Here is a 57,671-nt window from a genome sequence, read left to right on the forward strand (position 1 = left end):
CATCGACATGCTCATGTTCAGCATCAACCCCGCCTACGACTACCAGCAAGGCGATTTCGGCTATGGGGAAGTTGCCCAGCGCCAGGCGCTCTATCGTCGCTGCGAGGCGGAAGGCGTGGGCATTTCGGTCATGAAGGCGTTTGGCGCGGGCCAGCTGCTCGATGCCAAGCTCTCGCCCTTCAAGGCGGCGCTCACGCGCAATCAGTGCATCCAATACGCGCTGGACAAACCCGCCGTCACCACCATCGTCGCTGGAGCCAAAACGCCCGAAGAGGTGCATGACCTGCTGGCATACTTCGACTCCGCGCCCGAAGAGCGCGACTACTCGGTGCTTTCCACATTCGCGCCGGCCGAGGCGGAAGGCGTATGCGTGTACTGCAATCATTGCGCGCCCTGCCCCAGCGGCCTCAACATCGGCCTTATCAACAAGTACTACGACCTGGTGCGCGCAGGCGACCCCATGGCGCAGGAGCACTACCGCGAGCTTGGCGCTCACGCAAGCGACTGCACCTCCTGCGAACACTGCGACAATCGCTGCCCCTTCCATGTGGAGCAATCCGCCCGCATGCAGGAGATTGCGGATTATTTCGGCGAGTAAGCCGCGTAAAGGACACAAGGCTGCCCCAGACGCGTCTGGCGCGCTCAAGAAGGCGGGAAGGCGCTGCCTCGGGTGCACAAGATTGCCCCGAGTGCGCAAGGTTGTCCATGATTGCCCATCGGCTTTGAGGCCGTGCTGCGGCGCCGCATCGGCGTCTCGACCCTTAGGCGGCGGCGCGATGCCGATTAGACGTCCCTGCTCCGATGCAGCATCACGGCAACACCACGACAACTCGGCGCCGATCGAACAACACGCAACGAGGCTGTGGCGGAAGCCCCAAAAGCTGCGTACATATGCAAAACAACGCCCCGAGCGACCGCTCGGGGCGTTGAGCATGCAGGAATTCTGCACCATCATTCAATCGATAGGGCTTCTGCTGCAGCCCCGTTCGCTCATTGCGACATCTCAAAATTCGAGGCTTGCTCGCATCCCCGACGAAACGGGGAGCAGCATGCGACGATGCGCTACAGCCCCAAGCTTTCCACCCAGGACGCCACCGATGCGTCGCTTGCGGCGGCGCTGAGCACCTTGCCGTCCACCCAGTTCACATTAGCAGGAGTAAGCGACGAGAGCTCGGAAGTGGTATCTCCCATGGAGCTGCCTCCCGAGGTGGCGAACGTCACCACCGTTTTGCCGGAAAGCCCCGCCTGTTCGGCAAATGCCCAGATGATATGCGGCGCGGTATACCACCAAATGGGAAAGCCCACGAAAATCGTATCGTAGCCCGAAACGTCGGGAAGTTCGGCGATGGCAGGGCGCGACGCGCGGTCGTTCATCTCCACGCTGCTGCGGCTCTGCGCGTTATGCCAATTCAAATCTTCCGCAGTATAGGGCTGCGCAGGACGAATCTCAAACAGGTCACCGCCCGTTGCGCCCGCGATCTTGTGGGCCACATGAGCCGTGGTACCCGTAGGCGAAAAGAACGCCACCAAAACCTTCTCCATTATTTCCCACCTTTCGTTGACTATGGTTGCCTGCCGGTCTTCGGCACGCCGTCTCCGCAGTGACTGCTCCGCAGTTGCTATTGCGCCTTCGCAGCCGCATCGATGCAGGACAGGGCATTCAGGCTGCGCGGATATCCGATAAAGGGCAGCATCTGGTGCACCACCGCGTACATGAACTCCTTGCTGTTGCCCACACCCATGTTGCCCGCTGCGTGCGCCGTTGCCTGCGGATCGCAGCCTCCCTGCGCAGCGATGTAGCAAAACGTTACCATCTCGCGCTCGGCCAGCGTGAGCCCGCCGCGCGTGTAGTAGTCGCCAAAGCAGTTGGCGGCCAGCCAGCGGTTCACCGTCACGCGCTCGGGCGGGCACGACTTCCAAGTTTCGCGCATGCCTTCGCCGAACGCTTCGATCTGCACTCCGTTTCCAGCCTCAAGGCGCGTTTCGGACGTCACCGTGGCCTGCCCCTCAAGAGGAAGCTCCACACCTGCCGCCTCAAGCGCCTCGTTCATGACATTGATAAACGGCAGCACTCGGCCCAGCCCCAAATAGTCGGTTGCCTGGTACACCACCTCTTTGAGCTCCACCGGGTTCACGCCCGCCGCCAGAGCCTGCGGCACCTCAACCCGAAACGCCTCCAGCCCCTGGCAGCCCAAAAGCGCCGCGACAATGGCAAGATGCCTGGTGCGATCCGGCAGCGCAACGGCCTTCTCGTTTGCCGCCTCCTGCAAAAAGTTCTCAATAATCGCAGCATATTCCGGATCGGTGTTCTTAAAGCCTTCGGTGAATGACATTCCGACGCCTTTCCTTTCGAAATACGGCGCGGAGCACCGCCCCGCGCACTGCATTGCAGAAGGGCGATACGCCCATGCGCGTCGCCCTTCCCGCGTGCCGCGCTGCGCCCGATGCGAGGCAACACGTGCCCGGCTGGTCGACCGCGACGCTTCCCACGCGCTCCACCGCGCCCGATACGAGGGTCGGGCGCCCGACCGCCGTGCTTAGTCGAGCGCGCCGTACTGCTCGTCATCCACCGGCTCGAGCCATTCGTTAGTGGCGCCTTCCACCGGCTCGGAGAATGCGATGTGGCTGAACCAGCTGTCCTTGGCGGCGCCGTGCCAATGCTTCACCTCGGGCGGAATGTTCACCACGTCGCCGGGTTTGAGCGCCTGCGCAGGCTTGCCCCACTCCTGATACCAGCCGCGACCGCCCACCACGATGAGGATCTGACCGGCGCCGTGATGCGTGTGCCAATTGTTGCGGCAGCCCGGCTCAAACGTCACGTTGGACACGAACACGCGATCGGTGGTCAACGGCGCCAGATAGCTGTTTCCGATGAAGTACTGGGCAAACGCCTCATTGGGCTCCCCTATGGGGAATACCATCGTCTCTCCCAAACTGGCCTTCGCTTGCGCAAGCTTCGCTTCGTCCATGATTATCCTCTTTCCTCTTTAGACTTCCGCCGTTTGCAAGGGTACTCCTTAGAGTTGGCTCCAATTCAAGAGGAAACTTACGGTATCGCAAAAATTTGACATCGTGTCAGCTATAGCAGATGTACCCCTTTTCGCCCTCGTGCCCCGCATTCGAAATCCCAGTGCTACAGCCCACTTCAAGCGGCCTAACCCGGTCACGCGCAGAGCGGATATGGCATCTGCGCCGGACCAAACCACAGCTATTCCTCCTGCAGAATCACATGACGAAACGCCCGGTCAATCGGCTGATCGCTTTCATAGATGCCACAGCTGTGCGTGCCATCTTTGGGAATGGAAACGCTGCCGGGGTTGAACGCCCATACGTCCGGGCAGGCCGGAGCGGGCTCGTTCACCTTCACATGTGTATGGCCAAACACCAGCGCCGAGCCCTTCGGCAACGCCGGCACAGCATCAACGCTGTTGTGGAACCCCGCGCCGTACACATGCCCGTGCGTGAAGAACAGCGTCTTCCCGGCTTCGTCCACCAGCTGCGCGTAATCGGACATGCAGGGAAAATCCAGCACCATCTGATCAACTTCGGAGTCGCAATTGCCCCGTACGGCAACAAGGCGCCCGCTGTGCGCGAATCCGTTGAGAACGGGGATCACGCGCTGAGGGTCGTAGTCGCGCGGAAGGCTGTTGCGCGGGCCGTGATACAAAAGGTCGCCCAGAAGAACAATGCGGTCGGGCGCCTCGGATTCGACAGCGCAAGCCAGACGAGCCGCCCAATACGCCGAACCGTGAATATCCGATGCGATAAGAATTTTCATGGCGTGTTCCTTTCGCGCGCCGTTGCGCAGCAGGCGATACGTTTTCGCCATGGTAGCGCATTGCGCCCGTCCGATCGGCGCAAAACGAATCAGGGCCCGGCTGGGGCCCTGAAAATAACCGAACGAATGGAGAGTCGCGCTACTTTGCGTGCTTGCCGCGCGAGGCCTTATCGGAAGAGGTTGCCTCTTGGCCCTGGGCAGCGCCATCCGCCGCCTCGCCCTTGCTCTTGCGCGAGCTCATAGCGGCCTTCACGGCGCCGATGACCGCAGGCGCCACCGACACGGCGACAATGCCCAGCACGATGACCTCGAAATGCTCCTGCACAAACGGGATGCCGCCGAAGAAGTAGCCCACGAACACGAACAGGCTCACCCAGGAGATGCCGCCTATGGCGTTGAACAACGTGAACTTGGCGAAATTCATATGCCCCGTGCCCGCAATAAACGGAGCGAAGGTGCGGAAGAACGGCATGAAGCGCGTGATCACAATGGTAAGGCCGCCATACTTCTCGAAGAAGTGATCGAGTTTGGCCATGCGCTCGGGCGTGAGCGCCTTGACCTTGCCGGAGTCTATGATGCGGCTGCCGAACAAGCGCGCGATCCAATAGTTGGACGTGTTGCCCAAAATGGCGGCGACCACGAACACAAGCCAGGTTACACCCACGTGCAGCCCGCCGCCGGGCGCCGAGAACACGCCCGCCGCGAACAGCAGCGAATCGCCCGGCAGAAACGGGAAGAACACCAGGCCCGTTTCCACGAACACGATGAGGAACAGCGGCGTGTACACCCAGATGGGACCCAGGGTCATAATCCAGCCCGCGATGGCTCCGCGCGGGTCGGACAGAAGGTCGACGAAGAACTGAATGATTTCCAAAACGAGCCTTTCTCGCAGCCATGCTACAGCCGAGCAGCGTCTGAATTGCGTGCATATACGCAACGCGCCGGCCAAGCGGTCGGCGCGAAAATGCCTTGAGCGGGATTGGGCGCTCGTCAGAGGCCCCTTATGGCTGCTACCTCCCGGTCCTGACCAGGTTCGGAACATGACGCCGCCCAAGCCCGTTCAAGGCATTGGTGAATTGCAGCGGAAAGTATAGCGGACATGCACGCGCATGCATCCGCCCGGCGCCATCCGTAACCAAAAGCACACACGGTTTCGGCAGCCCATCGCCTGCGATGCTCAAACTGAGCCAGAAACGCTCCCCGCATCCTGACGACGTGACGCAAAAGCAGGCGTCACGGTGGTTTTCCATTGACACCGCACCGCCCTGACTTTACTATTCTTGGTGGGGGAAATACGTGAGCGGCATTCTCGCTCAGCAATCGTTTGCATACGGAACGAATCCGTTATGGATTCGCGGGTTTTTATACCCTGAAACCGTACGACGATGCAGAGATGAGGTCGCGCCATATGGCACAGCACGATTCAACCGACTTCTTGATCGACGACTCCGACCTGGAGTCCTTCGACCCCCTAGCTGACTTCGAGGCAGACGAGGAAATCGACGACATCCCTATCGAAAGCGGTCTGTTCGACCCGCAGGATGCCGGATTCCCCGATGCCAAAACCCTTGCCGAAGACACCGAGAAAGCACGGCTGCAGCCTGCTGAGGTGCGCACCGCCGACCTCATGGACGCCATGAAGAACCAGCGCAGCGTGCTTCTGGGCATTCTTGATTTCGTCCAAGAGCTTCGCACCGACGAAGATACGGTCGCGCTCATCAAAGAGCTCAAGAAGGACAATTACTCGGTATATTCCCCCGACAACTTCTGCCTCCTGCTGCGTCGCGCGGGCGCCATCGAGCGCGTGACCGCCGACGGCACGAGCTTCGAGGGCGTCGTGCTCGAGCCCAACCGCGTCATCATCGACGGTGCTGAATTCTGGGAGCCTGCCGATCAGCCCGAGCTTTTCTGGTCCATCACTCCGGTGGGCCAGGCGGCGCTAGACGGCTTCCAGCCGCGCACCCTCATTCGCCAAACACTTGAGGCCGAACCCGAATACCGCGGTATCTACCGCACGATCATCGAGCGCATCGACTGCGAAGAAGGCGCCGACCAGAAGGCCCTCTCCAAGATGTATGACAACAAGCCCGTGGTGGAAAAGCCTCGCCTCTTTGTTGAGCGCTTCATCAACCATCTCTCCGAAGCGGGCGCAATCGAGTGGAAAGACAAGGCATGGAGGCTCACCGAGCCCGGCCGCGAGGCGTACGCGGTGCTCGACGAGCTTGATAAAGCCGCTTCCAACGAATAGCGCAACCCTGATTCCAATAGAGGAGGCCACCATGGCTGAAGATATCATCGCAAACGAAGCGCCCAAGCTCGAAGAACCCCTGAGCGAGGAAGAGGCGTTCAAGCAGAACCTGATCAACCTGTGCGAGAACCGCAGCGCAACCTACGGATTCCTCTCACGCCTGTATCGCGTGGAAATCGACCAGGCGCTGCTGGATACCATGCACGCCACGCGCTACCCCGCCGCCACCGGCAACCCCGATGCCGATGAGGGCTATTACCTGATCGCCAAGTCGCTCAGCAACCTGACGCCCAGCGCTCTGACCGAGCTGGCGGTTGACTATTCGCGCACGTTCATCGGCAACTCCAACGACATGAGCGGCGCGGCGTTTCCGTACGAGTCGTTCTACACCTCGGAGAAGCACCTGCTCATGCAGGCGGCGCGCGACGAGGTGCTGGCGATCTACCGCGCATACGGCTACGACAAGAGCGAAACCTGGGCGGAATCTGAGGACCACGCCGCCGTGGAGCTCGAGTTCATGCAGCTCATGAGCCATCGCGTAGCCAACGCCGTGCGCAAAGACCGCCTCGATGCGGCATACAAGATGCTTGCGGTGCAGCAGGGTTTCTTGAGCGAGCACATGCTCACCTGGATGCCCATGCTCACCAGCGATATGCAGAAGTTCACCAAGACCATGATGTACAAGGGCCTCGCCCTTCTGACCATCGGGTTCTTGGAGACCGAGCGTGAATTCCTGGACGACGTGCTGGCCGACGCGAACAAGGACGAATAGCCCGACCAGCTGACCGTAGCGTGAGCAAGGTACCAAGAGGACGAAAAGAGCAGCCATGTCACACGAAGAGAAGCACGGAGCATCATCGGAGAAAACCTACGCCGGTATGACGCGCCGCACGCTGTGCCTGGGCGCAGGAGGCGCCGCCGTCATGCTTGCGATCGGAGGCGTGGGAGCGATTCCCGCCCAGGCGGTGGTGAGACCGCCCGGCGGACAGGACGAGGACGATTTCATATCGAAGTGCATTCGCTGCAACGAGTGCGCCGAGGTGTGCCCTCATCACATCATCAGGCCCGCCCATCTCGAGAGCGGCATCCTGAACTTCCGCGCGCCCACGCTGAACTTCGACAACGCCTATTGCGACTGGTGCGCCGAAGACAACGGCGGCGTGCCCCTGTGCGTGGAGATGTGCCCCACGCAGGCGCTCATCACGCCCGAAGGCGCGACGTTCGAGAACACCATCCTCGGCGTGGCCGAAATCAACACCACCACGTGCCTCGCCTACCGCCTGACCGGATGCCGCGACTGCGTGGATGCCTGCCCTCTCGAGGCCATCTCGCTTGATTCCGAGAACCGCCCCGTGGTCGATACCGCCCTGTGCAACGGTTGCGGCGCCTGCGAGGCCGCATGCGTGTCGCTCCAGGCCGGCTCGGTGGTGAGCTCCACCGACGAACGCGCCATCAAAGTCCGTCCCGTCGTGAAGGAGGCGTAGCATGTCGAAGAAATTGCGCATCGCCATCCCCATCATCGTCATGGCCGTGCTCGCCGTGGCCTACGCGCTCCATCTGCCCCTGGGATCGCTTTCCAACTTCGGATGGGAAACCATCTCGGTGCTGTGCCCGCTTGGCGCCCTCACCACGATGCTCGCGTCCAAGACGCTTATCCCGCACGCGTTGATCTCGCTGGTCATCGCGGTCGTGGCCATTCTGCTTTTGGGCCGCGCGTTTTGCGGATGGATTTGCCCTACGCCCGTTCTTTCGCGCCTGCGCTATGCGTTCACCAGCAAATCCAAGCTCAAGGCAAAGGAGGAGGAAGCTGCCGCGCAAGACAACGCCGGCCAATCCTCCGATAAGATCGAGCTCACCGATGCCGACCGCGCCCTGCTGAAGAGCGCCTGCCGCGGCCACGGCTCCTGTGCCTCCAAAGGCACGCTCGATTCGCGCCACCTGGTGCTGGGCGGCACGCTGCTTTCCGCGGCCATCTTCGGATTCCCGGTATTCTGCCTCATCTGCCCCATCGGCCTGACGTTCGCGACCATCGTGCTGCTGATGCTGCTGTTCGGCGTGGGCGATTTGACCCTCGGCGTCATCGTCGCGCCCATCATCCTGCTCATCGAGGTCGTGTTCTTCCGCAAGTGGTGCTCGCACATCTGCCCGCTGTCGGCCATCATGAGCCTGGTGGGCAAGGCCAACCGCACCTTCGTGCCCACCATCGACGACTCCAAGTGCCTCGAGACCAGCAAGGGCGTCGCGTGCGGCAAGTGCAGCCAGGTGTGCGAAGTGAAAATCGACCCGCGCCATCCTGAACTCGGCTCGCACATGAGCGAATGCATCAAGTGCCGCGCCTGCGTGGAGGCCTGCCCCGGCCACGCCATCTCGATGCCGCTGGTCGCCCGCGCGAAGAAGCTCGAAGCGGGAGACGTAGCTGAGCAGTAGCCGCTACCCCGACGACGACCCACCACCTGTCGGAACCGCCTCCTCCCTCCCTTTGGGCGGTTCCGACTCCTGGCGGAAGCCGGCTCATGCCAGCCGTTTTCCACCAGGAGATTCTTCAGGCAAGCACGACAACGAAAGGAACCTCCACCGTGACATTCGATTTTCCTCAGACCCCTCAGGCACGCATGATCTGCGGCGGCCCTCGTACCGGCAAGACGCATCGACTGGTCGAGCACGCAGCCAAGCTCGTCAGCGACGGGGCCTCTCCGCGCGACATCATCGTATTCGCGGCTACGCCCGATGCGGTCGACGCCATGCGTCGCAGGCTCGCCCGTGCGAACGAAGCGCTCACAGACGTCGACGTCATGACGGTGCGCGAATTCGTCATGGGCGTGCTCTCGTCTCCCGAAGCACGCGAGCTCACGGGGCGCGAGCCGCGCGTGCTGGACGGCTACGAGGTCAGCTTCCTTTTGGAGGACATGAAGCGCACGGGCATTCGCCCCAAGCGCATCAAGGGCATGCTGGGCTTTTTCTATCGGTGCTATACCGAGCTTGAAAACATCATCGACCCCGAATGGCTTGAGCTCAAGGAGGAGGTCGAGGCGCATACCCGTCTGACCATGCTGCTGGACAGCCAGAAAGCCTACCTTGAAGCCGAGCTGTCCAACGCCGCCTATCGCACGCTGTCAAGCGACGAGAGCGTTCTGGCGCGCTTCAAGAAGGCCCACGTCATCGTCGACGACTACCAGACGCTGAGCAAAGCCTCCCAGGTGGTGGCCAACCTCATCGCATCCGAATCCATCTGCATCGCGGGCGACCCGGGCTCATGCGTCCAGGCATTCGAATCGTACCCGTACGTTGCCGGCATGGGGGAATTCGCAAACGCCCTGCCCCATGCGTCGCACGAGGATCTTGACGAAGCGCACATGGGCGCCGACAGGCTTTCCGCCATCCAGACGCTTTACGGCCATGCCGAGCTCGCCCTCGAGAAGGACGGAGCGAAAGCATGCGCGCCCACCACGGCGCAGGGAAACGACGCCTTCGAAATCCGTGAATGCCTGAACCCCGATGACGAACTGACCCAGGTACGTGATTGGATCCGCGCTCAGATTGACGAAGGAACTAGCACGCAAGACATCGCCGTAATCGTTCCCGGCACCATTTGGGAGCGCCGCGTCGCGAAGGCGCTGCGCGAGGCGAACATCGCCACGCGTCCTCAGAGTGCGGCGTTCGCCACGGGCGGCGACATCCGCTACGAAGATGCCTGCCGCCCGGCACGCGTGCTGTGCCTGCTTTCCCTTGCCGCGAACCCTGATGACGAGGTGTCGCTTCGCGCGTGGTGCGGATTCGGAGAATACACGGTCAACGCCCAGGTGTTCGACGAGATTCGCGAGATCTGCGAACGCGAGGGAAACACCCTCCGCGAGACGCTCACCGCCATGGCTCACGGCATGGTCAGCGCCGATTCGTTCCAGTTCGCGAGCGAGGCCGAAACCGTGGTGCACGCCTATGAAGAGCTGGGGCATCATCTGGAAGCGCTTGCTGGATTCAAAGGCAAGGCCCTCGTCACTCGCGTTTTGGGGCTTATCTACCAGGAGGAACGCCCAAGCCTTCCCCTAAGCCTCGCCCATGCCCTCTCGCTTGCCAACGAAGACGACGATGCCGCTTCGCTGTACGCCAAAATCGCCCGCATGCGCCTGTTCCCACGCCTCCCTGAAGGAGACGGCGTGCGCATCATGCGCGCAGACGCCTGCTGCGGCGTGGAGGCGAAGGCGGTTGCCGTCATGGGCGTCGTGAACGGATTCACGCCGCCGCACAGGGCCTTCGACACCGTCGCCGTAGCGCCCGACCGCGCCGAGGCCATGCGCTCCCGTGCAGCACGCGAACTCATCGTTTCCATGGGCCTGGCGAGCGATGCCACGCTTGTCACCTACTTCACCGAAGTACCCTACCGCGAAGCCGAGAAGCTCGACCTGAAGGTGGAGTGCATCTTCATCAAAGACGGCCTGCGCAGGGCGCGCGTGGCAAAGAGCATCTTGCTCGACTGATGCACCAAGCCTGCGTGCGAACGCCCCAAGACGCCCCGCACGCAGCATGAGCCCTGTGGCTGCCGCCTCACGCGGTCGCAGGGCACCCCTCCCGGGGGACAAAAAAACGTCCTTCGAGGATGCGATTCGCCGTTTGCATACGGGGGGTTGGGGGAAACGAGTCGCATCCTCGAAGGACGTTTTTCTTTTGCCGCCCTCATGCGAGGCGGCGTCCTGCGCCGACATGCGCCGGCGCAGGACTTGCGTTCATTAGTAGAACATGAACAGGTGCACGCCGGAGATGTAGAACACAACGCGCAGGCACACGACGCCGATGACGGCGGCGATGAGCGCTACAGCGGCCCACATCTTCCAGTTGCCCTTCTTGGTGCCCATGAAGCAGGCAACAATCGGAACCAGAATTCCGATAACGATGACGCCAATCCACATGATCATGGCCGCGTCACCCGTGAACGGGTTGATGTTGACGGCGGCGATGGACTGCGTGGGATGGGTCAGGTCGTACCATGCGCCCACCTGCGACAGGCTGTTGCTGGCGAACGTCACCGACACGGCGGCGGCAATCGAGCACACCGCGTTGACGATGGAGCCGATGAAGGCGAATCCGCCAGGCGCCTTGACCTCGTCGTCGGACTCGCCGGTCAGCGCCATGACGACGGCGACGGTGGCGGGTCCAAGGATGCAGGCCTCGCCCAGAAGGGCGATGGGCCACAGGAACGTGTTCCAAGCGGGAACGGCTTCCATCTGGTACGAATGGCCCGAGATCAGGACCAGCAGGATGGAGGCAACGATGCCGAGGACGGCAATCCACTTGGGAACCTGATTGTCGTTGCGGCGCAGCAGCGCCAGATACACCACGGCGATGATGGCCAGGACCACGATGATGATGAACTCCTGGGTGATGCCGGAGGTGATGTGGCCGAAGCCGTTGAAGATGCGCGTCCAGTGCTGCAGGTGCAGGAACACGGCGATGCCGCCGATGACCAGCAGGACCGCGGAAGTGATCCAGCAGGCCATCTGGGATTTAGCAGCCTTGCCCTGGAATGCGAGCACGCACTGGGTCGCAAACGTGCCGGCGCACCACGCCATGAAAGTGGTGAAAAGAATCAGTGGCCATTGAAGTTCCATTATTCCCCACCCTTCCATTCTCTATCGCGCAGCACGTACACGAAGCTCGGATCGTTGCCGGCGTTGGGCAGGTGATGGACCTCGGTGTTGGGGTCGTACTCCTTGCCGAGCTCGCCGAACGTGATGCGGTTGCCGGTATACAGTTGGTCGTAGGACGCCTCAGCGTTGTCGCGGTTGGGGTCGTACTCGATATTGGGGGCCTCGAACGTCTCGATGCCCTTGTCCAAATCGCCGAAGAAACGGGCGCGACCGCCGCACTGAGCGACGCACTGGGGCAGGCCGCCCTGAGACGTGACCTGCTCGCAGAGGGTGCACTTCTCCACGACGCGTTCCTCTTCGTTGAGGTAGCGCACGCCGTAGGGGCACGCCATGACGCAGAACTGGCAGCCGATGCACTTGGACTTGTCAATCTGCACGGTGCCGTCTTCGGTGATGTGCGATGCCTGGGTGGGGCACACCTTGACGCATTCGGGGTTCTCGCAATGCTGGCACTGCGTGGGCAGGTAGTACATCGTCACGTCATTGGGGGTCTGGTAGTCGGCCTTCTTGAAGGGACCGATGCGCAGGACCTTGATCCAGTAGTTGCCGATGGGCACGTTGTTGATGGCCTTGCAGGAGACCATGCACGACATGCAGCCGACGCAGCGGTTCAGATCGGTCAGAATCGCATAATGGGTCATCGCCTATTCCTCCTCTCGAATGTCGTAGTCGGGCAGCCATTCCTTCAGGCGAGGATCGGTGCAATCCCAGATGATCTCGGTGCCGTCCTCGGTAGCGCACGGGATGGGGTTACCGTTGGGGCTGTTCTCGGGAGTGGCCTTGTAGATCTTGCAGCGCACGCCGCGCATGTGGGTGGACGAGATGAACTTGTCGCCGCCCTCGGGATCCCACAGGCACTCGGCGTTGACCAGGTCGAAGCCGTGCGTCGGAGCGGGCAGCTCGGGGAACCACCAGCCGTGCTCGGCGTTCGCCCAGCCAGGAGCGATGCCTTCGTAGATGTCCACGCACTCGCGGATGGGCTTGCAGTACTTCTTGCCCAGCTCGGAGTGGGGCTCGACCTCGATCCAGGCCCAGTCGCCCTGCTTGAGGCCCAAGGCCTCGGCGTCGGCGGGGTTGAGCTCCAGGCGAGGAACCGGCCACAGCTCGCGGCACCACGGCAGCTGGCGATGCTCGGAGTGGAAGTACACGGGGATACGGCGTCCGGTGGTCAGAATAATCGGGTAATTCTGCTTGGACTCCTCGGAATCCCACTCGCCGCCGGGGGCGGTGCGGCAGGGCTCGAAGTTGGGCATCATTTCCTTGACGACGTCAAACTTGCCGGGCTCGAACTCGTTGGCCTTGTCGATGCAGTAGGTCTCGAACATCATCGGCCAGAACTCCACCAGGCCCGAAGGCGTGGGGCAGCCGAAGTTGGCGTCGGTGGGCTGACCCTTTTCATCGACCGACCACGGGGCGGCCGTGCAGGCATCCTTGCCCATGCGCATCCAGCCGGTCTCGAAACGACGATAGGTGCCCCAGCGATTGGGCTCGAGAACCTTGGCGTTCCACCAGCCATGCTCCTGGAAGTCGTTGTAGAAGTCCTCCCAGTGCTCCCACTTGCATCCGGGGTAACGGGTGTTGAAGCCGTTGACCTCGTTGTGGGCCTGGAACCAATCCTCGAGGCGCTCATCGGAGCTGTAGGCACCGGGGGCGTCGCCGGCGATGTTGGTCCAGGTGCCGTTGATGTTGCCTTCCTTCTCGAAGGCCTCGAACAGCAGGCGGTTCACGTCGTAGTCGAACTTGACGTCCTTCGGCGGATCGACCGCGCGGCACGTGATTCCGATACCGCCGGAAGCGCCCTGCGACACGCGGATGTTGTTGATCTCCAGCCAGTGGGCCACAGGCAGGCAGATGTCGGCCACCTCGGTGGAGGGATGATGGAACATGTTCAGGTCAACCCAGAAATCCAGCGTCTTCAAAGCCTCCCACGCGAAGTTGGCGTTGCCCTCGTTCATGAACGAGCCGGCCTCGTTGATGCCGACGCGAATCGGGTAGGGATCGCCGTCGAGAATCGCGTTGTAGGTGCTTACGACGTCGCTCCATTCGTTGTACACGGAGAGGAGCGGGTACTTGTCGTTGCCCACCATGTTGTTGTAGCACTCGTACTGATCGGGGATGTTCGTGGGGTCGATCTCTTCGTCCGGATAGTACGGAAGCGGCGTGCCCAGACCCTTGAGCTGCTTCTTGACGCTCTGAGGCATGTTGGAGCCGGGAGCGGCGGTCGCCTGCTCGTCAACGGGGGTGCGGGACAGGCCGCGGTTGCCGGCGGGGCCGTCGAAGTTGCCCGTAGTGTAGGACAGGTTCAGGACCGCGCGCACCGTCTGGGTGCAGTTGCCTTCCTGGTCGGGCGACAGGTTCAGGTGAATGCCGCCGTTGCCGTAGTTCTGGCCCTCAGGACGGGTGGCCCACACGAGGCAGGCTTCCTCGATCATCTGCGGGTCGAGCTTGGTGATCTCGGCGCACCAATCAACGGTGCAATCCTTGACGGAGTCGACCAGGTACGACCACACGGGGCGAACCGTGTGCTTGGTGCCGTCGGCCAGCGTGACCTCGTGGCTGCCGGTCATATCGAAGTCGATGTCGGCTTCTTCCAGCTCATGATAGGAAATCGGAGGCAGGTAGCCTTCCTGCGAGGTGCCCTCGTAGACCACTTCCATCTCGTCGCGCGAAGGAGCGGTGTGGTGGCAGCCCTCCCACTGGGTGGTGTCGGTATCCCAGTACACCAGGCCGCCCTTGCCGTCGTTGGCCTTCTTGTTCCACGCGTAGAACCTGCGGCAGCTGCCGCCTTCCTTGACGTCGCTTTCCTTGAGCAGGCGGGTCTTCAGCTTGTCGCCCGTCAAATCGGGAACGGCAACCACCGGGGTGGAAAGCGTGTTGTAACGGCCGCCCGTGGGCTCCATGTCCTCGCACACCAGGATAGGCGCGTTGGTCCAGCGCTTGACGAACTCCCAGTCCACCAGGTCGTTGTCGATGATGATCTTCTGCCAGCACAGCGCCAGCGCGCAGTCGGTGCCGGGCTCCAGGTTCAGCCAGTAGTCGGCTTCCTTGCCCGAGCCGGACAGACGCGGGTCGATGCAGATGTGCACATCGGCGGAGGTCATCTTGTCGACGATGTTGCGGCACGAGTCGTCGTAGTTCGAGTTCTCGGGCGCGGTGCCCCACTGCACGTACACGCGCGGGCCATCGCGGAGAGCGAACCACGGCGCGCCGTCGATGGAGGTGATCCAACCCATCAGACGACGTGGACCCTTGCAGATGGACGATGCCACGCGAGCGTTGGGGCTGTCGAACAGCCACTTATAGAACGCGTAGGGGCCGTACACCCACTGGCGCGAGGTACCGCACATGCCGAAGCAGCCCTGGCCGCCGTACTGCTGGATGGACTCGTTGAACTTCTTGCCGATGGTGGACATCGCCTCGTCCCAGGTGATGCGCTGCCAACCGGGATCCTCTCCCTTAGGATTGGTGCGCTTGACCGGGTGGTAGATGCGCGCAGGATGGTAGCAAGCCTGCAGCGACGCCTGGCCCTTGGAGCAATGGTTACCCGACGACTGGAACGACGACTGGTCGCCTTCGGTCCTGATGACGCGGCCGTCTTGGACGGTTACCCAAACGCCGCATTCCATCTTGCCGCAGCCGCGGCAGCAGGAACGGATTCGCTTGACTTCGCCGGCCTGCGCTACGGCTTCGCTCGTATCGGTCTCGGTCAGCGTGGAGCAGCCCGTCACTGCGCTGCTGAGCGCGGCGGCGGCAAGCGTCACGGCAGACAGCTTCGCGAACGAGCGACGCGTCATGGTACGTTTACCCATCATTCCCCCTTCACTTGTCTTAGAGCTCCTCTACTTTCCGGAGTCGGAACCTCGAAGACCGCACGCCGCCTAAACGCAGGCGTTTTGCCCAAGAGCGCCGCACGCGATGGGTGACATGCCGATCGACGCTCCGTATCCCCCTGCCGATTGCGCGCGAGCAATGCGCGCAATCCAACGGTTCGATTGTGGAGGAATCAAGGAGGCAATCCATCATGCAATGTCTATGAAAGTTGTCCCAGAAGCAGAAAACCCGCATCATGCAAGTTGCACGATGCGGGCGTTTTGCCTGATAGATAAACGTTGCTTGCTATTCCTTGGGTCCGCGATTGCTCTCGATCAGCGCGATGAGCTCAGGGCGGGAATGCTGCCCGGTTTTCTCATAAATGTGGCGCAGATGCGTGGAGAACGTGCCGCGCGAGATGGAAAGCTCGTCCTGGATCTGAGTGCCCGTGAGTCCCTTGGCGTAAAGCTTCATCACCTCGGTTTCACGCGGCGTGAGCTCGCACTCCTGCGCGATAACGTCGCATGCGTCCATGAAGCGCACCCTGTGCGACACGGCGGGGCTTTCCGCTGCATCGGCCACCAAGGCCTCGGCAGGCGTGATGATGCGCGCCAAGTCGCTTTCCTTGAACACGAACAGATAAGACAGAAGAATCAGGCCCACCGATGCCGCCGCCACGAGCGAAAGCATCTGCGCGTCGAAGGGCTCGAACGACGTGAGCAGGCGCCCCACCAGCGACCCGATCAGCACACCGAGCGACACCATGCCCCAGCCGATGCCGAACGTGACCATGGAATTGAGCGAATGCTTGTGTGCCATCTCGGCAAGGATGAGCCAGATGAGCACGTTGAACGTGCCGTACCCCATAAGCGCGAGCGTGCAGCCCACCATCGTATAGCCCTCGAGGATGGGCAGCATCATGTAGAACACGGCCATGATGAGCACCACGATCTTATACACCTTGCGCAGACCGCCGTCGGGCGTGCGGCTCAGCGCGATGTAGATGATGAGCGTGGTGAGCACGCCGGCGATCACCAGCGGGAACTGATAGAAGTCATGCACCGAAATCTGGTAGTGCGAGATGTAGACCGCGCGCACGGCGCCGTCGGCCACGCCCACGGCCATGGCGCAGGCGCCAATCTTGAGGGCGAATCGCATGAGATCGATATGCGCGTTCGCATCGCGCGGCTTGTCGCGGTCGGCCTTGAACGCCTCAAGGCGCGACGCCAGAATCCAACCCGAAATCATAGGCAGGACCGAGCAGATAAACGTGGAAGCGTAGCGATCGAGCGACACCACGAACGAGAACACGACAGCCGCGATGAGGAACGCGAACGGAACTTCGAGATTCGTTTTGTCCGAGCTTTCAATCTTGTAGAGCTGGCCGTATCCGACTTCGATAAGCGCCGAGCCGATACCTGTGAGGGCACCGCCGGCAAAGCAGAACACGGGCGCCGGAACGCCGTCAATCACGCTCGCGGCGATGCACAGCGTGCCAACCGTGGCAAGGATGGGAGCGAAATACCGGGTAGTGCGCCCAATCGCCCATCGTTCCGCCTGAGGGCGGAACAGCGCGCACGCGAACAGCACAAGGCACAGAAACACCGTGGACACGATGTAGGAGTTCTGCAGCCATTGATTGTTGTTGCCGGTGAGGAACGTCGCCGTGATATCGAGGAAGAGCAGATAGACCCAGGCGCGCATGAGCGCGAACCCGATGCAGCGGGCGTTCATGAGCCCTTCAAGACGCGAGCAGACGCACGAAAGACCACGTTGGGAACCATCCCCAACGCCGTTTTCTATCGGATTGCTCATTGCTTTCGAGTCGATCATCGACGCTTCTCGTCCCATCTTCCTGACGCACAGCGGTCAGATGTAAGTTTATCATTATGGCGCACCGGGGCAGCATAAAGTTCCAAACCGTCACCATGGTTCATGGGTTTCATTGAGGCTCGGCGCCTCTCGGGCGGATCATCACGCGCCCTGGCCGCTTCGACGAAAATCGTGCCCGCCCCTCTTTTCGTTGACACCGCATCGCGCCCTCCTATAATGAATCCTTGGGGGTTGGGGCGATGAACGTTCCTTGGACAGTGGAAAGGCGTTTCATGGCTCCATTAGACAGCATGTTCGGCATGCTCGACAAAATCAAAAGCGCCGATATCTCGGTATACCAACAGCGCTGCGTTGCCGTGCGCAACCGCAATGCGTCGTGCATGCGGTGTGCGCAAGCGTGCACGTCGGGCGCCATCTCCTATGACGACAATCAGCTTATCATCGAGCCCGACAAGTGCATCGGCTGCGGCACGTGCGCAACCATGTGCCCCACCTGCGCGCTTGAAGCCCATAGGCCCAACGATGCCGAGCTCCAGCGCGCGGTGCTTGCCGCGGCGCAGAAAAACGGCGGAGTCGCGGTTATCGCCTGCCGCCAGATCGTGGATGCCGCAGGCAATATGCTCGACGCCTCTAAGGTGGTGGCGGTCGAATGCCTGGGCCGCATCGAGGAATCCCTGATAACGGCATGCGCCGTGGCGGGCGTGTCCAAGGTGATGTTGGTGCAGGGCGCTTGCGCGGAATGCGATCACGCCGTGGGGCTGGAGACGGCGCAAGCGGTGTGCGATACCGCCAACGAGCTTCTGCGCGTATGGGATTGCCCCATGAGGGCCAAGATCGCCGACCGGTTCCCGCGCGACGTGCGCGCCCCCGAAGGCCGCGCCTATGACGAGGTGCGCCGCAACTTCTTCTTCAAGGTGAAAGACGAGAGCAAGCGCATCGCCTCTACCGTGGTCGATGAGACCCTCAAGGAAGAGCTGGGTGAGAAGGAGCCCGAAGAGCCGCGGTTCATCAAGGTCATGGACGACGGCACGCTCCCCCACTTCATTCCCGACCGTCGCGAGCGTCTGCTGGACAACCTGGCGGCGCTGGGCGAACCGAGCGACGAACTCATCGACGTGCGTCTGTGGGGCCACGTGGTAATCAATCCTGACATCTGCAACTCTTGCCGCATGTGCGCAACGTTCTGCCCCACCGGGGCTTTGCGCAAGTTCGACGAGGAAGACGGCACGTTCGGCGTGGACCACTATCCCGGCGACTGCGTGAAATGCCGCTGCTGCGAAGACATCTGCCCCACCACGGCCCTCAAGGTGTACGATGAGGTGCTGACCGTGGACATCCTCGACGGCGGGGTCGAGCGCAACGAGATGCGCAAACCCGACATCAATTACGAGAGCCCGAAGAAGGGCATGTTCGCCATGCGCAAGCTGCTCGGCTTCGACGAAGTGTACGAACGGTAAGGCGGGCTTCATGGATACATATTCGAACATCACCGTGGTGCACGGCGGCGCTTCGTCGGGCAAGACCGCGTTTCTCATCTCCCGCGTAAAAGAGCTCATAGACACCGGCATGGCACCGGAGAACATCCTGGTGGTAACGCCGTCCCTCACGGCCTGCCGCGCGTTTTCGCTTCGCCTCGCGCAAGAGGCGCCCGAGGTCGCCGAACGTGTTGCAGTGCGCACGGCACAGGACGTGTGCCTGGACACGATTGCGCAGGGCGGCGGAGCCAGAACGCGACGCGCGATGGCGGCGGAATGGACGTTCGTCCTTGCCGACCTCCGCTCCCCAGGCGTCGACGGCGCCACGACGAAGCGCTGCCTGAGCGAAACGTTCGCGCGCTGGCGACGGGGCGACTTTGCCCTCCCCGATGAGGGTCCCCATCGTCACGTGCGGGAGCGGCTGGAGAAATTGCTGGTCCAATATGGGCTCTTAGCTCCCCAAGAGATTGCACCGCGTGCTGCATGTGAGAGTATCACGGCAACGCATGCAGCGGTACTCGTAGACGACGCCCAGAATCTAAGCCGCGCAACGCTTGTTGCGCTCGAGGCGAGTGCGGCGCATGAATTCGTCGTGGCATGGAACGACCAGGTTTCCCTTAAGGGATTCGACGAATGCGCCGGCGACATTTCGCTGCAAGAATTCCTGGAAAAACACGGCAGCGCCAAGGTGGTCAGCCTGCCAGCATTCCTGGACGCGGCAGCGGAAAACCCCGCCACCGCGCCCGCCAACACGCATATCAAAGCGTTCGCCCACGCGGTGGCACACGCCGATTGCGCCGCTTATGACCGCCTCTGCGACGCAGGAGCAATCGCATTCAACGACGAGAGCGTCGTCTTGCTGAAATGGCGCACGCCCGACGATGAGCCCGACGGCGTCGCCAAATTGGTCCGCTCGATGGTCGACGAGGGCACGGCTCTTCCTGGTGAAATCTATGTGGCGGTTCCCAACCGCACATGGGGCATCGCGATGCGACGCGCCCTCACGCGACGCTGGCTGGATGCGACCATGGCGCTCGACGACGAGCCCGTGCGCGGCAACCCCGCCAAACCCGCCGCAGCGGGCGCGTATCTCGCCTATGCAAAAGCGGCGTTGCTCGCCGATGCTCATGACGTCATGGCATGGCGCATCTGGTGGGGTGCCGGACAGCCCGACCTCGGTACCGGCCTATGGCGTGCATTCGAGGAATGGAGCAAATCGGAGAGCCTTTCGCTCGCCGAGGCGATCGAACGCATTGCCCAGGACACGACGGCCATCCCGGCTTCGTTTGCGCCGTTTGCTGCTCGCGTGCAGGAGGGAATGTCGTTCATCGAAAGAAACAGCGGGCTCAAGGGCTTCTCGCTTACGCAGACGGTCTTCAGCGGCCTTGCCGACGACCCGTTTGATCTGGACGACGTCCTTAACGGCACCGAGGACGCCGCCCAGCTGGTTGCGATAATCCGCGAAGCCTCGTATTCACGCACGTTCGACTTTGATCCGAATCATGTGCTCGTAGGCTCGTACCGAGGCGTTGCGGGGCTGTCGCCGCGCGTCGTGGTGATGACGGGCGCCATGGACGGCTTCATCCCCTCGGCAACATGCTTCGATCCGAATGGGGCAATCATTGAGGAAGGTGCGCTCGACAGCCAACGCGCGATTTTCGCTGCAGCGGCATCGAAGGCACGCGACAAGCTGGTCATATCCACATTCCAGCGAGCCGATCAGGACCTCGCCTGCAAGCTGGGTCTGCGCGAACGCAGGTCGCGCATCGACGCGGGCAAGCGTGTTTCCATGCTCTCACGCTCACGCTTCATCGAAGACGCGGGCAACGCCGCCCCCGGATCCCAAAGCGGCGAGCAGTACGTCCAATAAACGCGTCGCAGACAAAGGAAGGCCCGCCAAAGACGGGCCTTCCTAAACACATACTATCAATCTTGCTGCCATACTGCAGACTCGTCAGAATACTGTTCCGCTCGTTTGCGCTGACAGGCTTCTCATGCACCGAGCGACAATCCTGCCACCCGCAGCAATCAGTTCCTATCGCGCTACAAATTTCCCCGGCTTGCGGGGTGCGGTGCGCCGATAGGCAACCGAGGGATAGCCCGCGAGCATGCAGCAGGCCACAGGTGCATCGCCCAGGCCAAGCCAGTCCCGCAGCGCAGGACTCGCCGACAGGATGCGTTTCATGTACCCGCTGTGCAGCACGCCGGCGCCGTGCGCTGCGGCCACTATCTCCATGTTCGCTGCCGCCAAGCCGGCATCCCACATATTCTCTGTCGAAATAACCACGAACGCGGGCGCATTGAACAGCAGGTTGTCTTTGCCTGCTTCATACGCCTGGATGAAGCCCTCGAATTTCCTAGCATACGCCGGAACTTCCGCTTCAATGGTTCGCACCACATTGGGCATCTCGCGCCAAAGCAGCTCCCGAAATTCGGGCATCTCCCGTTGGATAATCGTAAAGCTCGTGCCCTGGAGGTTGCGCGCCGTGGGCGTATAGCGCCCCGCCTCGAGCATGGCGTGCACCACGTCATCGGAAAGCGGACGATTCTGGAACTGGCGAATGCTGCGGCGCGCCTTAATCGCATGCAGAGCCCGCGCAGGATCAAGCGCGGCACCGTCGCACGGCTCGACCTCGCTCATATCGAGCCCTTCGATACGCACGGCGTCCTGCGGGCAAACCGCCACACAGTGACCGCACTCCAAGCAGGGAACGAGGCACTCTGCCACCCCATCTGCATTCAGATGCATCGTGCCCGGAAAACAATCCTCCACGCACGCGCCGCACCCGATGCACGCCTGCACGTCAACGACAACCGTCGAACCCGCCATGCAATCCCCCTCTAAAATCAATCGACCCGCCGCTCATGCGACGGGTCGATTCTAACGCATGACCCTCGAGCATTCCATGAAGCTGAGGGCTGGATGCCTTCAGTCGCCTATCCGATACCGCCGAAGAAGATACCCAGCACGATAACCGCGGCGGTGATACCCACGAACAGGTACTTGGTCATGGGCTCGAACCAACGACCAATCTCCTTCTCGCGCCCAAGCTGAGCCTGCGCCTTGGCAAAGCCCTTGGGGCATACCCAGAAGAACATGACGGCAGCCATCAGCGCACCCACCGGCATGGCGTAGATGGAAACGGCATCCATCCAGTTGCTCACCGCATCGCCGCTCTCGATGAACACGCCCACGGCAAGCGCCACCACGGCGGTGATCAGCACGGCGGCCCAACGCGGCAGATGAGCCTGCTCCTGCAGCGCCTCGATAGGCGGCTCGAAGAGGTTCACCAGGCTGGTGATGGCCGCGCACACCACAGCCAGGAAGAACAGGAAACAGAACACGCCGCCCATAGGCATCTGCTGGAACACCTGAGGCAGCGCGATGAACAGCAGCGGCGGGCCGGACTGCGTGTCGATGCCGAAGGCAAACACGGCAGGCACCACCACGAGCGCCGAAAGCAGCGCCGCGATAGTGGAGAACACCACCACGTTCTTGGCGGCCGACACCACGTCCACGTCCTTCTTCAGGTAGCTGCCATACACCAGCGTGCCGCCGCCTGCAAGTGAGAGCCCGAAGAACGCCTGACCCAGCGCATACACCCAGGTCTTGGGGTCGCTCAACGCCTCCCAGCGCGGCACCAGCAGGTACTCGTAGCCCGCGAACGCTCCCGGCAACGTAGCCACGCGGATGCCAATGATCACGATAAGCACGAAGAACAGCGGCATCATGACCTTGTTCAATCGCTCGATGCCCTTGGAGATGCCGGCGAGCATGACCGCCAGCGTGATCACGAGCGCCGCCACATGCCATCCGATGCTGCCGAAGTCGGTGGCAAGCTCGCCGAAGTAGGCGCCCACGTCCGGCACGTTCAGGAGCGAGCCCGTAAGCGCCGCAACGGTATACTTTAGAAACCATCCAAGCACGACCGTATAGCCGATGGCGATGCCCAGCGCCGCCACCGTGGGCACGAAGCCGAGCACCTTGCCGATAGTGGAGCCGTGCTTCACGCCGCGCATCTCCAGCGCTTTGGCGAACGCTCCCATAGGGCCGGTGCCCATCGCGCGGCCGAACGCCATCTCGCCGATGACGCCGGTGAGTCCCAGCAGCACCACAAAAATCAGGTACGGAATCAGGTACGCCGCGCCGCCCATTTCGGACACGCGGTACGGAAACAGCCAGATGCCGCTCAGGCCGACCGCCGAGCCAATACACGAAATAATAAAAGCGGTCTTGCCGGTAAACGTGTCGCGAGCTCCGACACCGCCCGATGTGTTCTCTGCCATCATCTTCTCTTTCTATCTCAAGGCGTTACGCATAAATCGCAGCGCCTTCATTCAAGCCGCCCATCGGCGCATCCCCTGCATCGCTTAGGCTCGCACACGGCTGCGACCGGCCATAAAAAAGGCCCTCGGTCGAAACCGAGAGCCGTGTCAGCCTTGATTCAGGTGCGTGACGAAGCTCACGATCGACCGACCGCGTGCGAGCAACGCCACCACCAGCCTCGCGCTGGTGCAGCAGAAACGCGTTTGATGTCGGAATGCGTCACGCTTTGCCCTTTCGTCATACGTTCACGCAGGCGTGATTCCTGCGATTGAGCCACTTTACCATAGCGAAGTACTTTTGCTCGCGAGAACGGGGCAATCCGTCGCGAAATAGCCGTCGGTCACACCGACTTCCCCGCTTCGCACTGGCTCGTCGCGATTCCATGTGCCAAAAGTTACAGAACGGTACTGAATTAGCACTCTCCCTTGCAGAGTGCTAAAAAGCTCCTATACTGCAAATCGTAAGCAAAAGAGTTGCGAGGGTTTGAGACAGAAGCAAAGACGAGGTTCCCGAAGCGCACCCCCTTCCGCCAAGGGTAGCCCGTTAAGCCTCCTCGAAAGTCCCGCACAAAGACAGGAGATGACAATGATGCTGGTACCTGCACGTCGTAGTAATGATTTCTTCAGTGACTTTTTGAGCGATCCGTTTGACCTGGGATTTTTCGGCGGTCGTCCGCAGAAGCAGCCGATTCCCGCAATGATGAAGACCGACATCAAAGAAACCGATAAGGCCTATGAGCTTGAAATCGACCTGCCGGGCTTCAAGAAGGAAAACGTCCATGCAGAGCTCAAAGATGGCTATCTGACCGTGAACGCCTCCACTGAAAGCTCGAGCGAGGACAAATCCGAAGACGGCACCTATCTGCGCAAGGAGCGCTTCACCGGCAGCTGCAGCCGCAGCTTCTACGTGGGCGACGAGATTTCCGAAGACGACATTCGCGCCAAGTTCGAAGACGGCATCCTGAAGATCACCGTGCCCAAGAAGGAGCTGCCCGCCCCCGAGGAGACCAAGAAGCTCATCTCCATCGAAGGGTAATTGCTCCTGTAGCTGGAACACCCATCCCCCTCATTCATATCTCCAAACGAAAAAAGGCCCCGAGGGGCCTTTTTTCGTTGATCGGGCGAAGCATCATGGAAAAATGCGTCATGCGAAGGATGCATCATGTGAAATCTTGCACGGAGCGCGCTTCGGTTTCGCGGAGAAGCACGCTACACCGCGCCACATGCCTCGGAAAGCATCGCCGATGCCCCGCCATCGCAGCTATCGCGCAGCGGACCCCTGCCGCGGGACGGGCTTGGCAATTACTTCGGTCGACGCTACGTCGTCGCGGCTATCGCGTGGCAGGCTTCTTTGCCGCGGGCGTCTTCTTGGCTATGGGCTTTTTTGCCGCCTGGACGCGCGAAGAACCAGCAGAAGGTTGCTCGCCCACGCCGCCCAGCATGCGCTCGATCAGGAAGCCTTCGCGCACTCCGTTCTCACACACATGAAGCGTCTGCGCATCAAAGCGCTCGAAAATCTCCAGCAGCACAGCAAGCCCGCACGAAATAGTATGCAAACGCTCGGGCGAAGTATGCAGAACGGCATCGATGAATGCGCGACGATTCTCGGTCACATCCTCTGCCAGCATCTCGGCATCGACACGCGAAATGTCGCAGTACGACGCCTCCGGTCGCAGCAGCGCGTTCGTTTCGGCAATGGCGCGAATGCTGCCGCCCACACCGAACAGCTTTTTCACGCGGTGCTCCACGATACCGCTCGACTCCGCATCCAGCAGCGCGGCGGTATCGCGCCTGATGGCATCGGCTTCCTGCGGCGTAGGCAGAATATCGGCCACGTGTTTCTTGTACGACGAGAGCGATCCGATGGGCAAGCTCGCGCGCATCACGTCGTTGCCCGCCGCCACCAGCGTAACCTCGGCCGATCCGCCGCCAATATCCACCAGCACGCCGTTGTCCAGCACGTCTTCGTGGCATGCGCCCACAAATCCCAGATGCGCCTCGTCCTCGTCGGAAAGCAACGCGATACTGCAGCCGGCCCCTTTCTCAACCGCAGAAACCGCTTCGGCGCTGTTGGAGATGTTGCGCAGCACGGCGGTGGCAAACACGTCCACGCGCGCCACGTCGAGCAGTGCCGCACGCTTGAGGCAACGCCGCACACTCTCGATGGCGACCTCGACGCCCTTATCAGAGAGCGCGCCGCCTTCGACATACGATGCCAGGCCCGCCGTGATCTTGCGGTTCACGATGGTTTTGAACTTCTTGCCGTCTGCCGACACGTCATACACGCAGAGGCGTACCGTGTTCGACCCGACATCGATAACTCCGTATTTCATAGATGCAATCCGTCCGGTCCCTTGGATCAAATCAACCCGCTCAATTCTTGTTGGCTCGCGATAGCCCTTCGCCCAAAAGCGAAGCTCACTCACGCTCGAACTCGTCAAAGGCTCACGGCGTTCGTTTAGCCCGCAAACCAGCAGGGCTTTTGCACTCAGCAGTATAGCGCCACCGAAAAACCGCTTTGTAAAGCCGGTGTCAAATTAGCCGGCCAAACCACGCAGTAGCTCAATCTCGGCCGCATAGCCGGAAAGCTCGTTGGGCGTTTCCAAGATGAACGGCAGATTGCGCAACTGCGGATGGCGCACAATGCGCCCGAACGCCTCAAGTCCGATAAACCCGTTGCCGATGGTCTCGTGGCGATCCTTATGCGCCCCGCACGGGTTCTTGCTGTCGTTGATATGGATGGCGCGCAGACGCTCGATTCCGATCACGCCGTCGAATTCTTCAAGCACGCCATCCAAATCGTGAACGATATCGTAGCCTGCGTCATGCACATGGCAGGTGTCCAAGCACACGCCCACATGGTCGGATAGCTCCACGCGCTCAATAATGGCCGCCAACTCCTCGAAGCGCCCACCTACTTCGGTGCCTTTGCCTGCCATGGTTTCCAGCAGCACCGTGGTCGATTGCTCGGGTGCCAGCACTTCGTTGAGCAGGCAAGCGATCATTTCGATTCCCGCATCTGCGCCCTGCTTCACGTGGCTGCCGGGATGAAAATTGTAGTAATTGCCGGGCAGAAACTCCATACGCACAAGATCGTCCGCCATGGCCTCGCGGGCGAACCGGCGCGCATGCTCTTTGTCCGAACAAGGATTAAGCGTGTACGGCGCGTGCGCCACCAGTTTGCCAAAGCCTTCCACCTGCAAAAAAGCTCGCAGCTCAGCGGCATCTTCGGGGTCAATGGCCTTCGCCGCCCCACCGCGCGGATTGCGCGTGAAAAATGCAAACGTGGTTGCTCCGATGGAGTGGGCGGTCTTCCCCATGGCGAGAAACCCCTTCGATGATGATAAATGACAGCCGATTGTAAGCATAAATGCGCCTTTCGCAACATGTGTTCCAATTCATTTTGATGAAGCAGTATAAGCCAGAGCCGCGCCGTAAACGCAAACTGCAACAAAGGCCGATATGCTGCAGTTTTTCGACGATCTGCGAAGTATCTTAATTTTTCGTCTGAGTTTCCCCAGTTCACAAGGACGGAAGAAAACGGCTACTTTGCGAGGCGTGAATAAACTGCAGCAAATCGACCTTTGTTTACCTGCTGAACCTCACCTTGAGCTTCAGTGGGCAGGATTGCAGCGCAAAACGACACGGCAAAGCGGAGCTTCGCATCAGGGATACGCAGGCAGGAAGCGATTTTGGCACAGAATAAGCCATCCGAGCAGAAATCGACGCTCTTGGGCCTTTTCGTTAAGCAACCTGACGGTTTGTTGACGTTGGCGTGACAGGCCGCCAACGATTGACGGATGCGGATATATTGCGCCGCGCCGTGTGAGATAGTAGCTGCGCAGAGGAAGCCGATCAATCGAGCTGGGCACGCAGCACGTTCAATCCAAGATGACGTTGCGCGCCCACCCCTCCAAGCCGTCGCATTAAGGCACGACGGCAGCACGTTTCGATAAAACGTCGCCCACACGAGCGGAAAGGCGCAGCCATGAGCAGCATAAACGCAGAAGCATACGTCATCAACGACGACGGCAGTAAAACCGCCATCCCCGTGAACTTTGTCAATGAAGAGCGTGCGTCTTCGGTCAGCGGCAAGGCCGCATCGAGGCGCGCCGAATCTTTCAAGCGTAAATTCGTCCGGGGCAGCGCTCGCACCAATGCAGATAGCGCCGCCCAGGCTGCGCAATCGTATATGCGCTGGTACACAAAGCGTGCGGAATGTGGGTGCAGCGGCGGAACGAATACCCACGGCTATACGCCGCAGAGCCCCTTCACCACCGTCGATGCCACCACGACAGCGCCAAAACGCTCGCTCCACTTAGGCCGACGCATCGTAGGACTCGGCATCGCCGCCGTTGGCGTGCCCTTGCTTATCCTTCCTGGCCCCGGGCTCGCGCTTGTTGGCCTCGGCCTTCTCATGATGGTCATGCCGTAGCGCGAAAGATATCGCGCGATGTGCGCCACGAACGCCTCGGATTCATTTCTAATCGGGGCGTTTTCATCATCCCTGGTCGACGGAATGCAGCGCCCTACCCGACCACAAAATGTCACGCGCTTTAAAATACAGCTGCAAACCAAGGCGCGCATCTCCATCATGCAAATCAATGCCGGTTAACTCTTTGATTTTATTAATACGATACAGAAGCGTGTTGCGGTGTACGTTGAGCTCGCGCGCTGCCGCAACAGGGTCGTTCGTGTGTCGCAGATACGCCTCGAGCGTCTTAAGAAGCTCGCCTGAATTATGAGCGTCGTACTCTTCAATCACAGCGGCGCTCTCGGGTCGCATGTCCGCCAAATCGTTGCGACGCAGGGCCATCTGGAGCACATAGGAGGGAATCATTCGTTCGTAGGAGAAAAGGCGCGTTTCCCCTCGAAGCTGCAGTCCGGTGTCTACGGCGTGGTACGCCTGGCGGTAATTTCTGCGCGTGTCGACCAACGTGTCGAACGACTGACTCGAGCCGCAATACAGGTCGTTCTCGTCGAGAAACGACACCAGCTCCGCCTCTTCCCCCTCCGTCCACACGGCACGGCTCCTGCTCGTCAGCAGCAAGACTATGTTATTCTGGAGAATCGTCCATTTGGCGCGAGGGAGAAACCGCTTCATCTGCCTCGACAGCTGCTGCACACGGGCGGGCGAAAGACCACTGCGCTTGTCCGCAACGACAAGCACCCTGAACCAGTCAAGCGTGTCCCATTTGATGATTCTGCATCGCTGCTCAATGGCTTTCTTGCTTAGAACCTTCTTACTTAGAAGATCACCGAGGAAGTAGTTATGGGCTACGCTTTCGTCGTCTTTGAAAAAATCACTCTTCTCGAGCTCGATGGCGACTAAGTTGGCGAACCGATCGACAAGCTCTTCGTGGTAATCCCGGAACGGCTGATGGTTGTCCACCACGGCAATGGTGGCGATGACCACCCCGTGCAGGACTATGTTCTTGAAAAGCCAGTTCTCGGGAGGATCGGATCTGCTTACCCGAGCTATGCCCCTCCTGCCCATCACCCTCCCTTTGAGAACGCCGTCCCTGCGCATCGCCTCGACGTTGTCCATATGGACGTATCCGAGCGTCTTCTCGAGCTCAAGCGTTTCGTTGCGAAACATCTCGTTGCTCGACATGGCAAGAATTTTGAACGCCGGGTCGTTGACGAACACGGCGTTTCCCAGCACATCGGCAGCGGTATCGACGAGGGATTGCAGCCCCTCGCCCCGGTAGAGCACGTCGAGAATGCGCCGCATGCCCGCGACCACCGATGCCTCATCGATCATGATGTCGGCGACGCGATTGAGTATGTCGAACTGGTTGGTGTTTCTGGGGGCAAGATACAGGTTCACACGCTCGTTCTCCAGGAAATCGGAGGGGATCTCCCCGTCGTCGATACAGACGAGATTCGCCTCGGCATCCCGACCGAACGACCAAGGCAGTTCGGTCGCATACCCCACATACAGGCACGCCGGGAAAAACCGCTCTTGGCGCGGCTTTATCATCTTGTGGGTCTCGATGTAGGCGGGTGCCTCCCTGGTGTTGAGCGGAATGAGACCGAAATCCCCCAGTTGTTCGACTATTCTTCCGATTTCCATTTATGCATCCTCACAATCATTAAGGTGAAATTCGCCCAAAGCCTGTAATGGCGCACATGGTTCCCCGATGTCTCTCTTCCTATAATTTTACTCGTATCAATCCCGAAAAAACATCGGGAAAGCTAGAAATGAGAGGTGGGCATCATGACGGTAAGAGACGACGCGTATCAGAAGATTGTCGAACGCTGCTGCGTTCTCTTTGGAAAAACCCCTGATGAATTGAATGAGGATACTGAATTCATCAAGGATTTGGGCGCACGCTCAGGCAATGTCTCCCAAATGACCAATTTCCTCGAAGATGAATTCGACGTCGAAATCTCATTCATGGAATTTCGTCGCAGAATAACGCTTGGCATGGCCGCAGATTACATAGCAGAACTATGTGAGGAATAACAAATCGGTTCGATATGTACACAGAAAGCGAGGATTAACATGGATGAGACCATGCCCGCACCCGAACGGTTCACCAAGCGAGAGGTCCTTAAGGGCGGCGTCGAGATGGATGTCATCTACCGCAAGGCGAAGACCCCCATCGACCCATCCCTCGAAAACCGCGACGCCGGAGGCGCCGGCATGAACGCGATGGGCATGGGAGTATGCCCCGCCCTCAACCCGCGAACCTACGAAGTCGCCCCCGGCATCATCTGCGAGCAGGATATCGCCGTGGAGATGCGCGACGGCGTGAAGATTTATGTCGACATCTTCCGCCCCAAGGACAAGACCAACATCCCCGTACTCATATCCTGGAGCTTCTATGGCAAGCGCCCCGGAGAGGGGATGAGCGAATGGCAGATCATGGGCGTGGCCCCCGGCACCGTGTCCAAAACTGCGAAGTTCGAATCCCCCGACCCGCTGTACTGGTGCTATCAGGACTACGCGATCGCCAACGTGGATCCGCGCGGAGTGGGACATTCCGAAGGCGACGTCAACTGCTTCGGCACCCAGGACGCCCGCGACGGCTACGACTTCATCGAATGGGTCGCCCAGCAGCCCTGGTGCAGCGGCAAAGTGGGCATGAGCGGCAACTCCGCAGTTGCCATGTCGCAATGGCGCATCGCTGCCGAGCAGCCGCCCCACCTCACTTGCATCGCTCCATGGGAGGGCACGTCCGACATCTATCGAGAGAGCATGTTCGAGGGCGGCGTTCCCGCCATCGCCTTCAACGAGTTCATCGTGGGCTCCATCACCGGCGAGGGCGGCGCCGACGACATGGTTGCTATGGCGCAGCAGTCCCCGCTCATGAACGCATATTGGGAAGACAAGATTCCCGACTTCTCGAAAATCAAGATTCCTGTGTATTGCACCGCCTGCTGGAACCACTTTCACCTTCGCGGCGCCTTCCAAGGGTTCCGCAAAATCAAATCTCGCAAGAAATGGATGCGCGCTCACCGCGAGTTCGAATGGCCTGACGGCTACGACCGCGTGCACCTGCCCGAGCTGAAGATGTTCTTCGACCGCTATCTCAAAGACATCCATAACTGCTGGGAATCCACCCCGCGCGTCCGCCTCGAAGTCCAGGACGCCCATGAGTTCCTCTATGCGCTCGACCGCCCCGAAACGTCTTTCCCACTCAAGCGCACCCAGTATAAGAAACTGTATCTGGACGCCGGCAGCGGAGCGCTGTCCTTTGGACCCGTCGAGCAAGAGACGAGCATCTCCTACGATGGCAACGAAGGCGTCGCCAACTTCGATATCAAATTCGAAGAAGACGTCGAAATCACCGGCTACATGAAGCTTCATCTGTGGGTCGAGGCAGACGGCCACGACGACATGGATATGTTCGTCAACATCCAGAAACTCGACACCAAGGGCGAATGGCTTCCCGTCGACGTCCTGGGCGAGCCACATCCAGGCGCTTGGGGCAAGATGCGCGTATCCCATCGCGCCCTCGATCCCGACCTGTCCACCGATTTTCAACCCATCCAGAGTCACCTCAAGGAAGAGAAGCTTTCGCCGGGCGAAATCGTCCCCGTGGACATCGAAATCGTTCCCACAAGCCGCTTCTGGCACAAGGGTCAGTCGTTGCGCATTCAGATAGCCGGTCGCTACATCCGCGAAGGATGGTTCGAACCTCTATTCTGGGATACCGACAACCACGGCAACCACATCATTCACTCGGGCGGAAAATACGACAGCTACCTGCAAATCCCCACTATTCCTCCGAAATACCAAGACGGAGATATCAAATACGGTACAACCAACTAACGGGAACCGCAACAGGTGACTCTCCTGCCTATCGGCACGACGACAGCGGCGAGGGAATCCATGCCCTCGCCGCTCTCCCAAGGAGCATCCATGATTGTCGGCATCGGAACGGATCTCTTTCGCTACTCGCGTCTCGCCCCCGAATCGCTCGAACCCAACGACCCATTCTTTCGTCGTGCGTTTACAAGCGCCGAACAGCTCCAAGCATCCGAACGTTCAACGCGATTCGAATATCTTGCCGCGCGATTCAGCGCGAAAGAAGCCATCTACAAAGCAATCAGCATCTGCGGCGAAGAGTTTCATCCCGGCGATATTGAAATCATCGACGACGAAGACGGGCAGCCCCATGCCCGCCTATCCGGAAAAACAAAACGGAGATTTGAACGCTTCATTGCCTCGTCTTATTCCATTCACATCTCCCTTTCGCACGAAGACGACCATGTGCTCGCCTTCGCACTCGTGCACACCCAGGAAGGAGCCTGAACATGGATATCATGCAATCCATCTACGAGCGAGCCCGCGCCGCCGACAAAAGCGTCGCTTTACCTGAAGCGACCGAAGAGAAAACCTTGCAGACCGCCCGTATCTGCGTCGACGAAAGCATCTGCACGCCCGTTCTCGTCGGCGATGAAGGACGAATCGAGGAGACGGCCAGACAGTTCGGCATCGACCTCAACGGCATCAGAATTCAGGAGGCCTTTGACGAGGCGTTCCTCGATGACCTCATCGAACGTTATGTGGCGATCCGCCCAATCAACAGCGCGAAAACCATGCGCCGCAAGTCGAAAGACCCCCTTTACACGGCGCTGATGATGCAGGCGGTCGGCGACGTCGATGTCACGTTCGCCGGCATCTCGCACTCAACAGGCGATGTCATCATGGCAGGTCAGATGGTGGTTGGCCTTCAGGAAGGCGTGTCCACCGTGTCAAGCGTCGGCATCTTCAACATCCCCGGCTTCGAAGGTAGCGAGGGGCCGCTTCTCGGATTTGGCGACAGCGCCGTGTGCACCGACCCCGATTCCGACATGCTGGCGAGCATCGCTATCGCGGCATGCAACACCGTCAAGGCACTCGTAGGTTGGGAGCCGCGATGCGCGATGCTCTCCTTCTCCACCGACGGCAGCGGCGACGGGCCGCTGGTCGACAAGGTGGTCGAAGCCGTGAGAATCGCCAACGAACGTCGACCCGATCTTGCGATCGACGGAGAATTCCAACTCGATTCTGCCATCAATCCCACGATAGCCGCAAAGAAAGTGCGTCGCGAAAGCACTGTGGCAGGTAAAGCGAACATCGTCATCTGGCCCGACCTCAACGTAGGCAACATCGGCGTGAAGCTCGTGCAGCAGTTCGCCCATGCCGACGCCTACGGCCCCATGCTCCAGGGCTTCGCCAAGGTGGTCTGCGACTGCTCGCGGTCGGCGCCCGTGTCGGAAATGGTCGGCAATATCGCAATGAGTTGCGTACGCGCATAGGAGGCATCGGCCATGACCACCATCCTCACCATCAATCCGGGATCGACCTCCACCAAGGTGGGGCTGTTCGACAACGATACCGCCCTGTTCACTGAGAAAGTAGCGCACGCCGCTGACAAGCTCGCCTTCTACGAGGGGCTTTCTGAGCAGCTCCCCTATCGCCGCGATTGCATCCTGGAGGCTCTCGGCGCGCATGACGTCGACCTTGCCAAGATTGACGCGTTCGTGGGACGCGGCGGCGGATTGCTGCCGGTTGACGGCGGCACGTATGCCGTCAACTCCACTATGCTCTCGCATGCGATGAAGGCGGCCAACGGCGTCATCCACCCCGCCAACCTCGGAAGCCAGCTCGCCCATGAGTTCGCCCTGTTCGCCGACCCCTCCCATCCTCGCCCGGCATTCGTGGTCAATCCGCCCGATACCGACGAGCTGTGCGACTGCGCCCGCATGACGGGTATCAAAGGCGTGTACCGCCATGTCCATCTCCATGCCCTCAATCTCAAGGAGACGGCTATCCGCCATGCCGCAAGCCTGGGGAGACAATATGAGGAATGCAACTTCGTCGTCTGCCATGTCGGCGGCGGAACAAGCGTCTCCGCCCATCGCAAAGGCAAGATGGTCGACGGCAATGACATCGTCGGCGGCGAAGGACCCATGACCCCTACGCGTTGCGGGGCCATGCCCGTGGTAGAGATCCTCGACCTCATCGAAGAGGGCCGTTCCGTCAAAGAGGTTCGCAAGATGTGCATGAAGACCGGCGGCTTCACCGACCTTCTGGGAACGTCCGACGCTATGGCGGTCCAACAACGCGCCGAATTGGGCGATGCGGAAGCGAAGCGCGCCTGGGATGCGATGCTTTACCAGGTTTGCAAGGAAATCGGCGCGATGGCATGCGTCCTCGGCGGCGAGGTCGACGGAATTGTCCTAGGCGGCGGCATGGTCCACAGCAACGAACTCGTCGACCGCATCATCGCGAATTGCGGGTGGATCGCCCCCGTCACCGCATATCCCGGCGAATTCGAGCTCGAAGCCATGGCAGCAGGCGCGTTGCGCGTGCTGAAAGGTGAAGAGGTCGCCAAGGAATACACTGGCATCCCCGTTTGGCAGGGCTTCTAAAGATGGGCGTCCAAGACTACACACAACGTCGCTGGATCATTCTCGCCGCGTCCTGCATTATCAACCTATGCATCGGCTCCCTTTACGCGTGGAGCGTATTCGCCGATCCGATGGCGGACCATCTCGCAAGCATCGCGGGGACGGAAGAGCAGAACCTCTCCCTGGTATTCACCGTAGCAAACGGCATCGGTCCCGTCACGTTGATATCGGGGGGAATCATCAACGACCGCATTGGTCCACGTCGTCTGATTATCGGCGGTGGCATTCTCTTCGGCGCAGGAATGATAGCATCGGGATTCGCGACAAGCCTTGCAATGCTGCTTGTAACATATGGCCTGGGTGTCGGACTCGGCGTCGGAATGGTCTACGGCGCCACCATAGGCAACGCCGTCAAATTCTTCCCTGATAGACGAGGATTCGTCGGGGGCATCGCGACGGCGGCATACGGTATCAGTTCGGTTATCGTCCCCCTGGCCGCCAACGCCCTTATCGATTCGTACGGCGTTGCTAACGCGTTCAAGGTTCTTGGTGTGGGTATGCTCGCCGTAATCTGCATATGCGGCCTGTTCGTCGAACGCTGCCCCGAAGGCTTCGCTCCCGAGGGATGGATCCCGCGCGCCTCGACCGCAACGCACATCGGCACCACCGACAAGGATTGGCGCGAGATGCTCGCCGACCCGATTTTCTTCATCATGATCGCCATGCTCTGCTGTGGAGCCTTCAGCGGACTCATGATTACCTCGCAGGCATCGCCGATTGCGCAAGACATGATGGGAATGGGTCCGGCACAGGCCGCCCTTATCGTTTCGATGCTCGCCCTACTCAACACCGCAGGAAGGGTAGTATCGGGGTTTTTATCCGACAAGCTCGGCTCCATCGCCACCATTCAAGGCGTATTCGTTTTGACGGCAACGAGCATGGCTATGCTCTTCATATCGAGCACCAGTGCAGAATGGGTGTTCTATCTTGGCATCTGTGGAGCGGGATTCTGCTTCGGATCTATTATGGGAATTTATCCCGGATTTACTGCCTCGCAGTTTGGATTGCGCCACAACAGCGTGAATTACGGCATTATGTTCTGCGGTTTCGCAGCGGCGGGTCTGATTGGCCCAAGCATCATGAGCGTCATCCGCGGCTCATGCGAGTCATACGCGCCAGCATTCCTCGTTGCCGTGGCTCTCGCTATTCTGGGGCTTGCCCTCACGTTCCTGTTCAAGCGCAAAGCAAATAACTCTTGATAGTGCATCGGCTATCGAACAAGACGATTCGTCCGTTACTCATATATTTTATCGACGAAAAACGTCTGGATCCCACGTTTAGCCGCCCCCTATTTCTCATGTTCGAGAGATAGAAGCGATCCGTCGAATCAGGGCGCCATTAGTATGGGACGCGGCGATATTGGGTGCCAACGCGACAAGCCTAGTGGGATTCCAACACCCTCATCGGCCTCGGCCTTCTCATGGTGGTCATGCCGTAGCGCAAAAGGTATCGCGCGATGTGCGCCACGAACGCCCGAAACGCTGAAGCGCCGGAACCCACATGGGCTCCGGCGCTTTCTTTGCCATTCCCAAAAGACTCTTCGGTTCTGCATCAAGAACGTCAGCCATTGTTTTGCAAGCAAGAAACCGGCAAGGTTTTGAAGAGAAACACGACAGAATTCGCTATATTCCCGCAAGAAATCGAACAGCTTTTCGCAAGCCGTCGATCTATCATCCAAGCCCATTTCGCATAGTCTTCGCCGCAGAAAGCAAATCCGCAGGAAAGGGTTCGACAAGGTTTTGAGGCTAGCATTTTCTCATCCGATAATAGAAAGGTTAGGGGAAATGCCAACACTCAGCATGTTCTACGGAATTGTAATCACTAGGTTCAATGAGCAGGGTGCGCCTCATCACATGGCGCATTTTCATGCGAGATACGGACAGTACAACGCTGCGTTCGATTTGAATGGAAATCTCATTTCAGGATCCTTTCCCGCAAAGCAAAGAAAGCTTGTCGCTGCATGGTCGACAATACACCACGATGAACTTCTGGCGAATTGGGATTTGCTATCATGTGGCGAGAAGCCTTATCGGATTGAGCCCCTTCGATAGAGTGAGAGGCATCGCGATGCACTGCAACGTCACCAAACAATTGCCCCAGCTTTCCTCGGTAGTCCCAAGGGAGGAGAAAACAATCCTACTCACCTACACGACAGGGGAGCAAAGGATTTTTGACGTATCCCCCTTACATAAAAGGCTCCTGGTTTGGAGAACTCGCCGATCAAGAATACTTTCGCCTTGTCCAAATAGAGCCGACATATCATGAGTGGATCGACTGGCCCCACGGGCAGGACATCGCGCCGCATGAACTCTACGACCTAAGCACCGCAGTTGAATAATCAACCCGCTTGAATAATCAGCTCCAGTTCTGATGTGCGGCACCATGCACGTTAAGCCGTATGCTGTATTACGCGGAACACTCAAGCGCCCGGATTCCACGTTGAGCCGCCCCTAATTCTTGTGCACGAGAGATAAGGGGCGGCCCGTAGAATCCGGGCGCTATTGGTGTGAGATACGGAGATATCGGAGCCCGACGTAACAAGCCCAGTAGACCGAACGCTATAGGGCGTGACTTCAGGCGCCGGCAAATGCCGGCCTACGCAAGCGAGCCGCTGCCGCGGACGAGCAAGCTGCTACAGCGTGCGCAGCGAGACTTCCTTGAGCTGACGGGTGGTCACCTCGGACGGAGCGCCGGTCATCGGATCGGATGCGCTGCTGGTCTTGGGGAACGCGATGACGTCGCGGATGGACTGCTTGCCCGCGAGCAGCATGACCAGGCGGTCAAGGCCCAGCGCGATACCGCCGTGCGGGGGCGCACCCAGCTCGAGCGCGTGAATCAGGTGGCCGAACTTCTCGTCGATCTCCTCGTCAGTCAAACCGCACACGCGCAGGATGCGACGCTGCAGCTCGGCGTTGTGGATACGAATCGTGCCGCCGCCGGCCTCGAAGCCATCCATGACCAGGTCGTACGAGTAGCTGCCGCACTCAAGCGGCGCCTCTTCGATCAGATGCTGCTGATCGGGCGGCACCATGGTGAACGGATGATGCTCGGCGGCATACTTCTTCTCCTGCTCGTCGTAGCGGAACATGGGGAAGTTCACCACCCACAGAAGCGCGTGCCCCTCGCGCGGAATGTTCAGCGCCTCGGCCATGTGCATACGCAGCGCAGAAAGCACGGCGTTGGCAACGTCGGCGGTGTCGGCCGCGAACAGCACCAGGTCGCCCGGCTCCACGTTCAGGGCTTCCTTCATCTTGGCATAGGTCTCATCGTCGAAGAACTTGATGATGGGGCTCTTCTCCTTGCCGTCAGAGGTGTAGGCGATCCATGCCATGCCCTTCGCGCCGTTGTCGGAAGCGATGTGGCCCAGCTTGTCGATCTCGCCGCGGCTCCAGTCGCCTGCGCCCTTGGCGTTGATGGCCTTGACCACGCCGCCGGCCTCGACAGCCTTGGAGAACACGCCGAAGCCGCAGCCGCGCACGATCTCGGTCAGGTTGACGAGCTTCATGCCAAAGCGGATGTCGGGACGGTCGCAACCGTAGTACTCCATGGCGTCGGCATACTGCATGCGCTGCAGCGGGAAGGGATGCTCAACCCCGGCAGCCTCCAGCACCTCCGCCATGACGCCTTCCATCATGTCGATGACGTCTTCACCGTCGACGAAGCTCATCTCGATGTCCACCTGCGTGAACTCGGGCTGACGGTCGGCGCGCAGGTCCTCGTCGCGGAAGCAGCGGGCAATCTGGTAGTAGCGCTCGATGCCGCCGCACATGAGCATCTGTTTGAACTGCTGCGGGCTCTGCGGCAGCGCGTAGAACTTGCCCGGGTTGGGGCGGCTGGGCACGATGTAGTCGCGCGCACCCTCGGGCGTGGAGTTGGCAAGAATGGGCGTTTCCACCTCGATGAAACCGCGCTTGTTGAGCGCGGCGCGCATAGCCTGAGCCACGGTGTGACGCAGCTTGATGGTCTGGAACATCTCAGGACGACGCAGATCCATGTAGCGCCACTTCATGCGCGTAATCTCGTCGGTCTCAATGCCGTCCTCGATGGAGAACGGAGGGGTGACGGAGGTGTTCAGCACCACGAAGGAGCTGGCCAGAACTTCGATCTCGCCGGTCTCCATGTTGGGGTTGACGGCATCCTCGCCGCGCAGGCGCACGGTGCCTTCGACCTTGACGACATACTCGCGGTGCGAATGCTCGGCCTCGGTGAATTCCTCAGCGGTCACGCAATCGGGATCCACCACAACCTGCGTGTAGCCCTCGCGGTCGCGCAGGTCGATGAAGATCAGGCCACCGTGGTCGCGATGGTGCCACACCCAACCGGTGAGCGTCACTTTCGTGCCGGCATCACCCGCACGCAGCTGGCCGCACGTGTGGTCGTGCATGCAATATTCGTTCAAATAATCCGTCATGATTCCTAATGCTCCTTATCTTCAAACGATACCGCTGATCAGGCGGATCGTCATATCAACGAGAATTACGCGGACGCAGGTGGCCGCTATAAGCAAGCAGGCGGCTCATTCATGCATCCACGCCCAAACGCGGCAGCGCAATGCGGCCGCAGCGCCTTCGATGCGCGGAAGGCGCAGGAGGCGGCGCCGACAGCGAAACGTGCGTCCGAACCCGAAAGGCCCTTCAGCGACGTTCGCGCCGACGCCTACAGATTCTCGGATGAGAACAGCTCGTCGAGGGATACGGGCGTACTCGCCGCACCCATGGGCTGTCCGCCGAAGTGCGCCAAAAGCTTGCGCGCCGCAGCGATATCCACCAGGCGCTCCTCGTGCGAAGCCATGTTGCGCACGCGCGCCTTGCCTTGGGCCAACTCGTCAGGACCCAGCACGAATACGTGGCGCGCGCCCAGCTTGTCAGCCATCTTGAACTGGCTCTTCAGGCTCTTGCCCTGGTGGTCCATCTCCACGGTGAGGCCTGCATCGCGCGCCGCGCACAGCAGGTCGAACGCGGTAGGACGTACGGAGTCATCCACGCAGGCGATATAGCCGTCCACGCGCTTGGGCGTGTCGGAAAGCGCACCTGCCGCTTCAAGCGCCAGAACCATGCGTTCGAAGCCCAGCGCAAAACCCAGGCCCGGCGTAGGACGGCCGCCCACGGCCTCGGCCAGCTTGTCGTAACGGCCGCCGCCGCCGATGGCGCTCTGCGAACCCATACCCTCGGTCACCTGGACCTCGAACACGGTGCGCGTGTAGTAGTCAAGGCCGCGCACCAACGTGGGGTCTTCGATGTATTTAATGCCAGCGGCATCCAGCAGGCTCTTCACGGCCTCATAGTGCTCGCGGCAATCGTCGCACAGATGGTCGGTAATCTTGGGGGCGCCCGCCATCACATGCGCGCACGTCTCGTTCTTGCAGTCGAACGCACGCAGCGGATTGGTATCGGCGCGGCGACGGCACTCCTCGCACATCTCACCCTCGTGGTCCAGAATGTACTGGCGCACGCTCTCGCGATAGGCGGGGCGGCAGTGCTCATCGCCCATGGAGTTGATCAGCAGCTGCATGGATTTCGCCGGCACGCCCATGCGCTCGAAGAAACGCATCAGCATGATGATCATCTCGGCATCGGCCGTGGGCTCGGTGGAGCCCAGGCACTCGGCGCCGATCTGATGGAACTGACGCAGGCGACCCTTCTGCGGACGTTCGGCGCGGAACATCGGTCCGGCATAGAACAGCTTGGCGGGGGCGGCACCCTGCTCCACCAGGTTATGCTGCACCACGGCACGAACCACGCCCGCCGTGCCCTCGGGGCGGAGCGACAGCTTCTGCTTGGACTTCAGACCCGAATCGTCGCCGGCGGCAAGCGCGCGCTTGTAGTTCTCGCCGCTGCGCACCACGAACATCTCCTTGCCCACTACGTCGGTGGCCTCGCCGATGCCGCGGGTGAATACCTCGGTCAGCTCGAAAAGAGGCGTGTCGATGGGCTCGTATCCATACGTAGAAAAGAGTTTGGCAGCCGTATCGGTGGTCTGTCGCCACAGTCGTGCGGCGGCAGGCAGCATATCGGCGGTACCCTCGGGTGCGTTGTAAGGCATGTGCGTCCTTCGTTTCTAGCGCGCGAATCACGCGTGACATGGCGTTATACGTAACGCGGTATTTTAACACCATGAATGCAAATTCCCGCAAAACAACAGAGAAGGTGCAGGATACGCCGCCGAGACGCCGCCCGCTTCCCTACATCACCTTGGTGCTTTCTACCTTCTCCACGAATTTGCCCACCAGCTTGATAAGCGGGTTGCGCAGCACCAGCCCCAGCACAATGAACGGCAGGGTGAACAGCGCGAGCGTGCCCAGCTGAACCCAGAAATCGCCCTGATACACGCCGAACTGCGCGGCACGCATGGCGTTCACCGCGTGCGTGATAGGCAGATACGGACTCACGTCCTGCACGAACTGCGGCAGCAGCTGCAGCGGATAACTTCCACCGCCGCCCGACACCTTGATGATCAGCAAAAACACCGAAAGCGCCTTGCCGAAGTTGGCGAACGATGCCACCAGCGTATAGATGATGAACGCGAACACCAGCCCAGCCACCCAGAAGATGAGCAGGTACAAAAGCGGCTCGTTAGCCTGCACGCGCAGGAAGAACAGGTTGCCCAGACACACGCACGTGCTCTGCATGAGCGAGATGACGGCCACCACGCCGAAGCGACCGATGAACAGCTGGCGCGGCGTGGGATTGTCGAGCCCCTCCAGCGTGCGTTGCGACGGGTTCACCTTGAGCGCCACCATGATGAGCAGCGCGCCGATCCACAGCGCAAGCGTGGTATAGAGCGGCGCCATGGCTGAACCGAAGTTCTCCACCGGGTAGACCGCATGCCGATCGAGCTGCACCGGAGCCGAAAGCGCCGTCGCGAGCGCTGAAGGGTCGCTGCCTATCACCTTGCGCAGCGCCTCAGTGTCGTTGGACGCCAAGGCCTTCGAGATATCCTGCGAGAGCTCGGTGAGGTTGGCGCCCGATTCTTCCATTTGGTCGGCGGCGTCATCGAGCCCCTGCTGCGCAGCATCCACTTTGCCCGCCACGGAATCGGTCGCGCCCGTCAGGTCGCCCGCCGCAGCATCAAGCTGCGACCCTATTGCCGCCAGCGACGTGCTCGCATCCCCCACGTCGCTGGCCAGCTGCTGCAGCGTAGGCTTGAGGTTGGAATCGTAATCGGCCTTCGCGCCCGCCAGACTTTCCTGCGCCTGCGCCGCCAGCTGCTTGACCTCGTCGCGCTTTGCCTGCGTGTCCGAGCTGCCCGCCTCGATGGAATCGGCGGCCGAATTCAGCGAATCGCGCAGCTGTCCCTGAAGCTCGATGGACGAATTCAGGCGCGCAATCACGGCATCGACCGCCGCCTGGTCCTCTTCGGGCAGGTTGGCCTTGATGGTCTCCAACTGCGCCGCTAGATCTTGATAATTCGCGATCTGGCTGTCGATTGCAGATGCCTGGGAGCGCAGCTGATCGGCGGAATCCGACGCAAGCGCGCCCGCAGAATCGAACGCCGCGTCAACGGAATCGGCCACGGCCCCATACCCCGCCGAGCTTTGCTCTATTGCCGACGAAAGAGCGCCGGTGGCATCGTCCAGCGCACCCGTCACCGTTCCTGCAGCATCTTTGGCCTCTCCGGCCTCCGACGCCACATCGCCCGCCGAAGCGCGCGCCTGAGCGATCAGGTCGCCGGAATCTTCCACCAGCGCACCCGCCGTGCCCATCACCTGGGAATACGTACGCAAAACCTGCGATGCCTGCGTCATCTGCTCGCCTACCGACCCCACGCGGTCACCCAGCTTCGCAATGGCGCCGCTTGCGTCGGCGGAATCCAGATAGTCCATCAGCGATGAAGAGATCCCCAGCGCTGCCTCGGAAAGCGTTTCAGCGAACACGCGATTCACCTGGGTAGATATCTGGTCGGCTCCCTGATCGGTCACCTTGGGCGCGATAGCGTTCTTCTTCTCATTGGTGTAGTACACGATGCTCGCATGCTGCGCGTCGCCGGTGTAGAACGTCATCATGTCGCGGCTGAAGCTCTTGGGGATGACTACCGCCGCGTAGTATTTACCCGATTTGGCGCCGTCAATCGCGTCCTCTTCGTCAGTGAACTCCCATTTCATCTGGTCGTTCGCACGCAGAGCCGACACCACCTGGTCGCCGATGTTCACGCGGATGGGCACCAGATCGCTCTGATAACCTTCGTCGGAATTGGCCACGGCCACTGTCAGGTTGCCCGTGTTGTTGAACACATTCCAGCACGCGATGATGTTGTACCATGAGAATATGGACGGCAGCGCCACCAGGCCCAACACGATGATGACCGTGACCACGTTGCTGCCCATGCGTTTGAGATCGCCTACGAAGAGGCGCCAGATATTTTTCATCGCACGCCTCCTTTCGGCGGATTCTTCTGCCCGGCGGCATGCTTGCCGCGGGGAATTACCGGGTTCACCGTAGGACGCGCCATCGGCGAACCCGGTGCGTGCGCAGCGTGATGGGCAACCTTGGCCTCGCTGTCGTGCCAGCGCTCCACCTTGCTGCGATCGACGTACGGCGACAGCACCTCATCGTCGGTCATCGAATCAAGCGCCGCCTGCCTGACCAGGCTATCGCGCACGTATTCGACCACGATCAAGAAGCCCACCAGCAGCACGAACCACGCCAGCAGCACCGTGAGCATGACCACCTTCTCGGCCTGCGTGACCGCGAGCACCGTCATGGCGGCAACGGGAACCGCCACGCCCAGCACGAGCGCACCCGCCTTGAGGCGCGGATACATCTTCATGAAGCGGGTCGCACGCGCTTTGATGGCGTCGCGATATTCATCGCGGTCGGACAGCACGCGGATAAGCTGTGCAAGGCGATAGCGCCGCTCAGGCAGCTGCACGGCTTCGCTGTTAATCAGGTCGCTTTCCTCGAGCTGTCGCGCGAACAGGCGGTTGAGATTGGCTACATACGGGCGCGCGGCAAGGCCGATAGCCATGAACGCGACGAAGAACGCCGCCAGCACGCCCATGTCGTGCAGCCATGCCCCGTCGTAGAACCCGCCGATGACCTCACGCATGGCGTTGATGCCGTACGTGAACGGGAACGCCGGGTACACCGCCTGGAAGAATCCCGTGGTCATCTCGATGGGGTACAGACCCGTGGCCGCAGGAATCTGGATAAACACCAGAATGATGCAAAGGCCCATGCCCACATGCTGCAATGTGCCGGAAAGCGCGTATTGGATGCTCAGATAGGCAAGCGACGCGCCGATGGCGGTCAGATAGAACGCCGGAACGCTCGCGGTTTGCACGCCAATCGCGAGGCAACCCGTCACGCACACGATGGCTTGAAGCGCCACCATGAACGCAAGCAACAGCCAACGCCCCAGATAGCGTTGCCACGCTTTGATGCCCGGCACGCCTTCGCCGTCCACCTCGATGCGCATGATCACCATCAGCATGAACGCACCAATCCACAGCGTCAGGTTGATGAACAGCGGCGCCATGGCCGAGCCGTACGCATTCAGCGGATAGAGTTTTTCCGTCTGCACAGTGGTGGGCGACATCATGAAGTCGGCCACCTTCTGCGGATCGAGGTCGCCGTCGAAAAGCTCCTGGATGGCGTTCGACGATCCGAGCGCTTTGATGTCGGTTGCGGCGGTATCGAAATCAGACTGGATGCCCGCCAGCAGATCGTCCGTCTGGGTAAGCGCGTCGGCGGATAGCTGAAGGGTTGATTTGAGCTCGTCGAGCGCCGAGGACGTCTGGTCGATGAGCACGACCTGACCCGACACCGTGGACGAAAGCCCGTTGGCGGCGGTGCCTATCTGGCCCAAGCCAGCGCTCAGCGACGGCACCGTATCGTTGGACAACGATGCGCGGAATCCGTCCACGCTCTCAATGGTGCCCTGCACAGCGGAATCGACCGATCCCGACGCACCCGAGACGGACGTTGCCGTACCGGTGATATCGGAAGACAGCACAGAAAGCCCGTCGAGAGTCTGCTGAGCCTGGTCGTTCGCCCCTTGCAGCAAAGCTACCGCCTGGGCGAGCGCATCCTTTCCCTCGCCTTCGGGCAAGCCCGCCACTATGGCATCAAGCGCCTCCGCCATCTGGGCGTTTTCCTGGACCACTGCATTCGCCCTCGAAATCGCGGCATCCACATCGCCTTGCGCCGCCACGATGCCCGACGCCGTTTGACCGATGGCAGCGTTCGTTTGCGCCGATGATTGGGACAATAGAAGCGAGCCTTGGTCAAGCACGCTGCCCATTGAGGTTGAAAAGCTGACGATTCCCGACGTAGCCTCGCCCGTTAGCGCCGATACGTCGCCCAACGCAGAAGAAAGCAGTACGGCCTGCGCTTTTGCGTCGGCGAGCGTCTGCTTGGCGTCATCCGCCTTGCCTTGCGCCTCTTCGGCGGATGCCGCCAGCTCATCAAGGGCATCACGCGCGTCGGCGACATCGCCGCTCGCCGCATCAAGGCGGTCGATGGCGCCACCCTGCGCGGTTTCCAGGTCGGTTTTGGAATCGCCCAGCCATTCGTCGATACCCTTCGCCACCGCCTCGCTCGCGGTGGACACAAAGGTGTCGTTCACCGTGGTGTCGAGCGTGGTTGCGCCCGTATCGGTGATTTTGGGCGCCACGGGGCCGGTTTTCTCATTGACGTAGTATTCGAGCTTCGGCGCAGTGAAATCGCCGGTCAGAATCGTGGCCATGTCGGAGCTGAAATCCTGCGGTATCACGAACGCCGCGTACGCATCGCCCGATTCCACCGCCTGCATCGCCTGGTCGCGATCGACGAAATCCCATCCGAGTTGATCGTTGTCTTTGAGCTGGTCGACAATCTGAGAGCCCAGGTCAAGGTCGCCCAGCACCTCGTCATGCGTGCCCGCATCCTCGTTCACCACGCAGATGCGCAAATTGCCCGTATTCTCATAAGGGTTCCAGAACCCTATCACGTTGAACCATGCATATAACGAAGGCAGCACGATGAGGAACAGCGCCACGAGCCACGCCGCCGGCACCTTTGCCACGCGCTTCACATCGCGCGCGAACACGCGAAACACGTTGCCCATGAGCGCCTCCTTTCTTGTCGCATTGTCGCACTAAAAACCACGCGCCACCATGACAGAAACGCTTCTTTCAAGTTCACTCTTTTGAGTCTCGTAGTCAAACTGTTACTCTAATGAATGACTCGACGTCGCGTAAAGCCCTCTGTGGCAAATCGCACGTTTGCCACACCATGCAAGAAGGGCGGAAGCTTGGTGCTTCCGCCCTGTTGAATCTTCGGTTATGTATAGCTGAATTTCGCGCTAGAACAGCTCCGTGACCTCAAGGTCGACCGATTTCGCGGCGACTATCAGCTCTTTGCTGCCGAACACGCACACGTGACCGTTCTTCGCCACGGCATCGAGCGTCGGTGCGAAACCGCGCAGCGTTTCGGGCGTTGCCGCAAGAATCTGCTCGCGCGTCTTTTCGCGCCAATCCGTCGGCTTGCCCGTGAAGTAGGCACCATCCTGACGAAGCGCCGCCGTCTTGGGCTTGACCGGCGCATCATGCGTCGCCACCGTGGACACGATGTAGCCTTCCATCTCGTCGATGTCGGGCTCAAACGCCGCCAACCATTTCCCCGCCGCGTCGAAGCGTTTGATGGTGGGGTCAACCGCCGGATCGCGGAACGAATAGTAACGCGCAAGCCCCGCCGCCACACGGCGGAATCCTACACCGTACGCGCCGCCTTTCACACGCACTTCGTTCCACAGGTAGTCGAACGAAAGAGCGTTGGACGCAACCGACCATGCACCATCGAACGCGCCCAGGTCGGACACGTCGGCGCCCTTCGCCACGTACACCACATCGCCGGGCACGACGAATGCCTCGTCTTTAGCCTGGGGTTCAGGGATGGCGATGCGCGAGCGTTCGACATCCTCTGTCGCCGAATCGGCTCCCAACACGCACGCCGAACCCTCCGCAGCAAAGCCAAGCGTTCCCGCAAGCTTCCAGAACCTCGAGCAGTCCTCGTGCGAGCCCACGAAGCTCGCCGTCACGCGCTCGCCCGAGAACACGCGCGCCCTCACGTCTTCGAGACGCGCCTTGAAATCGTCGAACCGCTCGTCGAAGTGTTCAATCAAATCCTTCAAGAACAGATAGAAATCCACGCCGCTCATCTGCTCGCGCAACACACATGACTTGAAGAAATACGAGGTCATACGGCTAATGGCGCGCGTATGGCCCTCATTCATGAACGCCTGCTCCATGGCGATGCGGCGCTGCACCAGTACATCGCGAATCTTACCCGCATCGTCAAAACGCGTGGTTTCCCATATCTCACGCGGAATGTTTGCCAGATACTCTAGCTCCTCGGACAGGGCACTCGCCGACACCACCATCTTGAGCGACAGATCATCAGGCGCCCCGTCAGGAGCATACACGTTCGCCGCAAACCTCAAGTTCCCCAGATGCGAGCGGGCATACGTATCCAGGTCAGCCGCCGTATGCTGCGCGGTATCCAAACGGCACAGCAGCATGGACAAAATGGTCACGTACGGCAAATCGTCCCAGGCAAGGTGGTCGATATCGATATACAGACGTAGGTAGTCGATATGGCGCGTAGGCATGTCGTAGTGCAGGCACGCAAGTGGCGCGCCCTCGAAGCGCTGCGCCTGCGTGTCAGGCCGCGCAGCCCCGATATCGCTCACATGCAACTGCGGAAGCGTCGCCAGCGCCTCGGGCGAATCAGGCTCTTCCTGCAAACGGCGCAACTCGGCGACATCCTCCCGCACGCGCTCCTTGTCCTCGTTGCTCATCGAGGCGAGCTTCGCTGCGAGCTCGGCGGCCTCTTCGGTCTCGCCACCGGTCTCCTGCGGCACCACGTCCACGAGCGCCTTGTGGCCGTTCTCCGGCAGAAGCGACGCCAGAATGTCCTCGAAATAACGCCCGTCCAGACCGGCGCGCATATGCGCCAGCGCATCTTCGTAGCGCAGATACGTGGTAGCCATATCATCGCCGTAGAGCCACCCGGCCAGCGCGTTCATCGCCAGCGGCACGCCGTCGGCCATACCACGGTCACGTTCGCGCAGGTCAAACGCCATCTGCGAAAGCGATGCCTCCAGCAGATCGCGCGGGATGCCCTCTTCGGCAAGGCGTCGTGCCTCGGATTCGATAAGCTCCATGAACGCGCGGGCGACGCCCGGCTTCGCGCCCTTCAGTTGGAACATGGCAACCGGCTGCGCCTGCGAATCCAGCAGATACGCCGTGGCATCGCCACCCAAACCAGCATCGAGCACCGCACGCTTGATGGGCGATTCGTTGCCGCCCATGAGCGCATCCATCAGCACGTCCGCCGCCAACACGCGCTCGAAATCGCGCGCCTCGCCAATCACGTAGCCCACGCCAACCGTCGCATTCTCAGGAGCGGTATCCATGGGTATCTCGACGTCCAGCGTCACATGCGGCGCGGCAATGCCAATCTCGTTGGGAGCGTCATCGGTGCGCGGCGCGCAATCCGCCGCGGAAAGATAGCGCTCGTCCAAAAAGCCCAGTACGCGGTCAAGGTCGAGGTCTCCGTACAGCACGATATAGGAATTGTCCAAACGGTAATGGCGTGCGTGCGTGTCCAGATACCCCTCGTAGGTCAGCTGCGGAATGGCGCGCGGATGCCCACCCGACTCGAACTCGTAGCACGTGCCCGGGAACAGCGCCGCGTTCACCGCGTGATACAGCACACTATCGGGGTCGGCCAAGGCACCCTTCATCTCGTTGAACACCACGCCGTTATAGCGCAGCGCCTCGGGTGCGTCGCCCTCAGCCTCGTCCAGCTCAAAGTGCCAGCCCTCCTGCTCGAAGATGGCACGCTTGCCATAAATCATCGGATGCAGCACGGCATCCATGTACACATCCATCAGATTGAGCAGGTCCTGATCGTTGGTACTCGCCACCGGATACATGGTCTTATCGGGGAACGTGAGCGCGTTCAAAAACGTTTGCATCGAGGTCTTGAGCAGGTTCACGAACGGCTCTTTGACCGGAAACTTGTCGGAGCCGCACAGAACCGAGTGTTCGAGAATGTGGAACACGCCGGTGTTGTCGGCGGGCGGCGTCTTAAACGTAATGGAGAACGCCTTGTTCTCGTCCTCGTTCTCCAAAAACAGCAGGCGGGCGCCGCTTTTCTCGTGGCGCATCACGTGCGCTGCGCCGTCGATCTCGTTCAACGGCTCGCTCTGCACCGGGCCGAACCCGTGAGCAGCGGCAATGGCGCCAATCTGGTCGGAAGTGAGCATACATGCCTCCTCATAAGCCGCGGCAAAACGCGCAGCACAATCAATCCCATGCCGGCGCCGCAGGCTTCATCGTGTAACGCGAGGGATTATAGCGCAGCAGCCCAACACCGCGCGGCAACCTCGCACTTTCGATGAAAAGCCCCGATGCGCAGCCAAACGCCCGTCATTCAACAATACAATCAGGCCACCATCCGCTTTGCGAAGAGCCCATGAATCGAGGTCCTATGGAAATCACGATGCCCCAGATGAATGATGCCGACGGAGAAAAGCCGTCCGACATGCCCATTGAGTTCTCGGGGTCTCTCACCGTAGAAGAAGCGGCCGAGTTTGCACGAGGGGCGCATCGACGATTGGCGACCGTGCTGGGCACCGACGAAGCAGCCGCCCTCGAGAAGGTGCGTTTCATGCTCACCGACATGGAGATGGGCGTGTTTTTGGAAGAAACCGTCAAGGCGCGGGCAACCGACCACGCCATCCGCAAACTTGGCCTGACGTTTTTGCTGGAGCCGTCCACGCGCTCGACGCTGCCCTACCAAGAGGGAGCGCCCTATGCGTTCGCGGCAGCCGTGCATCCCATCCCGTCTATGGAGCTCGATTTGGAAACGCCCATCGAACTCACTGAAGAGCTGCGCGCGGAGGTTGCCCCCCAAAGGGCAAAGTACGTCGATGCCGATGAGGGCGCCGCAAGCCCCTCCCTGCTCTCCGTTTCGCCCAAACTCGAGAAGCACATCCTTCGCGCTCTGCGCGCGCGCCTGACAGGCACCGTCTCCGCCACGCTCGAGAGCGCGGCATTCGCCCGCGAGAACAAGGCATTCCACGCCGCACTTGAAGAAGACGGCGAAACCTATCGCGAGTACCGCATCCGCACGGGCAAGAAGCCGCAGGAGGTCGAGGCCGACCTGCGCCGCGGCGCCATGCGTCAGCTCTACGACGAGATAGCCCTGGAAACCATCTTTCATGAACAGAACCTCAAGGTGACGCCCGAAGATGAAGCAGCCATCCTGCACGAGATGGCCCCCGGCCGCGAAGAAGCCCTGCGCCAGGAGCTCGATAACGCCGGCAAGCTCTGGATGCTCGCCCAAAAAACCCGACGCGCCAAAGCGCTCGCTTGGGCGATTGACAACCTGGTTCGATAGAAAAAGAAAGGGGCCCTAAGGGCCCTTTCTGGTTGTGTAATCATGCTTATCGCGCAAACGCTCCGGCTTGTTGCGCGAGCGATTTGGCTATGCGTTCTTCAGCATCACCATGCGCATCGTGTCCACCACGTGCTCGCAGGCGTCTGCCGTATTTTCAAGGCGCTGGAACAGCTTGTCCCAGATGAATACATCCGCCGGGCTTTCCTCGCTGCGCAGATACAGGTCGCGCATCACGTGGAAGAACAGATCGTCCGCCTCTTCCTCAACGTCGGAAACGCTGACCAGCAGCGCGCTGAGCTTCTTGGATTTCTTGAAATCGCGGAAGTCGCACATGGCGGCCTTGAGCGCCTGGCAGCTCTTCAGCAGCAGACGGGCGAATTCCACGGCGCGCGGATGCATGGACGTCACGTTGTACATGTAGAAACGCTGAATGGTGCTCTCCATGTAGTCCACCACGTCATCGAGCCCCTGCGTGATCGCGATCACGTCCTCGCGTTCGATGGGAGTGATGAAGTCGACCGCCAGAGCCTCGAATACCTCATGGCACACCTCGTCGCCCGCATGCTCGATGGCATGGGCGCGCGTGATTTCGGGGAGCACGGCATCGGATGTCGTGAAGTTCTCGATGATCTCAATCAGAAGCTCGGCCTCCTGGCAGGCAAGGTCGACCTGCTTCTCGAACGCATCGAAGTAGTTGAAACGTGACTTAAGGCTCATGGAAATCCTCTCTTTGAAGCGCGCCGCGCACGGCCGTCGCGTCAGACCAAACTAACGGCGCCCGCCCGCATCGGAGCCCCTGCGCCGCGACATACGTCAGATGAACATCAGGAACAGCTCCGCCATCAAAAAGCCGATCAGGCCGCACCCCGGGAACGTGAGCACCCAGGTCTTAACCATATCGATCGCCACCTGCCATTTCACGGCGGTCTTGCGCTTGGCGGCGCCGACGCCCATGATGGCAGTGGTCTTGACGTGCGTCGTGGAAACGGGCATGCCGGTGAACGTGGCGAGGATCAGGCACAGCGTCGCGGAGAAGCTTGCGGAAAAGCCCTGATACACCTCGAGGTGCGTCATGTTCATGGCAACGTTTTTGATGATGCGCTCGCCGCCGATGGCGGTGCCCAGGCCCATGTTGATGGCGCAGAGCACCATAAGCCAAACGGGCAAGGCCAGCTCGGCCGATTGCCCCAGCCCCGCGGAAAGCGCGATGCCCAGCAAAAACACGCTCATGAACTTCTGGCCATCCTGCGCGCCGTGCATGAACGCCACGCCGGCTCCCGCGATGATCTGGCCCCAATGGAACACTTCGTTGGCCTTGCGCCTGTTCATGTTGCGGCAGAAAAACGCCATGAGCTTGGCGGTGAGCCACCCCAGACCAAAACCCAAAAATGTCGAGAGCAGAATGCCGTAGATGACCTTGACCCATTCGTTCCAGTTGATGGCGTCGAGGCTGCCCATGGCGGCGATAGCCGCACCGGTAAGGCCCGCAATAAGCGAGTGGCTTTGCGATGTGGGAATGCCGAAGTACCACGCGGCGCCTCCCCAAACGATGATGGCAACCATGGCAGCGGCAAGAGCGGCGATGGCAACGGTGTTGTCGCCGCCGAAATTGACCATGTTGAAGATGGTGCTTGCCACGGCGCTGGTGAACATCGACACCACCAGCAATCCGAGGAAGTTGCACACTGCGGCAAGAATAATCGCAGGTCGAGGCTTCATAGAGCGCGTGGATACCACCGTAGCGATGGCGTTGGGCGCATCGGTTGCGCCATTGACGATAATCACGCCCACGTTGAGCAACGTGACGGCAACCATAAGGGGGTTAGTCATGAGATGGGCTAAAAACGTCCCCAGTTCTACGCTCACGGCACCCTTCCCTTCGAAACGGCGCGGGCCAAAGCCCCACCTTCGCAGAAATACGACCCGCATCCAAGGGCGCACGAAAAAAGAGGGCGCCCAAAACGTGCACCCTCTATGATACGCGTAATTTTACAAAAAATTGACTTAGATTTTACTTGTTAAGAAAATGCATCAAGATTGGATTAACCCGACGGCTTTATACAGATAGCCCCTAGATCGACCATGGCCACGCACAATCGTCAGGCTCAACCGCAAAAGAAGCAATTAGAACGCCTCGATCACGCGACGGCGCTCGATACCGATCGTGGTCAGGCCCTCATGCCCGGGGAATACGATGGTGTCGTTGGGCAGAGGCGCCAGCTTGTTGCGCAGGCTTGCGCGCATCTCCTTCGCGCTGCCGCCCTCGAAATCCACGCGCCCGGTAGCACCGCGGAACAGCGTGTCGCCCGAGAACAGGATGCCCGGCTTGCCGTCAAACCCCGGCAGATACACGCACATGCCACCTTTAGTGTGGCCCGGCGTGTGAATGACCTCGAATTCAAGGGAGCCGAGCTTGATCGTGTCGCCGTCTTTCACCTTTACATCCACGTGGACAGGCGCCACGGCATCCCAATTGCCGAAATACCCCGGCTGGCCCGACTCGATGATGTCACAGTCGGCCACATGCGCCACCACTTTGGCGCCCGTCTCCTTGACGAGTTCGGGCAGGGCAATCAGGTGGTCGTTATGGTTGTGCGTGCACACGATGTACTCAAGCTTGAGCCATCCGAGCGCCTTGATGATGGCCTGCGCATCGCCCGCAGGGTCAACCACCATAGCGGGTGCACCCTCCTCGCGGCCGTCGGAGACGATCATGCAGTTGTTGTCCATCATTCCGATGGTCAGCACGGAAACCGGCACGCAACCAGTGCCTTCGGTGATGATTCGCTTGCAGTTTGCTCGCATAGGACTCTCCTATCAGGTAGTTCGCGGGCACAGACTCGTGGACGACGGCACAAGCCGAGCGCAAGTCTAATGCTTCTTCTTCCCGCCTCGTCCGGCGTGGGGAGTGTTTCCAGGCAGCATACGACGCGCTTCGAACACGCCTTCGATCTGACGCAACGATTCCAGAATCTTTTCAATGTTGGACAGCTGCGACACCTGGAACAGATAGCGCATCTCGACGATGCCATCGGAATGGCTGACCGTATTGGACGAAATCACATTCACGCCGGTGTCCGAGATGGTATTGATGATGTCGCGCAGCAGGTTCAGGCGATCGAGCGCCTCGATATACACCTCCACCTGGAACGACGCGGCGCTCTCGGCGGAATCCTCCCAATGCACCTCTATGAGGCGCCCTTTGTCGCGCATCAGGTCGTTGGCGTTGGGACAGTCGGCACGATGAATCGACACGCCGCGCCCGCGCGTCACAAACCCGATGATCTCGTCGCCGGGCACGGGGTTGCAGCAGCGAGAAAGGCGCACGAGAGCGTTGTCCAAACCCGCAACCACAACGCCGTTGGACGACTTGCCTTTGCGGGCGGCGCCAGCAGGACGCTTGGCATTGGTGAGCATAGGCGGCATGGTGCCCGTGGTCATGATGCTCGACACGGGACGCGGCTCTGCCTCGGGTTCGGGCGCAAGAATCTTGATCAGGCGGTTCGCTACGTGCAGCACCGTTTCCTTGCCGGCGCCCACGGCCACCATCATGTCATCGGCGTCCTTGTAACCCATTTGTTCAGCCACGGCCTTCTGGGCGCGAATGCTGGCGGTAGAGCCCAACCCCAGCCCATGCTTCTTGAGCTCGCGGGCAAGCTTATCGCGACCGAGCACCAAATCGTCGCTGCGGCTGACCTTGGAGAAATAGCTGCGCAGCTTGCTGCGAGCCGAAGGCGTCTTCACCATCTTGAGCCAGTCGCGCGAGGGCGTGGCGCTCTTCTGGGTGAGAATCTCCACGCGATCGCCCGTCTGCAGCTCATACGAAAGCGGCACAATCGAGCCGTTCACCTTGGCCCCCACGCAATGGTTGCCCACCTCGGAGTGCACGGCGTAGGCAAAATCAACCGGCGTCGACCCCGCGCGCAAGCTCTTCACGTCGCCCGTGGGCGTGAACACGAACACCTCGGTAGGCGCAAGGTCCATCTTGAGCTCGCTCATGAACTCGCGCGAATCGTCCGTCTCCTCCATGCGCTCCACCACCTGGCGCAGCCATGCAATCTGCTTGTCGAATGCGGCGTCGGCCTTGCTGCCCTTCTCCTTGTAGCGCCAATGCGCCGCAACGCCGTACTCGCTCATACGGTGCATCTCTTCGGTGCGAATCTGCACCTCAAGAGGACGACCGGAAGGACCGATGACCGTGGTGTGCAGGCTCTGGTACATGTTGAGCTTGGGCATGGCGATGTAGTCCTTGATGCGCCCCGGCATGGGATGCCACAGCGAATGGACCGCACCCAGCGCCGAGTAGCAATCCTTGACCGACTCAACTATGGCGCGCACGGCGATCAGGTCGTAGATCTCGGAGAAGCCCTTGCCGCGCTTGGTCATCTTCTGGTAGATGGAATACAGATGCTTGGGCCGCCCCGCGATGTGCGCCTTGATTCCCAGGCGCGTAAGCTCGGCGGAAAGCGTTTCGATCACATTGGCCAGATAGCGCTCGCGCTCTTCGCGGCTTTCGGCCACCATGCGCGAAATCTGCTTGAATTTGGCGGGCTCCAGGTAGAAAAACGAAAGGTCCTCAAGCTCCCATTTAATGGAGCCGATGCCCAGGCGATGAGCAATAGGCGCATAGATCTCGAGCGTTTCGTGGGATTTGAAGATGCGGCGGTCCTCGGGCAGCGCCTGAAGCGTGCGCATGTTATGCAGGCGGTCGGCGAGCTTGATCACTATGACGCGGATGTCTTTGCTCATGGCCACGAACATCTTGCGGATGGTAGCTGCCTGCTCGTCGGTCAGGCTCTCCACGGCAATCTGCGTGATCTTGGTCACGCCCTGCACCAGCTGGGCAATCTCGGGATTGAAATCCTCGGCCACCTGCTCGACGGTCACATCGGTGTCCTCAACCGTATCGTGGAGCAGCGCCGCGCACAGCGTGTCCACGTCCATGCGCAAATCAGCCAGGATAAGCGCCACCTCAATGGGGTGAGCGATGAAGGGTTCGCCGCTTTTGCGCTGCTGCCCGGCATGCGCCTTGTCGGCGAAATGGTAGGCCTTGCGCAACAGCTCCATGGCGTCCTCGGAAAGGTACCCCGACGCACGCTTTTCGAGCTCGGCGAAACGCGCGTCTGGAGCCATATCCTCGCCCGCGGCGGCCGAAGGGGCGATGCCCCCGTCGTAGGAGTCTATGGAGAGGGCGCCGATCGCATCGGCGAGTTCAGGCTCAACCGGCAATGCGATAACACTGTGAACGTAGTTCTGTTCTGCCATGGCTACTCTCCCCTTTGCGACTCATCCGACAGCATGGGGCGCACGATGCGCCCGCGCAGCACCTCGGCAGGGCTGCGCATGGCCCACTCCCTAAAGCGAGCGAATTCCTCCATGTCACCCATTCCCTCGCGATACAGCACGCTGTCGGTCAATTCCACCTTGCTCGCGCCCATGCATACGTGCACCGCGCGCGCATGCGACGCGCAACCGCACGAATCGTACGTACGCACCAGGCCCAGCTCTTCGAACACCGAGATGCCGCAGCAACACGCCTGGGCGTCTATGACGAAACGAGGCCGACGCGCCATGCAGGCGTCCGCCAGATCCTCATCGGATATTGTAAAGAAAACCTCGCCCTCGTGTACCAAGGCTGCGCCCGGACCCGACGGTTGGCCGCCATGCGCCAGCGCACCGGCAGCAACCTGCGCCTCCGCATCGCGCTGGAGACGCTTGAGCTCACGGTAGATGCACGCCATGGCGTCATGCTCGGGGGCGCTTCCCGCAAGAATGCCCTCGTTTTGCATGACGTCGCGCTTGCCGAAGAGCACATGGATGCACGCCTCCTGGCCGTTGCGACCGGCGCGCCCGCTAATCTGGTTGAATTCGATTTCGGAAAACGGCATGCCGTAGAGCACCACGTGGCGGATATCGGGGATGTCCACCCCTTCGCCGAACGCCGACGTGCACACCAGCACGCGCAACACGCCCTCGCGGAACAGGCGCTCCACGCGTTCGCGCTCCTCGCGCGAAAGGCCGGCATTGTAGAAGCCGATCTGCATTGCCACCTGCGGCACCATAGTGCGAAGCGTGCGAGCCACATCCACCGTGCCCAAACGCGAGTTCACGTACACCACGGTTTTCTCGCCCGTGGCGATGATGCCCGCCACATAGCTGTCTTTATCGCGCATGCTACGGCGATCATCGAGCCCCAGGTTGAAACGCGCGTGGTCGTCACGCACCACCTCTTCGATGCCCAGCGTCTGGCATACCGCCTCTTCGACCTCGGCCGGAGCGGTGGCGGTCACGGCGAGCACCGTGGGGTTGCCGAGTTTGGACACCACGCCGCCCAGATTCAGGTAGGCAGTGCGGCGGCCGGCGCCCGACTGCAGAACGTGATGCGCCTCATCCACCACGAAAAAGCCCACGCGCTGGCACGCGGCGATCTCATCCGCATGAAACGCCAGGTACTCGGGGGTGGTCAGCACCACATCCACGCTGCCTTCGGCAAGGCCGGCATACACGCGACGCCGTTCAGGCAGAGGGGTCTCACCCGAAAGCGCAGCCACAGAAAGCCCCAGGCCTTCGAACGCCGATGCGAGATGAAACCGCTGGTCAGCAAGAAGCGCACGCAGGGGGTACACGAATACGCTCGCCTTGCCCTGCGTGAGCGCGACGCGTGCGGCATGAACCTGAAAGATGAGCGACTTGCCACGGCCCGTACCCATAACCGCAAGCGTGCTGCGCCCTTGCGCAAGGGCGTCGAGCGCGCGGCGCTGCGAGTCGTGGAGCGGGGCGTCGCCGATAAACGCCGCGATGAGACGACGCGTGAATTCCTGAGGGTCCTCGCTCAGAAGCGTCTGCCACTTTGCGCGACAATCGGCCTGGCCGCAGCCGCACGGATCATCGCCCGACTCCTCGAGGTCGCGATCGATGTCGTAGAGCTCACTCACGAAGTCGATCTCGTCGTCGGGCAGGCATGCGCGCAGCGCGGGACATGCGCTCGCCGGCTCGATGGCGTCGAGCATGCATTTGACGGAACGGCGGCCGCGCCATTCGTCCACCTGAGCCTGAAAAGCCGCGTCCACCACACAGCCGCACGTCATGAGCGAGCTGATTCCGTCGCAGTGGAACATGATGCCGTCCACCGAGGCCACGCCGTCAGTGAGCGAGCACGAAAGATGGTTCTTGTTCGCGCCCACCGCACGGCAGTTGGTCAGACGAACATTGTGAGCCAGATAGCGCGGCGTGGGGTTTTCTTGGCCGAACGGCGCCAGGCGGTCAAGGCTTTCCACGGCAGGAAGCGTGAGCTCATCGAGATCGATTACGGCATCCACCTCTATGAGCGGGTGAAAGCTGCCTTCGGGAAGCTCGTCCATATAGGCGCACAGTCGTTCAGTGAATTCAGGCAGCTTGTCCACGGGGAGCGTCACGCCCACAGCGGCCTCGTGCCCGCCAAAGCGCGTAAGAATGTCAGAGGTGGATTCCACTGCCTTGAACAGGTTCACGCTGCCAACGCTTCGACCCGACCCACGAGCCTCATCGCCGTCGATGGTGAAGAGCAGAGCGGGAACGCCATAAGCGTTGACCAGGCGCGATGCCACGATGCCCTTTACGCCCTCGTGCCAGCCCTCGCCCGCCACCACCAATGCGCGCTCGCCGGAATACGATGCGGCAGCCTTTGCCTTGGCGGCTTCGGCGAGCTCGGCCTCGATAGCGCGGCGCTCGCTGTTCACGCAGTCGAGCTCGGCCGCCTTTTGCTGCGCCTCTTCGAAATCATCGGTCATCAAAAGCTCGAGCGCCAGATCGGCGTTGCCCATGCGACCCGCCGCGTTGAGGCGTGGAATGAGCGAGAAGCTCAGGTTGGTCGAAGAAAGCGGCTTACCCGCAGCATTGCACACGCCCACAAGGGCGGCGATGCACGGGCGAGGATTGGCGTTCATGCGCGCGATACCATCGGCCACAAGCGCACGATTTTCGCCCACGAGCGGCATGAGGTCGGCAACCGTGCCAAGAGTCGCGAAATCGGTGTATTCGCGCCACAGATGGGGATGCCCCATGCGACCGCCCAGCACTTGCACCATCTTAAGCGCCACGCCTACGCCGGCAAGAATCGAGCTCTCGCACGACGGGTCGCATTTGGGGTCGGCCACTGGCACGCCCTCGGGCACCATGCCGCCTGGCTCATGGTGGTCGGTCACCACCAGGTCGATGCCCGCTTGCGCCACAAGGAGCGCTTCCTCTTTGCATGAGATGCCGCAGTCCACAGTAACAATCAGACTGGGC

Annotated in this window: 43 protein-coding genes and 1 other RNA gene (2 of these 44 only partly in view); 19 read left to right on the forward strand and 25 right to left on the reverse strand. The window is 60.7% G+C overall.

Annotation, left to right across the window (positions count from 1 at the left end; genetic code table 11):
* Positions 1–598, forward strand: the 3' portion of a protein-coding gene (locus tag DMP06_RS01615) for an aldo/keto reductase (protein WP_123207987.1). 512 nt of this gene lie to the left of the window's left edge; only the last 598 of its 1,110 coding nucleotides appear in the window; its start codon lies off the left edge, out of view; the stop codon is at positions 596–598.
* Positions 599–1,062: 464 nt separating this feature from the next.
* Here the strand turns inward: DMP06_RS01615 and DMP06_RS01620 are convergent, their stop codons facing one another.
* From DMP06_RS01620 to ffs, 6 genes are all read right to left on the reverse strand, one after another.
* Positions 1,063–1,542 carry a flavodoxin gene (locus tag DMP06_RS01620; protein WP_123207988.1) on the reverse strand — a complete coding sequence of 160 codons (480 nt, stop codon included), beginning with the start codon at positions 1,540–1,542 and terminating at the stop codon, positions 1,063–1,065.
* A gap of 77 nt (positions 1,543–1,619) precedes the next feature.
* Positions 1,620–2,333, reverse strand: a complete 714-nt coding sequence (locus tag DMP06_RS01625; protein WP_123207989.1) for a carboxymuconolactone decarboxylase family protein — start codon at positions 2,331–2,333, stop codon at positions 1,620–1,622.
* 204 nt (positions 2,334–2,537) lie between these two features.
* Positions 2,538–2,969 carry a cupin domain-containing protein gene (locus tag DMP06_RS01630; protein WP_123207990.1) on the reverse strand — a complete coding sequence of 144 codons (432 nt, stop codon included), beginning with the start codon at positions 2,967–2,969 and terminating at the stop codon, positions 2,538–2,540.
* A gap of 239 nt (positions 2,970–3,208) precedes the next feature.
* Positions 3,209–3,778: a phosphodiesterase gene (yfcE, locus tag DMP06_RS01635; RefSeq protein ID WP_123208056.1), complete on the reverse strand. Its 570-nt coding sequence runs from the start codon at positions 3,776–3,778 to the stop codon at positions 3,209–3,211.
* A gap of 139 nt (positions 3,779–3,917) precedes the next feature.
* The gene (locus DMP06_RS01640; protein ID WP_123207991.1) at positions 3,918–4,652 is read right to left on the reverse strand and encodes a VTT domain-containing protein; all 735 of its coding nucleotides are present in this window, start codon (positions 4,650–4,652) and stop codon (positions 3,918–3,920) included.
* Positions 4,653–4,746: 94 nt separating this feature from the next.
* Positions 4,747–4,840, reverse strand: an RNA gene (gene ffs, locus DMP06_RS01645) — signal recognition particle sRNA small type.
* A gap of 346 nt (positions 4,841–5,186) precedes the next feature.
* Between ffs and DMP06_RS01650 the strand changes: the two genes are divergently transcribed.
* From DMP06_RS01650 to DMP06_RS01670, 5 genes are all read left to right on the forward strand, one after another.
* A complete protein-coding gene (locus DMP06_RS01650; RefSeq protein WP_123207992.1) occupies positions 5,187–6,026 on the forward strand; it encodes a hypothetical protein in 840 nt (279 codons plus the stop codon).
* Positions 6,027–6,057: 31 nt separating this feature from the next.
* Positions 6,058–6,798, forward strand: coding sequence for a TorD/DmsD family molecular chaperone (locus DMP06_RS01655; RefSeq protein ID WP_123207993.1), 741 nt, complete (start codon positions 6,058–6,060; stop codon positions 6,796–6,798).
* A 55-nt stretch (positions 6,799–6,853) separates the two neighbouring features.
* Positions 6,854–7,510 (forward strand): 4Fe-4S dicluster domain-containing protein, encoded by a 657-nt coding sequence (locus tag DMP06_RS01660; RefSeq protein WP_123207994.1) that lies wholly within the window; start codon positions 6,854–6,856, stop codon positions 7,508–7,510.
* A gap of 1 nt (position 7,511) precedes the next feature.
* Positions 7,512–8,453 (forward strand): 4Fe-4S binding protein, encoded by a 942-nt coding sequence (locus DMP06_RS01665; RefSeq protein WP_123207995.1) that lies wholly within the window; start codon positions 7,512–7,514, stop codon positions 8,451–8,453.
* A gap of 149 nt (positions 8,454–8,602) precedes the next feature.
* Positions 8,603–10,501 (forward strand): UvrD-helicase domain-containing protein, encoded by a 1,899-nt coding sequence (locus DMP06_RS01670; RefSeq protein ID WP_161957789.1) that lies wholly within the window; start codon positions 8,603–8,605, stop codon positions 10,499–10,501.
* A gap of 249 nt (positions 10,502–10,750) precedes the next feature.
* On the opposite strand, the gene DMP06_RS01675 is transcribed toward DMP06_RS01670, so the two are convergent.
* The 4 genes from DMP06_RS01675 to DMP06_RS01690 form a co-directional block, all read right to left on the reverse strand.
* Positions 10,751–11,629: a dimethyl sulfoxide reductase anchor subunit family protein gene (locus tag DMP06_RS01675; protein ID WP_123207997.1), complete on the reverse strand. Its 879-nt coding sequence runs from the start codon at positions 11,627–11,629 to the stop codon at positions 10,751–10,753.
* Complete coding sequence (locus DMP06_RS01680; protein ID WP_123207998.1) at positions 11,629–12,309, reverse strand: 4Fe-4S dicluster domain-containing protein; 681 nt, start codon at positions 12,307–12,309, stop codon at positions 11,629–11,631. Before DMP06_RS01680 ends, DMP06_RS01675 begins: the two co-directional genes overlap by 1 nt.
* A 3-nt stretch (positions 12,310–12,312) precedes the next feature.
* Positions 12,313–15,480 (reverse strand): molybdopterin-containing oxidoreductase family protein, encoded by a 3,168-nt coding sequence (locus DMP06_RS01685; protein ID WP_245962319.1) that lies wholly within the window; start codon positions 15,478–15,480, stop codon positions 12,313–12,315.
* A gap of 304 nt (positions 15,481–15,784) precedes the next feature.
* Positions 15,785–17,311 carry a LuxR C-terminal-related transcriptional regulator gene (locus tag DMP06_RS01690; protein ID WP_161957790.1) on the reverse strand — a complete coding sequence of 509 codons (1,527 nt, stop codon included), beginning with the start codon at positions 17,309–17,311 and terminating at the stop codon, positions 15,785–15,787.
* A gap of 272 nt (positions 17,312–17,583) precedes the next feature.
* On the opposite strand from DMP06_RS01690, the gene DMP06_RS01695 reads away from it, so the two are divergent.
* Complete coding sequence (locus DMP06_RS01695) at positions 17,584–18,768, forward strand: 4Fe-4S binding protein (RefSeq protein ID WP_123208001.1); 1,185 nt, start codon at positions 17,584–17,586, stop codon at positions 18,766–18,768.
* Positions 18,769–18,778: 10 nt separating this feature from the next.
* Positions 18,779–20,656, forward strand: coding sequence for a UvrD-helicase domain-containing protein (locus tag DMP06_RS01700; RefSeq protein ID WP_123208002.1), 1,878 nt, complete (start codon positions 18,779–18,781; stop codon positions 20,654–20,656).
* 165 nt (positions 20,657–20,821) lie between these two features.
* On the opposite strand, the gene DMP06_RS01705 is transcribed toward DMP06_RS01700, so the two are convergent.
* Both DMP06_RS01705 and DMP06_RS01710 read right to left on the reverse strand, forming a co-directional pair.
* A complete protein-coding gene (locus tag DMP06_RS01705) occupies positions 20,822–21,616 on the reverse strand; it encodes a nitroreductase family protein (protein WP_123208003.1) in 795 nt (264 codons plus the stop codon).
* A gap of 107 nt (positions 21,617–21,723) precedes the next feature.
* On the reverse strand, positions 21,724–23,076 hold the full coding sequence (locus DMP06_RS01710) for a sodium-dependent transporter (protein ID WP_245962320.1): 1,353 nt from the start codon (positions 23,074–23,076) through the stop codon (positions 21,724–21,726).
* A 622-nt stretch (positions 23,077–23,698) separates the two neighbouring features.
* Between DMP06_RS01710 and DMP06_RS01715 the strand changes: the two genes are divergently transcribed.
* Positions 23,699–24,148 (forward strand): Hsp20/alpha crystallin family protein, encoded by a 450-nt coding sequence (locus DMP06_RS01715; protein WP_123208057.1) that lies wholly within the window; start codon positions 23,699–23,701, stop codon positions 24,146–24,148.
* A gap of 295 nt (positions 24,149–24,443) precedes the next feature.
* Here the strand turns inward: DMP06_RS01715 and DMP06_RS01720 are convergent, their stop codons facing one another.
* Both DMP06_RS01720 and DMP06_RS01725 read right to left on the reverse strand, forming a co-directional pair.
* Positions 24,444–25,445 (reverse strand): Ppx/GppA phosphatase family protein, encoded by a 1,002-nt coding sequence (locus DMP06_RS01720; RefSeq protein ID WP_123208005.1) that lies wholly within the window; start codon positions 25,443–25,445, stop codon positions 24,444–24,446.
* A 204-nt stretch (positions 25,446–25,649) separates the two neighbouring features.
* Positions 25,650–26,480, reverse strand: a complete 831-nt coding sequence (locus DMP06_RS01725; protein ID WP_123208006.1) for a deoxyribonuclease IV — start codon at positions 26,478–26,480, stop codon at positions 25,650–25,652.
* A 620-nt stretch (positions 26,481–27,100) separates the two neighbouring features.
* On the opposite strand from DMP06_RS01725, the gene DMP06_RS01730 reads away from it, so the two are divergent.
* A complete protein-coding gene (locus tag DMP06_RS01730) occupies positions 27,101–27,547 on the forward strand; it encodes a hypothetical protein (protein WP_123208007.1) in 447 nt (148 codons plus the stop codon).
* A gap of 66 nt (positions 27,548–27,613) precedes the next feature.
* Here the strand turns inward: DMP06_RS01730 and DMP06_RS01735 are convergent, their stop codons facing one another.
* Positions 27,614–29,188, reverse strand: coding sequence for a PucR family transcriptional regulator (locus tag DMP06_RS01735; protein ID WP_123208008.1), 1,575 nt, complete (start codon positions 29,186–29,188; stop codon positions 27,614–27,616).
* A 144-nt stretch (positions 29,189–29,332) separates the two neighbouring features.
* On the opposite strand from DMP06_RS01735, the gene DMP06_RS01740 reads away from it, so the two are divergent.
* From DMP06_RS01740 to DMP06_RS11865, 8 genes are all read left to right on the forward strand, one after another.
* The gene (locus DMP06_RS01740; protein WP_123208009.1) at positions 29,333–29,581 is read left to right on the forward strand and encodes a phosphopantetheine-binding protein; all 249 of its coding nucleotides are present in this window, start codon (positions 29,333–29,335) and stop codon (positions 29,579–29,581) included.
* A gap of 39 nt (positions 29,582–29,620) precedes the next feature.
* On the forward strand, positions 29,621–31,393 hold the full coding sequence (locus DMP06_RS01745) for a CocE/NonD family hydrolase (protein WP_245962321.1): 1,773 nt from the start codon (positions 29,621–29,623) through the stop codon (positions 31,391–31,393).
* A gap of 90 nt (positions 31,394–31,483) precedes the next feature.
* The gene (locus tag DMP06_RS01750) at positions 31,484–31,876 is read left to right on the forward strand and encodes a holo-ACP synthase (protein ID WP_161957791.1); all 393 of its coding nucleotides are present in this window, start codon (positions 31,484–31,486) and stop codon (positions 31,874–31,876) included.
* Between the two features lie 2 nt (positions 31,877–31,878).
* Complete coding sequence (locus tag DMP06_RS01755; protein ID WP_123208011.1) at positions 31,879–32,865, forward strand: phosphate acyltransferase; 987 nt, start codon at positions 31,879–31,881, stop codon at positions 32,863–32,865.
* Between the two features lie 12 nt (positions 32,866–32,877).
* The gene (gene buk / locus DMP06_RS01760) at positions 32,878–33,981 is read left to right on the forward strand and encodes a butyrate kinase (RefSeq protein WP_123208012.1); all 1,104 of its coding nucleotides are present in this window, start codon (positions 32,878–32,880) and stop codon (positions 33,979–33,981) included.
* Between the two features lie 2 nt (positions 33,982–33,983).
* A complete protein-coding gene (locus DMP06_RS01765) occupies positions 33,984–35,219 on the forward strand; it encodes an L-lactate MFS transporter (RefSeq protein ID WP_123208013.1) in 1,236 nt (411 codons plus the stop codon).
* A gap of 257 nt (positions 35,220–35,476) precedes the next feature.
* Positions 35,477–35,713, forward strand: coding sequence for a hypothetical protein (locus DMP06_RS11285; protein WP_148042475.1), 237 nt, complete (start codon positions 35,477–35,479; stop codon positions 35,711–35,713).
* Positions 35,714–35,819: 106 nt separating this feature from the next.
* Positions 35,820–36,071 carry a DUF4160 domain-containing protein gene (locus tag DMP06_RS11865; RefSeq protein WP_380783424.1) on the forward strand — a complete coding sequence of 84 codons (252 nt, stop codon included), beginning with the start codon at positions 35,820–35,822 and terminating at the stop codon, positions 36,069–36,071.
* 581 nt (positions 36,072–36,652) lie between these two features.
* Here the strand turns inward: DMP06_RS11865 and aspS are convergent.
* From aspS to DMP06_RS01800, 5 genes are all read right to left on the reverse strand, one after another.
* Positions 36,653–38,431, reverse strand: a complete 1,779-nt coding sequence (aspS, locus tag DMP06_RS01780; protein WP_123208015.1) for an aspartate--tRNA ligase — start codon at positions 38,429–38,431, stop codon at positions 36,653–36,655.
* A gap of 245 nt (positions 38,432–38,676) precedes the next feature.
* Positions 38,677–40,062, reverse strand: a complete 1,386-nt coding sequence (hisS, locus tag DMP06_RS01785; protein ID WP_123208016.1) for a histidine--tRNA ligase — start codon at positions 40,060–40,062, stop codon at positions 38,677–38,679.
* 139 nt (positions 40,063–40,201) lie between these two features.
* The gene (locus DMP06_RS01790; RefSeq protein ID WP_123208017.1) at positions 40,202–42,385 is read right to left on the reverse strand and encodes a YhgE/Pip domain-containing protein; all 2,184 of its coding nucleotides are present in this window, start codon (positions 42,383–42,385) and stop codon (positions 40,202–40,204) included.
* Positions 42,382–45,063 carry a YhgE/Pip domain-containing protein gene (locus tag DMP06_RS01795; RefSeq protein WP_123208018.1) on the reverse strand — a complete coding sequence of 894 codons (2,682 nt, stop codon included), beginning with the start codon at positions 45,061–45,063 and terminating at the stop codon, positions 42,382–42,384. The genes DMP06_RS01790 and DMP06_RS01795 overlap by 4 nt, the downstream gene beginning before the upstream one ends.
* A gap of 237 nt (positions 45,064–45,300) precedes the next feature.
* A complete protein-coding gene (locus tag DMP06_RS01800) occupies positions 45,301–48,267 on the reverse strand; it encodes an insulinase family protein (RefSeq protein WP_123208019.1) in 2,967 nt (988 codons plus the stop codon).
* Between the two features lie 224 nt (positions 48,268–48,491).
* On the opposite strand from DMP06_RS01800, the gene DMP06_RS01805 reads away from it, so the two are divergent.
* Positions 48,492–49,403, forward strand: coding sequence for a trigger factor (locus DMP06_RS01805; RefSeq protein ID WP_161957792.1), 912 nt, complete (start codon positions 48,492–48,494; stop codon positions 49,401–49,403).
* An 87-nt stretch (positions 49,404–49,490) separates the two neighbouring features.
* On the opposite strand, the gene DMP06_RS01810 is transcribed toward DMP06_RS01805, so the two are convergent.
* The 5 genes from DMP06_RS01810 to recJ form a co-directional block, all read right to left on the reverse strand.
* Positions 49,491–50,120 (reverse strand): DUF47 domain-containing protein, encoded by a 630-nt coding sequence (locus tag DMP06_RS01810; protein ID WP_123208021.1) that lies wholly within the window; start codon positions 50,118–50,120, stop codon positions 49,491–49,493.
* 96 nt (positions 50,121–50,216) lie between these two features.
* Positions 50,217–51,269 carry an inorganic phosphate transporter gene (locus DMP06_RS01815; protein ID WP_123208022.1) on the reverse strand — a complete coding sequence of 351 codons (1,053 nt, stop codon included), beginning with the start codon at positions 51,267–51,269 and terminating at the stop codon, positions 50,217–50,219.
* Positions 51,270–51,527: 258 nt separating this feature from the next.
* Positions 51,528–52,208, reverse strand: coding sequence for an MBL fold metallo-hydrolase (locus DMP06_RS01820; RefSeq protein WP_123208023.1), 681 nt, complete (start codon positions 52,206–52,208; stop codon positions 51,528–51,530).
* A 66-nt stretch (positions 52,209–52,274) separates the two neighbouring features.
* On the reverse strand, positions 52,275–54,668 hold the full coding sequence (locus DMP06_RS01825; protein WP_123208024.1) for a RelA/SpoT family protein: 2,394 nt from the start codon (positions 54,666–54,668) through the stop codon (positions 52,275–52,277).
* Positions 54,669–54,670: 2 nt separating this feature from the next.
* Positions 54,671–57,671: the 3' portion of a single-stranded-DNA-specific exonuclease RecJ gene (gene recJ, locus DMP06_RS01830; protein WP_123208025.1), read on the reverse strand. Its footprint extends 404 nt past the window's final position; 3,001 of the gene's 3,405 nt are visible here — the last part of the coding sequence; its start codon lies off the right edge, out of view — the gene reads right to left on this strand; its stop codon occupies positions 54,671–54,673.

Source organism: Slackia equolifaciens (assembly GCF_003725995.1).
In the GTDB taxonomy this organism is placed as follows: domain Bacteria; phylum Actinomycetota; class Coriobacteriia; order Coriobacteriales; family Eggerthellaceae; genus Slackia; species Slackia equolifaciens.

Bases quoted from the DNA above. Each gene is read 5' to 3' on its own strand.
- DMP06_RS01620 (WP_123207988.1), bottom strand. From the start codon at position 1,542: ATGGAGAAGGTTTTGGTGGCGTTCTTTTCGCCTACGGGTACCACGGCT.
- DMP06_RS01625 (WP_123207989.1), bottom strand. From the start codon at position 2,333: ATGTCATTCACCGAAGGCTTTAAGAACACCGATCCGGAATATGCTGCG.
- DMP06_RS01630 (WP_123207990.1), bottom strand. From the start codon at position 2,969: ATGGACGAAGCGAAGCTTGCGCAAGCGAAGGCCAGTTTGGGAGAGACG.
- yfcE (WP_123208056.1), bottom strand. From the start codon at position 3,778: ATGAAAATTCTTATCGCATCGGATATTCACGGTTCGGCGTATTGGGCG.
- DMP06_RS01650 (WP_123207992.1), top strand. From the start codon at position 5,187: ATGGCACAGCACGATTCAACCGACTTCTTGATCGACGACTCCGACCTG.
- DMP06_RS01655 (WP_123207993.1), top strand. From the start codon at position 6,058: ATGGCTGAAGATATCATCGCAAACGAAGCGCCCAAGCTCGAAGAACCC.
- DMP06_RS01660 (WP_123207994.1), top strand. From the start codon at position 6,854: ATGTCACACGAAGAGAAGCACGGAGCATCATCGGAGAAAACCTACGCC.
- DMP06_RS01665 (WP_123207995.1), top strand. From the start codon at position 7,512: ATGTCGAAGAAATTGCGCATCGCCATCCCCATCATCGTCATGGCCGTG.
- DMP06_RS01675 (WP_123207997.1), bottom strand. From the start codon at position 11,629: ATGGAACTTCAATGGCCACTGATTCTTTTCACCACTTTCATGGCGTGG.
- DMP06_RS01680 (WP_123207998.1), bottom strand. From the start codon at position 12,309: ATGACCCATTATGCGATTCTGACCGATCTGAACCGCTGCGTCGGCTGC.
- DMP06_RS01685 (WP_245962319.1), bottom strand. From the start codon at position 15,480: ATGATGGGTAAACGTACCATGACGCGTCGCTCGTTCGCGAAGCTGTCT.
- DMP06_RS01690 (WP_161957790.1), bottom strand. From the start codon at position 17,311: ATGATCGACTCGAAAGCAATGAGCAATCCGATAGAAAACGGCGTTGGG.
- DMP06_RS01695 (WP_123208001.1), top strand. From the start codon at position 17,584: ATGGCTCCATTAGACAGCATGTTCGGCATGCTCGACAAAATCAAAAGC.
- DMP06_RS01700 (WP_123208002.1), top strand. From the start codon at position 18,779: ATGGATACATATTCGAACATCACCGTGGTGCACGGCGGCGCTTCGTCG.
- DMP06_RS01705 (WP_123208003.1), bottom strand. From the start codon at position 21,616: ATGGCGGGTTCGACGGTTGTCGTTGACGTGCAGGCGTGCATCGGGTGC.
- DMP06_RS01710 (WP_245962320.1), bottom strand. From the start codon at position 23,076: ATGATGGCAGAGAACACATCGGGCGGTGTCGGAGCTCGCGACACGTTT.
- DMP06_RS01715 (WP_123208057.1), top strand. From the start codon at position 23,699: ATGATGCTGGTACCTGCACGTCGTAGTAATGATTTCTTCAGTGACTTT.
- DMP06_RS01720 (WP_123208005.1), bottom strand. From the start codon at position 25,445: ATGAAATACGGAGTTATCGATGTCGGGTCGAACACGGTACGCCTCTGC.
- DMP06_RS01725 (WP_123208006.1), bottom strand. From the start codon at position 26,480: ATGCTTACAATCGGCTGTCATTTATCATCATCGAAGGGGTTTCTCGCC.
- DMP06_RS01730 (WP_123208007.1), top strand. From the start codon at position 27,101: ATGAGCAGCATAAACGCAGAAGCATACGTCATCAACGACGACGGCAGT.
- DMP06_RS01735 (WP_123208008.1), bottom strand. From the start codon at position 29,188: ATGGAAATCGGAAGAATAGTCGAACAACTGGGGGATTTCGGTCTCATT.
- DMP06_RS01740 (WP_123208009.1), top strand. From the start codon at position 29,333: ATGACGGTAAGAGACGACGCGTATCAGAAGATTGTCGAACGCTGCTGC.
- DMP06_RS01745 (WP_245962321.1), top strand. From the start codon at position 29,621: ATGGATGAGACCATGCCCGCACCCGAACGGTTCACCAAGCGAGAGGTC.
- DMP06_RS01750 (WP_161957791.1), top strand. From the start codon at position 31,484: ATGATTGTCGGCATCGGAACGGATCTCTTTCGCTACTCGCGTCTCGCC.
- DMP06_RS01755 (WP_123208011.1), top strand. From the start codon at position 31,879: ATGGATATCATGCAATCCATCTACGAGCGAGCCCGCGCCGCCGACAAA.
- buk (WP_123208012.1), top strand. From the start codon at position 32,878: ATGACCACCATCCTCACCATCAATCCGGGATCGACCTCCACCAAGGTG.
- DMP06_RS01765 (WP_123208013.1), top strand. From the start codon at position 33,984: ATGGGCGTCCAAGACTACACACAACGTCGCTGGATCATTCTCGCCGCG.
- DMP06_RS11285 (WP_148042475.1), top strand. From the start codon at position 35,477: ATGTGCGCCACGAACGCCCGAAACGCTGAAGCGCCGGAACCCACATGG.
- DMP06_RS11865 (WP_380783424.1), top strand. From the start codon at position 35,820: ATGTTCTACGGAATTGTAATCACTAGGTTCAATGAGCAGGGTGCGCCT.
- aspS (WP_123208015.1), bottom strand. From the start codon at position 38,431: ATGACGGATTATTTGAACGAATATTGCATGCACGACCACACGTGCGGC.
- hisS (WP_123208016.1), bottom strand. From the start codon at position 40,062: ATGCCTTACAACGCACCCGAGGGTACCGCCGATATGCTGCCTGCCGCC.
- DMP06_RS01790 (WP_123208017.1), bottom strand. From the start codon at position 42,385: ATGAAAAATATCTGGCGCCTCTTCGTAGGCGATCTCAAACGCATGGGC.
- DMP06_RS01795 (WP_123208018.1), bottom strand. From the start codon at position 45,063: ATGGGCAACGTGTTTCGCGTGTTCGCGCGCGATGTGAAGCGCGTGGCA.
- DMP06_RS01800 (WP_123208019.1), bottom strand. From the start codon at position 48,267: ATGCTCACTTCCGACCAGATTGGCGCCATTGCCGCTGCTCACGGGTTC.
- DMP06_RS01805 (WP_161957792.1), top strand. From the start codon at position 48,492: ATGGAAATCACGATGCCCCAGATGAATGATGCCGACGGAGAAAAGCCG.
- DMP06_RS01810 (WP_123208021.1), bottom strand. From the start codon at position 50,120: ATGAGCCTTAAGTCACGTTTCAACTACTTCGATGCGTTCGAGAAGCAG.
- DMP06_RS01820 (WP_123208023.1), bottom strand. From the start codon at position 52,208: ATGCGAGCAAACTGCAAGCGAATCATCACCGAAGGCACTGGTTGCGTG.
- DMP06_RS01825 (WP_123208024.1), bottom strand. From the start codon at position 54,668: ATGGCAGAACAGAACTACGTTCACAGTGTTATCGCATTGCCGGTTGAG.